Here is a 49,002-nt window from a genome sequence, read left to right on the forward strand (position 1 = left end):
GATCATGTTCTTCGAGACCTGACCGGTGGCCAGCTTGGTGAAGTAACGCGACTCGATCTCGAGGGCCGTATCGATGTCGACGTACGTGCCCTCGAACGCGGCGGCCATGATGGCCTCCGGCGCCGGCATGGGCGCGCCCTTGAGCTGCTTGCGCAGGTTGGCCGGGAACGCGGGGGCGTTCGCCGACAGCTGCTTGTCGATCGGGGTACCACCGGGGATCTCGAAGCCCTTGACGTCCCAGGGCTGTACCGCCTCGGGGTTGGCCTTGATCCACTCCTTGGCCTTGGGAAGCAGCTCATCGACCGAGCCCACGAGCTCGTCGACCACGCCGATGCCCTTCGCCTTGGCCGGCTTCATCCGCTGGCCCTGCAGCAGCACGCCCATGAGGGCGCCCTGCAGGCCGAGCATCCGGACGGTGCGAGTCACGCCGCCGCCACCGGGCAGCAGGCCGAGCGACACCTCCGGGAGGCCGATGACCGAGCCCTTGACGTCGGCCGCGATGCGGTGATGCGTCGCGAGCGCGATCTCCAGGCCGCCGCCCAGCGCCGCGCCGTTGATCGCGGCGACCACGGGCTTGCCCAGCTTCTCGAGGCGACGCAGGTCGCCCTTGATCCCGGTGAGGTTGTCGAAGACCTCCTGCGCGTTCTCGGGACGCGCCTGGCGGATCTGCTCCAGATTGCCGCCCGCGAAGAACGTCTTCTTGGCGGAGGTGATGACGACGCCGGTGATCGAGTCCTTCTCGGCCTCCAGGCGGTCGACGGTCTCGTGCATCGACGCCGCGTAGACGTCGTTCATGGTGTTCGCCGAGGCGGACGGGTCGTCCATCGTCAGCACGACGACGCCGTCGGCATCCTTCTCCCAGCGGATCATGTTGTCAGACATATGAATTCTCTCCCTCAGAGCCGCTCGATGATGGTCGCGGAGCCCATGCCGCCGGCGATGCACAGCGTGATGAGGCCGTAACGGCCACCCGTGCGCTCCAGCTCGTCCAGCACGGTGCCGACCAGCATCGCGCCGGTCGCGCCCAGCGGGTGACCCAGTGCGATCGCGCCGCCGTTGACGTTCACCTGCTCGCGGTCGAGCTTGAAGTCCTTCATCCACTTGAGCACGACGGACGCGAACGCCTCGTTGAGCTCCCACACGTCGATGTCGTCCTTGCTCAGGCCCGCCTTGGCAAGCACCTTCTCGGTGGCCGGCGTGGGGCCGGTGAGCATGATGGTCGGATCAGCACCCGTGGACGCGGTGGCGACGATGCGCCCACGCGGCGTCAAGCCGGCCTTCTTGCCACCGGCCTCGTTGCCGACCAGCACCAGCGCGGCGCCGTCGACGATGCCCGAGCTGTTGCCGCCCGTGTGCACGTGCTCGATCTTCTCCACGTGGTTGTACTTCTGCAACGCGACGGCGTCGAAGCCGCCCATCTCGCCCACGACCGTGAACGCGGGGCGGAGCTTGCCGAGCTGCTCCGCAGTGGTGCCGGGGCGACGGTGCTCGTCGTTGTCCAGCACGACCAGGCCGTTCTGGTCCTTGACGGGGACGACGGACTTGGCGAAGCGGCCCTCGTCCCACGCCTTGGCAGCGAGGTCCTGGGACTCGGCGGCGTAGCGGTCGACGTCGTCACGCGAGAAGCCCTCGATCGTGGCGATCAGGTCGGCGCCGATGCCCTGCGGGGCGATGTAGTTGTCGTAGCTGTACTGCGGGTCGTAGAACAGGGCGCCGAAGTCGGAACCCATCGGCACGCGGGACATCGACTCGACGCCGCCGGCCAGCACCAGATCGTCGCCCAGTGCGGACCCGACCTTCTGCGCCGCCATGTTGGTGGCCTCGAGGCCGGATGCGCAGAAGCGGTTGATCTGCACACCCGCGACCGTCTCCGGCAGGCCGGCGACGATCGACGCAGTACGTGCGATGTCCGAACCCTGCTCGCCGACGGGCGAGACACAGCCGAGGACGATGTCGTCGACGGTGGCGGGGTCCATCTCGGGGTTGCGCGAGCGGATCTCGTCGATCAGGCCGACCACGAGGTCGGTGGGCTTGACGGCGGTCAGCGAACCGCCCTTGAGCTTGCCACGGGGCGTGCGAAGCGCCTCGTAGATGAATGCGTCAGACACGGGTGTTACTTCCGTCCTCTCGATGACGTCTGGGCAGCGGGCCGAAGGCCCGCATGGCAACAGGCTAACCCGCCGTAACTTATTTGAAAAGATCCCCTGGTTGAAAGTATGAAATCGCACCCTCCGATGGGCTAATGTCTCGTTACACCATGACCACAACTCGAACCCGCCTGCGGCCCGCCGACCGGCGCCGACAGCTCATCGAGATCGCCTCCGCGCTCTTCACCGAGCGCGGGTACGCGCACGTCTCGATAGCGGACATCGCCCGCGCTGCGGGTGTCACCGGTCCCTCGCTGTACCGGCACTTCCCCGACAAGCAGGCGATCCTTGCGGCCGCCATGGGGTCGGCTGTCGACGAGATGGAGGCCATCACCGACGACGTCCTGTCCCGTCCTCACGCACGCTTCGCCGACCTCCTAGCCGGAGTCGTCGCCATGGCGGTCTCCGATCCGGCGCCGACGGTGCTCTGGCGATGGAACCGCCGCCACCTCGCCCCCGAGCAGGCGCGGACCATGATCGGACGCAGCGAGGCCGTGCTCGGCCGCTGGGTGGAGTTACTCCGGTCCGAACGCCCGGGTCTGTCCGACGACGACGCCCGCGTCCTCGCCTGGGCGGCTCTCGCCGTCGCCGGCTCCGTTCCCATCAGCCGCGGGCGTATCGGCGTCCGCCGCTACCGCGGCGAACTCGAGCACGTGGGTGCGCGCGTTCTCGGCGCGCCGCCGTCTTCGGCTCCCCGGCTGCCTCCTCCGCCCGTGCGCCACGCGCGCACCATCCGGCACGACGAACTGATCGACGCCGCTTCGCGCCTGTTCTTCGACGAGGGCTACGGCAACGTCGGAATCGACGACATCGGTGCGGCTGTCGGAATCTCGGGGCCATCCGTGTACCGGCACTTCCCCAGCAAATCGTCGATTCTGCTGGCGGTGTGCAACCGCGCCGCCGCGGCCCTGGAAGTCGGTGTGGCGGAGGCCTATTCGGCGTCGAATGATCCCATCGAGCAGCTGCGCGCGCTGGTACGGTCGTATGCCGCGAACCTCGTCGTGTCGACCGACCTGGCGGTGGCGTTCACCGTGGGGCGCGAAGTGCTGATCGAGGCCGGCGGCGAGGCGTTGCTCGCGTCCCAGCGCGCATACGTGGCCCGCTGGTGCTCGCTGTTGGAGACCCGCACCGACCCAGCTGGTGCCCGCATCACAGTAGGCGCCGCCATGACCATCGCGAACGACTTCGCCCGCACTCGGCGCCTGCGGCGGCGGCCGCACTTCTACAACGAGCTGGTCTACCTCGTCGAGACGGCCCTGGGGGTCTGACATCCGCAGAGCCGTAGCCGTTCTGGGCGTGACGCTCCTCACGGGCGCGCCGACCGGAGGCGGCGCAGCATGCGGGCGTCGGCGAAGCCCACCGCGTGGGCCGCGCCCTCGACGGTCACCCCGCCGGCGATGAGCGCCTCGGCGTGTTCCACCCGTAGCGCCTGCTGATACCGCAACGGCGTGGTGTCGGCCACAGCGCCGAAGGCGCGCGTCAGGGTGCGCTCGGAGACGCCGGCGTGGCGGGCGATCGCTTGGAGCGGAAGAGGTTCCGTGAAGCGGGAGTCGATGAGGTCGAGCGCACGATGCACGGCGTCGTTCGTGTGGTCGCGGTACGCCAGCATCAGGGAGCTCTGCGGGCTGTCGCCGTTGCGCCGGGTGTACACCACCATGGTGCGCGCGACCTTCGCCGCGACTGCCGGGCCATGCCGGTCTGCGAGCAGGCCGAGCGCCGCGTCGATTCCGCTCGCGATTCCCGCCGACGTCCGCACCCGCCCGTCCACGACGTACAGGACATCGCGGACCACATCGGCTCCGGGACACCCGGCCGCGAGATCCGCGCACAGCTCGTGGTGCGTCGTGCAGCGCCGCCCGTCCAGTAGCCCCGCGGCGGCGAGCGCGAACGCGCCGGAGCACACCGACATGATCGTGCCGCCTCGGCCGTGATGAGTCGCGATGCTGCGCAGGGTATCCCGCGTGAGAGGTACCCGTGCGCCGGACGCACGCCATCCCGGCACCACCACCACGTCGTCCGCATGCAGGTCGGGCCACCGAGTCTCGGCGGCGAAGTCGAGGCCCTGGTGGCTCCGCACCGTCGCCGTCTCGCCGAAGTACCGCAGCCGGTACTCGGCCCCGCAGTCGGCCGCCGCGCCCAGCACCTGCGCGGGCCCGGCCACGTCGAGCATGTGCACGTGGTCCGGCAGCACGAACAGCGCGGTCGTCACCCGGTCAGGATGCCACCTGCTCGCCGAGCGCGTCGGCGAGACCCGCGATCCGCGCGAACCGGCCGGCCAGCGCGAACTCCGTGCGCTCGACGACCGCGGCCGCGGGCAGGACGGCGCCCGTGTCGGGACGAGTGATAGGGAACGTCGCCGTCGCCTCGGTCACGAACACGACGTCGTAGCCGAGGTCCGCCGCCACGCGCGCCGTGGTCTCGCAGCACTGCTCCGTCTGGATGCCGGAGATCACGACGCGGCCGACACCCCTCTGCTGCAGGATCTGGCCGAGCCGCGTCGTGGTGAAGGCGTTACGTGAGGTCTTCACCAGGACGGGTTCGCCGACCGTCGGCGTCAGCTCCGGCACGAGTGCCACGAATCCCGAGTCGGGGTCGAAGACGCCGTCACTGCCCGGTTCCGAGTGCAGGATCCAGATCACATCGTCGCCGCGGCCCCGAGCCTGCGCGACCAGGGCGTTCACGTCGTCGGCGATGTCCGGATTCGACACCTGTGCCCACGTCGGACGTTCCCGGAACGACTGCTGCACATCGATTACCAGTAGCGCTGTTCTCATGCCCTCGACGATGCCCGTCGCGACCAGCTCCCGACAGGCACGAACCAGACGGTTGGCGGGTCGATCCGGTCACGGCGCCGCTGCACGGGCCGGTTACCGAGCCGGGCTCGTAGCGGGCCGAGTCAGGGCGCGGAGCGTTTCGCGCGGTCCAGCGCTGCGAGCGACTTCTTCGCGGCGGCGAGTTCCGCCTGGAGCTCGGCGACGCGGCCGGCCGCGGCATCGCGGGCCGCGGCGAGAACGTCGGCGACCGCGGCCTTCGCCTCCCTGTCACCGAGCCCCGCGATCGCCTTGTGCACCGCGGCGAGCGGAAGTTCCTGCGCACCGGACGGTTTCGAAGCGTTGCGGGTCACCTTGAGCGAAGCCGTGTTATCCGAGCCGACGAACACCGTCACCGCGACCGACCGCGGCGGCCTGGCGGCGGCCGTCTTCTTCGCGGCAGGCACTCGTGCAGCGGCGCTCCTCGGCGGCGCGGGCGGATTCGTCACGGCGGCGGGCTCCTTCGCGGGTTTGGGTTGCTTGGTGGAACGCAGCTCGGCGGCCTCGAAGGGCAGCTGGTCGTCCACTCCAGCGGGCTTCACGGTGACCGTCGCGCCGTCGACGGCGACGACCTTCCCGGACGCGCCGGCGGCGAGCCCGAGCCCGGACACGGCCTCCCGCAGATAGACGGTGGGCCTGCGCCCCGCGGCGAGTTCGGTGGCGAACCGCTCGAGATCGGCGTGGGTCAGGGTCTGTTCGGTTGCGCGTGAACTCATTTCAGCTTCGGAAGTACTTTCTCGACGACGGTGTCCAGGGCCAGCGGTCCACCCGTGAGAAGCGCGTCGACGCCGCTGCTCGAGTCGACGATCGATACGGGAACACCGGAGGTCAGGGAGTCCGGCAGCCCGGCGTACCCACCTGCGCTGGCACCGCTGTCGGTACGCGCGACGAAGGTCTTGTCCACCTTGTCGTTCGACACGACGTTGTATATGTCGGAGGACCCCACCGTGATCCAGGCTCCGGAGCCGTCGACGGGCGTCTGCATCGAGAAGCCGAGTGAGTTCAGCAGCTGATACGGCGACGACGAGTTCGTAGCGAGCAGCGTATCGGAACCGGTGTACTGCACCAGATCCGCCTTCACGGACGAGAACGACGAGTACTGGCCGCGTAGCTGGCCGACTTTCGCGTCGTAGTCGCTCTCCACCTGCTGCGCCCGCGCAGTGGCCCCAAGGGCTTTCGCGATGAACTCGATCTGCTGCTTCCACGACCACCCCGACGAGAACTCCTGCGGCCGGGAGATGGTGGGCGCCACCGACTTCAGATCGGAAGCCTGCGACTTCGCCGAGATATCGGTCAGCAGGATCAGGTCCGGCTTGAGGGCGGCTATGGCACTGCGGTCAGGCGACGACGCGGTCCCGACCTTGCCGATCGAGCCGGCGTCCGGCAGCCACGACGGTGCGCCGGCGTTCGAGCCGTTGGCGGCGCCTAACACTTTCAGCCCCAGCGCCTCGACCATCTCGGCGTCACCGGAACCCAGCGCCACTATGCGCTGCGGGCGGGCGGTGAGGTCCGTGGTGCCGTTGACGTCGGTGATCGACACGTCCTTCCATGAGTCCAGCGCAGGGCCCGCATACGAGGATCCCTTGTGGAGCAGCATCACTGCGCCCACGATCGCAAGCACGAGCACGAGTCCCGCTGCGGCCCCGGCCGCGATGAACTTGGGGGTCCGGCGCTGCACCGGCACCGGCTGGGCGAGCCCGGTCCGGAAGTCGGGCTGCGACGGGTTGCTCTGTCCGAACCCGATCGCCGTGTATCCGGGAACGGAGGGATTCGACGGTCGACTCGGCCCACCGATGCCAGGGCTGCTCGGCCCGCCCGGCCCTCCCGGACGGAAGCCGGTGTGCTGCGCAGGATTCGATGGTGATCCCTGCCAGTTCGGCGGTGCGGGCGGCGGGGGTGCCATACCGGAGGCGCCCGACATCCGGCGCGCCGCGGCACTCAGAGCGGAAGCGAACTCGCCGGCGGTCTGGAATCGATCGGCGGGATTCTTCGCGAGCGCGCGCTGCAGGACGTAGTCGACCTCGGGCGAGAGGTCGGGGCGCTTGAGCCGAATGCTGGGCGGCATCTGGTTGATATGCGCAAGCATCAGCGCGCCCGTGACTGTGGTATCGAAAGGCGGTGCGCCCGTGAGCATCACGACAGCCGAGCACGCGAGCGAGTAGACGTCGGCGCGGCTGTCGACGGGTTGCCCGAGCAGTGCCTCCGGGGCGGTGTAGGCAAGCGTGCCCACCACCATGCCGGTCTCGGTGTGCTGCCCTACCTCCTGCTGGGCGGCACCGATACCGAAGTCCGCCAGCAGAACGTGATCGCCGCGCCGCCCGCGCTCGACGAGGAAGTTGGCGGGCTTGACATCTCGGTGCAGGACGCCGTGGGAGTGCGCGTAGTCGAGCGCGTCCGCGACCTGATCGACTATGTCGACGGTGCGGTCCAGGCTGAATCGACCCTCGCGCTGTAGCACGGTCGACAGATTCTCCCCGTCGACCAGCGCCATCGCGATCCACAGATGACCGTCCGATTCCCCGCGGTCGTAGACATCGACGATGCCCGGATGCTTCAGCCCCGCGACCAGATCCGCCTCACGGTCGAACCGCGCCCGCACCGAGTCGCTCGACGAGAACTGCTCGTGCAGGACCTTGAGAGCGATGGAGCGCGGCAGGGTTCGGTGGCGGACCCGGTACACGGAACCCATGCCGCCGGTCCCCAACACCGACTCCACGGTGTAACCCGCGACCACCTCACCCGGCTGAGCTGCCACTGCACGAACCTCCCTGTAATTGCGGCATCAATGTACCGCGCCACGGGTTGCCCCGCGCTTAACAGGAGGTTGCTCCTCCGCGCCGCCTCAGCCTCGCGAAACCGGACCGGCGACTCAGGCGATCGCCCGGGCCACCGCCGCGATCGGGTCGGTGTATACGCCGTCGAGGGCGACCGCACCCGCGGCCTGCTGTTGCACTCGTGCGGCCGCACCGGTCACTCGCACCTCCCGCGACGGCTCGGCAGACGTCTCCTTGAGGGCCGTCGACACATACGGCAGGATCGCCGGGTAGTCGGTGAACGCCTGGCCGCCCAGGATCACACGGTCCGGGTTGAAGATGTCCGCCACCAACGCGACCGCCTCGCCGAGTAGTCGGCCGCGCTCTGCGATGAGGGCGTTCGCGTTCGCGTCGCCCTGCTGCGCGAGCTTGTACACGTCGGCCGGCGTGTGCGCCACGATTCCCGCGGCCACGGCGGCATCCACGAACGCGGTGTCGGTGACCGCATCCTCGAGCCGGCCCGTGCGTCCCCGGTCCAGCAGCTCGGCATTACGGATCGGAAGGTGGCCGATCGTGTGCGGGCCCGACTTCGGCGCGTGCACGGCACCGTGCAATGCGAGCGCGACGCCGACGGTCTCGCGCCCGTAGAAGTACAGCGTCGACCCCTGCGATTCCAGCTCCGGCGAGAGGTGCAGCTCGGCGGCCGCCATCGCCTCCACATGGGGGGCCACGGTGACCGGCAGCCCGATCGCGCCGGAGAGCCGCTCACCGAGGGCGACGCCGCTCCACTTCAGGCGCGGATGGTCCACGACGACGCCGTTCTCGTCGACGCGGCCACCGATCGCCACACCCGCACCGAGAAGCGTGCGGCCGGGAAAGCGGGTGAGGAATCGGCGGGCACTCGCCGCAACGACCGCGAGCACCTCGCCCGGGTCACTGCTGGCCGGGGTCGGGATCTGGATCGCGCCGACCACCTTGCCCGCGACGTCATGCATCGTGATCGCGGTGACGCGGTAACCGATGTGGATACCGAGGCCGAGTGGCCCCTCCGGGTCGATCTCGAGAGGGAGGCGAGGACGGCCGACGACGCCGCTGGCCGCGCGGTCTGCGCGCTCGCGCACCACGCCGGCCTCGATCAGGGCTGTGACCTGGCGGTTCACTGTCGCGGCGGAGAACTGAGTCTCGCGGACGATCTCGTCGCGCAGCACCAGACCACCGCGGCGGATGACACGAAGGACCGCGGCGGCGGGCTTATCGGCGACGCGCAACTGGGGCGCGAAAACGCGTGGCGCTGCTGCTGGCCGGGGTTCGGAGGTGCGCTGCTCGGCGGAACGCAGCTGATCGAGCGTGCGCGCCGGGCGCGTACTGCGCACGGAGGGGCGGACGGGGCGGGTGTCGATGACGGTCATGATTCCTCGGGTGTCTGTATGACCCGAGCGCGCGGATAGACGTGTGCCGCGGCTGCGGGCGGAAGGGGATGTCTGGGCTTACTCGAAGACGCCGATGATCGGCGGCGTCAGGCCTGACACATTCGACAGAACAGACGAACCATGGGGAGACGGCAACCCAGCGCGACGGTCTCATAGCCGACGCGCAGATGTGCCTGATGACTCCCGGTCATACCGATGAAGATAACACCGCTCGTACCGCACCGCTCAAGCCCACGCACCGGATTGCGACTCGCGTCACATCCGAGTGTGCCCTGGAACCCACCTGCGAGGCGCCCGAAACGCCTCGCCGGCGAGGCCGCCGGCTCGGAACCATCGGGCCCGTCTGCATCAACAGAAAAAGCGTGGACGCCGCTACACCCCGGCATGTACGGTCGTCGCCGTGCTCTCCTGACGCGCTTCGTCCCCCGTATCTGCACCGTTGATCTGTGCGCGATAAGCCCGCGCGACGATCAGCGCCCCGGGATCGTCGCGCGCCACACGGCGTGTCGGCCCGGGTGTCCTCGCCCCAGGAGAGCCATGAGTACCTCCCCCACCGTGTCAGCCCTGAGCTTCTCCTGGCCGGACGGCACGCCCGTTCTGCGCGACGTCTCGTTCACCGTCCCCGCGGGTCGCGCATCGCTCGTAGGCGCGAACGGCGCAGGCAAGTCCACGCTGCTGCGCCTGCTCGCGGGCCAGCTCACCCCGACCAGTGGGTCGATCAGCGATGTCGGGATCGCCGGGTACGTCCCGCAACGCCCGCAGGCCCGACCCGCGGCTCCTCTCGCCGAGGCTCTCGGCGTATCCGAGCCCCTCAACGCGCTGCGCCGCATCGAGGCCGGCTCGACCGACTCCGCCGACTTCGACGCCGTCGGCGAGGACTGGGATGTCGCCGAGCGCGCCGCGGCCACCCTCGACGGTCTCGGCCTCGCACGCCTCGGGGGCGCGACCGCCCTCGACCGTCCCCTCGGGACCCTCTCGGGCGGCGAGGCCACCCTGGTCGCGATCGCGGGCCGACTGCTGCAGCGTCCGGACACCCTCCTGCTCGACGAACCCACGAACAACCTCGACGCCCGCGCCCGCGGGCTGCTCGTCGATGCGCTGCAGGCGTTCGCCGGTAGCGTCCTCGTCGTCTCGCACGACCTCGAACTGTTGGAACGCATGAGCGCAACGGTCGAGCTCTACCGCGGTCGGGTCCGCGTGTTCGGCGGCCCGTACTCGCATTACCGCGAGGTACTGGCCGCCGAGCAGGCCGCAGCGGAGCAGGCCGTCGTCACCGCTCGCGACGATCTACGTATCCAGCGGCGGCAGCTCGCCGAGAATCAGACCAAGCTGGCGCGCCGGGCACGCACTGCGCGAAAGGCGGAGGCGGAGAAGCGGGTACCGAAGATCGTCGCGGGGCTCCGCAAGAACGCCGCCGAGGTGTCGGCCGGGAAACTGAAGAACCTGCAGGAGGATCGCGTGGACGCCGCGCGAGACGCCCTAGACGCCGCAGGCGAGAATGTGCGCGACGACCGCGCGGTGCGCATCTCACTGCCGGAGCCCGGGCCGACGGGACGCGGGCCGATCATCGACCTGGACGACCCGTGCATCGGCCGCCTGCGCATCGACGCCGGTGACCGCGTCGCCCTCGCCGGGCCCAACGGAACGGGCAAGACGACCCTGCTGCGGGCCGGGCTCGACGACGCCACCACCCGCGGCCGCGCGGTGGGTTACGTTCCGCAAGACCTGCACTTCCCGGACGAGTCGGCGTCCCTGATCGACTGCGTCATGCGTCCCGCTCGCTTCGCTCCCGACTCCGGACGAGGGGAACGCCCCGACCTGGGCGCGGAGCCTGCGCATGCTGCTCTCGCCCGGATGCTGTTCCGCGGCAGGCAGTCCGAACGCACCGTCGGCTCCCTGTCGGGCGGCGAACGACTGCGACTCGCGCTGGCGCTGGCGCTCCTGCCCGACCCCGCACCGACGCTGCTTGCCCTGGACGAGCCGACCAACAACCTGGATGTGCCCTCCGTCGAACTCCTCGTGGAGGCGCTCGACGACTGGAAGGGCGCCCTCGTGATCGTCTCGCACGACGCGGAGTTCATACGGCGCCTTCGGATCACGCGCCGGATCGAGCTCAGCGAGTGACAGTCGCCAGGCCGAGCCAGCCTGCGAAAGTCGCGAGTTCGGCGTCCAGCGCGTCGTCCGAGCCCTGAGTGTGTGCCCCCGGCTCCCACGTGACCTGGTGCACCAACAGCGTCCCGGCGATACGGTCGGCCTTGAGGTCGCAGCGTGCGACGAGGCGGTCTCCCAGGAGGAACGGCAGCACGTAATAGCCGTGCACGCGTTTCTCTTTCGGTGTGTAGATCTCGATGCGGTACCGGAAGTCGAACAGCGCTCGAGCACGCTCGCGCTGCCACACCACGGGGTCGAACGGGGACAGCAGCGCGCGGGCATCGATGCGGCGGGGCCGGCGCGCTTCGGCATGCACGTAGACCGGACCCTGCCAGTGCCCGCCGGGCACGTCGACCTCGAGCAACTCGCCCGATCTCAGCATCTCCTCGACGCCGGGCGCCGCCTCAGCGGTCGAGAGCCGGAAGTAGTCCCGGATGCACCGCACCGACCCTATCCCGACCGCCCGCGCGGACTGTCGGACGAGCTCGGCGATGGCGTCGTCGGGATCGATGTCCGGCAGCTCCGGCAAGACCGCCTTCGTAAGGGCATACCGTCGCTCGAACTGCTGCGTGCGGCCTGCGCTGGTCACCTCGCCGATACGGAACAGGGTCTCGAGTCCCTCCTTGACCGCCGACCAGTTCCAGCCCCAGTGCGTCTTCTCCACTATCTGGTCGTGTTCCAGCTGCGCCTCCAGCTCGCGGGCCGTGAGCGGCGGCTGCGTCGCGAGCTCGCCCCGGATCCGGTCGAGCATGCCCGGGTGCCGCGCCTCGAACGACGCGACGCGCGCCAGGTTCCGGGCCGAGGTGTGCCGATACCGCAGCAGCGGCCACACATCGGGCGGGACCAGCGACGCCTCGTGCGCCCAGGTCTCGACGAGGCGCCGCGGGCTGCGGTCCCGCGCACGGTCCAGCAGCGCCGGGTCATACGCCCCGAGCCGCGAATACACCGGAAGATACTGGCTACGGGTCACTACGTTGACGCTGTCGATCTGCAGCAGTCGCAGGCGGTCTATCACCTTCTGCACATGCCGCATCGTCGGCTCGCCGCTGCCCGCGAACCCGGACTCGAAGCCCTGCGCCGCCAACGCGATGCGCCGCGCAGCCTCCCTGCTTATCCGCACGAGCCCGAGGCTAGACCCACCCACCGACAGGTTTCGTGGGTCGGTCGCCGCCGCGTCACGTCAAGACCTTTCCCGCCCACGGTGCCCGCCGATCCTCCAGGCGACCAGGCCGACGATCGCGACGGACGCCCCGACGCCGCACACCGTCGGCCATCCGCCGGCCTGATAGGCGACCCCACCCAGCAACGAACCGGACACGCCGCCAAGGAAATACGCGACCATGTAGGCGGTGGTGATACGCGAACGGGCATCCGGATCGAGCGCGTAGACGGCCGCCTGGTTGCACAGGTGGACGCCCTGCACACCGAGGTCGAAGGCGAGCAGTCCGACCACCAGGAGCACGACGGAGCGCCCACCCGCGAGAAGCAGCGCCCACCCCGCGAGCTGGACTATCCATGCAAGGTAGGTCGCACGGTCGCCGTGACCGCGGTCTGCGAGGCGCCCGAACACCGGCGCCCCGAGCGCTCCGGCGATGCCCGCGACACCGAACAGTCCGATCGCCGCGTCGGAGAGATGGTAGCCGGAACCCTGTTCGCCGGACAGCAGGAAGGCGATCGACGTCCACAGCAGGCTGAAGCCGCCCATGGTGAGCGCACCCAGCAGCATCCGGATACGCAGCACGGGCTCTCGCCGGATCAAGACGGCGACCGAGAGCAGAAGCCGCCCATACGAATCGGGCGGTGCCGACGATGCGGTACGCGGGGCGACGGCGAGGACTGCCACAGCCATCGTGGCCTGCAGCAGTGCGGCGACGACGAGTACCGTCCGCCACCCGCCGAACTCGGCGACGACGCCCGACAGAATCCGTGAACCGAGAATGCCGATGAGGAGTCCGCTCATCACTCGGCCGACCACCGCGCCGCGTTCCTCGGGCGCCGCCAGCACCGACGCCCAGGGGACGACCACTTGCGCCGCCGCGGCGCTCACGCCGGTCGCGGCGACCAGGACGAGGAGCACCGCCAGGCCAGGCGCGGCCGCCGACCCGGCAAGGGCGACTCCCGATGCAAGCAGCAGACCGACGACGAGGCGGCGCCGGTCGACGAAGTCCCCCAGCGGCACGACGAGCGCCAATCCCAGCAGGTATCCCACCTGGGTCACGCTGATGACGGTTCCGGCCACCGAGGCCGGTACACCGTAGTCCCGGCCGATGTCGTGCAGCAGGGGCTGCAGGTAGTAGAGGCAACCGGCAGATGAGCCGGCCGTGATCGCGAAGAGCAGAACGAGGCGCGCGCCGAGGCGCCGAGTACCCGTGGCGCCGGTGGTCGTTGTCATGTGCTCGATCGTGCCGTCGGCATGTCACTAAGAAAAGCGATAGATTTCGATACCGACATCGATATCAGAGATAGGTTTCCCGTGGAACTCCGTCAGCTCGAGTGCTTCATCGCGTGCCACGAGCACGGGACCTTCACAGCGGCAGCTCGCTCGCTGCACATGGTGCAGTCGGCTGTGTCGGCGTCGGTCGCCAAACTGGAACGCGAGGTGGGCACCCGTCTCTTCGACCGGACGCCGACGGTCCTGCGCCTGACCCCGGCGGGCGAGGCCGCGCTCGAGCCGGCCCGCCTCGCACTGACGGCGCGCCAGCGCGTACAGGACGCGATCACGACGGCGAAGGGCGAGGTGACGGGCACCGTCGTCGTCGGGGCCCTGGTGAACGTGCACGGCTTCGACCTGGCACACGCGTTCGCCGAGGTCCACCGGATACACCCGCGCGTAGCGATCGCGATGCGGCAGAACCCGCGCGGCAGCGTCGGTAACACCCAGGGGCTCGTCAACGGCGAGCTCGACCTGGCGCTGGTGGCGGCGCACAACGTGGACAGCCGCATCACGTACGAGGAGCTGCTCGCCGAGCCCTTCGTACTCGTAACCGCATCGGACCATCCATTGGCCGGGGGCGCCTTCACCACCCGGGACCTCGCGGCGGAGCGGTTCATCGACTTCCCCCCGGGATGGGGTACTCGCACGCAGATCGATACCGCGATACCGCACCGAGACAGCGTGATCGAGGTCGCCGACCAGGGTTTCGCGATCCAGCTGGCGGCCAAGGGGTTCGGCGTGACCCTGGTGCCGCGCTCGGTCGCGGAATCGATACCGGGCACCGCGATCGCCCACTGGCACGCCGACCCACTGATCTGGCGGATGGGCGTCGCCTGGCGCGCTGCGCTCACCCCTTCGGCGGCGACGCGTGCGGTGATCGATTCGCTACTCGCATTGCACGACAGATGATCTCACGGATCGATGCCGAGATCACGGGCGAGCGCATCGATCTTCTCCGCGCGATGCAGGCGCGGCCGATCACTGCCATCCCGCACCACGCGCCCGCGAGCGTTGAACTCCTGCAGGAATTCCCGTGCCCAGACGATGTCCGACACGGTGGGACTGATGCACTCGTTGATGACGGGCAACTGCCGGCGGTCGAGGCAGAGCTTGCCCGTCATACCCATCGCGACCGCGCTCTCCGACTGGTCCCGCACCACCGGATGGCTGGTGCTCACCGTCGGACCGTCGATCGGACCCGGCAGCCTCCCGACGGCGCTCGCCGAGACCAGGCGTGAACGAGGGTAGGCCATGGCGAGATCGGTTGCGCCCGCGCCGGTATCGCGCCGATAGTCGCCGCTGCCGAACGCAAGCCGGAACACGCCTCGCGCCTGCGCTATGGCTACCGCGTTCTCGATCCCGGCCGCCGACTCGACCAGCGCGACGACGGGTGTCACGCCGCCGAGGCGGTCGAACGTCTCGGTCACCTGCTCCGGGGTCTCCGCCTTGGCGAGCACGACTCCGGCCAGCCCTGTGCGGCCACGGAGCGCGTCCAGGTCGTCCGCCCAGAAATCACCGGACCGCTGGTTGACCCGCGCCCACGCCCGCCCGCCGCCTGCAAGCCACTCGACCACGTACCCCCGAGCCTCCGACTTGAAGCTCTGGTCGACGCCGTCCTCGAGGTCGAGGATCACCTGATCCGCGCGCGACGCGACCGCGGGATCGAACGCGTCGCGGTCACGCGCCGAGACGAGCAGCCACGATCGCGAGATCTCCGCGGGTACGGCGTGGGCGTCGGGCGCGGGGGCGTGCATCACGAGGGCTCTCCTTGCGGTCGGGCGGCGGTCCCTCCATCGTCACAGTCTCGCGCCATACGCACCAGTAGCGGCCGGCACCGACGGACCCGTACCCCACCGGCATCAGCGCACGGCGTCCAGCCGGCGCAGTTCTGGGAACAGGTAGAGCGCGAGCATCGGCGCCACGTTCTGGCCCGCATGGGCGGCGGGATCGATCCAGCGGAGCTCGGCGATCTCCGCCGCCGCAACGGGATTCACTCGCCTATCGGTCGAGTACACAGTCGAGTCGATATCGGTGTCCGGCTCGTTCGCCGCGGGCCCCCGCCACGCGACCACCAGTTGTAGCTCCTCGGGATCGAGCGCGACGCCGAGTTCCTCGTCGATCTCCCGGACTGCGCAGGCGCGCGGCGACTCCCCGGGCTCGAGCTTGCCGCCGGGCAGCATGAACGCGTCGGTGCCACGCTTGCGCACCGTGAGCACGCGGCCGTCGCCGTCCCGGAAACACACCGCAGCCACCGTGAGTACATCCATGACCATCAGGATGCCAGGTCGAAAGCACCGGGCGGATCCGCGTAGTCCTACTCGAGCCACGACGCTCCGGCCCAGGCACACTCGACTGCATGAGTACAACGACTCCGGTCGCGAAGACCACCGCCGCCTTCTACATCCAGTCCGTAATCGCGTTCGCCGTGTCCTCCGGCGCGCTCGTCATCGGAGCGTTCTACCTACCCATGGACCCGTGGCAGCGCGGCTTCCTCGTGGTGGCGACACTGTTCCTCATCACCAGCTGCTTCAATCTCGCCAAGGTGATCCGCGACCGGGAGGAGGCGAACAGTGTCCGTGTCCGGATCGACGAGGCGCGCATGGACAGACTGATCGCCGAGCACGACCCGCTCCGCGCCGCCTAGCACGCTTCCCGCACTCAGCACTCCGGGACGTTGACCGCGAGTCCGCCGAGCGACGTCTCCTTGTACTTGGACAGCATGTCTGCACCCGTCTGCCGCATCGTCTCGATCGCCTGATCCAGCGACACCCGATGCGTCCCATCGCCGTGCCGCGCCATCCGCGCCGCATTCACCGCCTTCACCGCCGCGATCGCGTTCCGCTCGATACACGGGATCTGCACGAGCCCACCGATCGGATCGCACGTCAAACCCAGGTTGTGCTCGATCCCGATCTCCGCGGCGTTCTCCACCTGCGCCGCCGACGCGCCCAGTACCTGCGCCAGCGCGCCGGCCGCCATCGAACACGCCGACCCCACCTCGCCCTGACAGCCGACCTCGGCGCCCGATATGGACGCCCGGCTCTTGTACAGCACCGCGATCGCAGCCGCCGTCAACAGGAACTCGACCACGACCTCGTCTCGTCGCGCCGCCAATTCGGGATGAAACTGCAACGCATAGAACAACACCGCCGGTACGACTCCCGCCGCACCGTTCGTCGGCGCCGTCACCACTCGGCCCCCACACGCGTTCTCTTCGTTCACCGCCATCGCCGCTACGTTCAACCAGTCCATCGCGTCCGCCTCCGGCGATCCGACCAGACGGCGATACAGGCCCGGCGCCCGGCGCGCCACTCCTAGACCGCCCGGAAGCGTTCCCTCCGAACCGAACCCGCGCTCGATACAGGCCTCCATCACTGCCCAGATGTGCAGTAGCCCCGCCCGCACCTCGTCCCGAGAACGCCCCAGCGCCACCTCGTTGGTCCACATCAACTCGGGCACCGACAACCCGGACCGTCCGACAGACTCCAGAAGCCCCGCGCCACTGTCGAATCCGAACGGCACGGGCGGCATGCCCGCCCCGGCAGCAGCGGCGTCGTCGCCGTCACGCTCCACGAACCCACCGCCGACCGAGAACCACACCTGCTCCACCGCACCCGACCCGCACACCAGCCGGAACCGCATCGCATTCGAATGCCTCGCCAGCACCGTCAATGGATGCAACCGAATATCGCTCTCGCAGAACGACACCGGGCTCACACCGCCGATCAACACCGTTCGCGTGCGTTCGATCTCCGCTCCCCGCGCCGCCACGTGATCCGGATCCACGACGTCCGGCAGGCACCCCTCCAACCCCAACACCACGGCCCGCATGGTCCCATGCCCACGCCCGGTCGCAGCCAGGGATCCATACAGATCCACCTCGACCGACTCGACCGCACCCGCGCCCCGGTGCAACGCGGAAGCCACGAAGAGCGCGGCCGCCCGCATCGGACCCACCGTGTGCGAACTCGACGGCCCCACACCTACAGAGAACAGATCGAACACGCTGATGGCCACACATCGAATCTAGTCCGCTTACAGTGTCTGCATGACCGACGCCGAGAACGCGGACGACTGCACACGGGGCTATCCGTCGAGCGTCGACCTGCAGCGGGTCCTGCTGCCGGGATCCCGCGAGTTCACCTTCCGCCAGATGGCGAGCCTGGCGGGTATCGAGGTCGAGCAGCTCCGCGTCTGGTGGGCGGCCGCGGGGTTCCCCGATCTCACCGACGACGACACACCGATGTTCACCGAAGGCGACGTCGCACTCGCCCGGGACGTCGCTCAGCTGTTCTTCTCCCCGCTCATCGAGGACGAGGCGGTGGTCCCCGGCGCGCAGGCCCTGGGCCAAGCGCTCTCCCGCCTGGCGGAGTGGCAGGCCACCGTGGTGCGCAGCTACCTCGAGCAGGCGCAGGCGATGGGCGACGAGGAGGTGGCGTCCGGGCTGCTGCAGATGGTGGACCGCCTCGCACACATGCAGTCTCAGATGTGGCGCCGCCATCTCGCCGCCGCCGCCGAGCGTCTGGTCACGCCCAGCCAGGACGGGCTGACCGCGACGATGGCCGTGGGCTTCGCGGACATGGTCGGGTACACACGGCTGTCTCGCGGCCTCGCGATCACCGAGCTCAACACTCTGGTCACGACCTTCGAAGCGACCATGCACTCGGTGATCCGCACAGGCGGCGGGCGCATCGTCAAGGGTGTCGGCGACGAGGTCATGTTCGTCGCCGACTCTCCCGTCGAGGCGGCGCACATCGCACTCCGCTTACAGGATCCGGACATCACGCCGGATCTAGGCGACCTCGATGTCAGCCTGCCGCAGCTCCGCGTCGGCGTCGCCTACGGCGAGGTGCTCACACGCTTCGGCGACGTGTTCGGCAACGTCGTCAACCTGGCCGCGCGGCTCACCTCGGGGGCCCGCCCGGGATCGGTCCTCGTCGACGGCGTGCTCGCTGAGGCTCTGGACGGCGAGCTCGATCTCCGCACCAAGTCGCTTCGGCCGTACCGGGCGCGCGGCTTCACTGCGATCCACCCGCACCTGCTCCGCTGGGCGACCGAGAAAGAGCTGGAGGAAGAAGCCGAGCGCGAAGTACGTGAGCGGGAGAAGGAACTCGAGCGGATCGCGCGTGAGCGCGAGAAGGAGGCCGAGCAGGAGGAGAAGGAGCGCACCAAGGAACTCAAGGAGCGCGCGAAAGCTCTGAAGGCACAGCAGAAGGCAGAGGCGAAGGCCCGCGAGGACGAGCCGGACGAAGCCTAGTCGGCGCTAGGCGGCGGCGAGGGCGACCGGCTTGGCGCGCGTGCCGAGCAACTCGCGGTGCACTCCGCCGACGAACTCGAGCAGGCTGCCTCCGAGTGCGTCGCACACGCTCCCCAGGACCTCGGATGACGGCTCTTTGCGGCCGCGCTCGATCTCCGACAGGTACTGCGTGGAGACACCTGCCTCGCGAGCGACCTCGGTGAGTGTTCGCCCCTGGCGCGTGCGCTCCTGGCGCAACACCCGGCCGTAGACCTCACGCAGCAGCGGCCGAGCCGGGGCCTGCCCGCCCGCAGGCTGGTCCTGGTCCCGGATCTTGGTCACCGCAGCTGCCATGACGACGACTCTATCCGACGGTCCCCGCCGTCGGCGGAGCGTTCACGCTCGGCGAAAGCGTGTCGTCCGCCGCCAGCAGCGGATGTGCGAGCTCGTCGGCCCGCATCCGCGCCCACGCCCACGCCAGCACGGCGAGCGGCAGAGGCACGACCGCGGCGACCACGAACACCGTCGTCGCGCCGAAGGCCTCACCCGCCGGACCGGCGACGGCCATCGAGACCGGCATGAAGACCAGCGAGACGAAGAAGTCCAGGCTCGATACCCGGCCCAGCAGCCTGCGGGGAACACGCCGCTGCAGCAGCGTGCCCCAGACCACCACCGGCGCCTCGAACAGCACGCCCAGCACGAATCCGGCCGCGGCCATCGTCCACGTGTTGCGCGCCAGCCCGATCACGGCGAGCGGCAGAGCCCCGAGGCCCCACAACGCCACCATCGCGGTGAGGTAGCGCCGGGGCAGTCGGCGTACGGACATGACGAAACCGCCGACCACTCCGCCCGCCCCGTACGCGGCGAGGACGAGCGAGTGATCACCGGCATCGCCGTGCAGTCGCGATTCGATGGTGAACGGAATGAGCACGTCGATGGGGCCGGTCACGAGGAACACCAGCAGACTTGCGAACAGCAGCGTCGAGAGCAGCCAGGGCGTCACCGCGACGTAGCGCATGCCCTCGATGAGATCCCGAAAGGGATGCACGCCTTGGCGTTCCGCTTCGGTCGATAACCCGCCGTCCAGCTCTGCCGGGCGAATGGCGGCGACGGCGCCCGCGGCGGCCAGGCACGCGGCCGCCGCGACGAGCAGCGCTATGCCCGGGTCACCCAGCGCGATCAGCCAGCCCGCGAGCGCTGGTCCCGCAGCCATCGAGAGCGCGGGACGCACCATCGACTCGTAGCCGTTCACGGCGAGCAACTCGTCCTCGGCCACGAGACGGGGCAGCAGCGCGGAGTACGCCGGGTAGTACAGCCCGGACACCACACCGATCACGAGCGCGCCCGCCATAAGCAGGGGTATCGTCACCACGCCCAGCAGGATCACCCCGGCCAACGCGCCGAGCACCACCACCTTGAGGACTTCGAGAACGAACAGGATCCGTTGCTGCGAAACACGATCGGCCAGGACGCCACCCGCGAGAGCGGATCCGACGAGGCCCAGCGCGGCTGCGGCGGACACCGTCGACAGGCTGGTGGCGGAGCCGCCCATGGCGATCACCTGCCACACCACCGCGATCATCCACATGCCCTCGACCAGCAGCGCGGCGAGCAATGTCAGGAAGAGCAGCCGGTAACCGCGGCGCCGCAGGGGGCGGAGCAGTCTCGGCATCGTCATGCCGTCCACGATGACCGAATCGCGAACCTGGATTCAAGCGGTTTTCGCGTGCCCGGCCTGCGGCCGGAGGACGCAACCGCGCAGCAGCTCCAACGCGCGGGCCACGACCGGGTCTAGCGCGCGGGAGTCTTTGACATACACCGAGATCGTGCGCTCGGGAGTCGGGTTCTGCAGCGGGACGGCTACGGCCCCCTGCGGCACATGGGTGGCGCCGAGCCGCGGGAGGACGGTGACGCCGATACCCCGCGCGACGAACTCCATCGCGGCGCCGTGCTCGCTGGTCTCCACGACGAACCGAGGGCTGAATCCCGCCGCGGCGCAGGCATCCATCATCGCCTGACGGCACGGGCCGTGATAGGTGTCGTTGTCGACGAAGCGGTACGGCGCCAGCTCGGCCGTATCCACCACGGACCGACCGGCGAGCTCGTGATCCGCCGGGAGCACGACGACATACGGTTCGGTGACCAGCTCGTGCTCGCAATAGCCGGGTACGTCCGCGGCGCGCCCGATCCGGACGACGAGGGCGATATCCGGGCGCCGCGCATCCAGCACGGCCTCCGTCTCCTCTTCTGTGCGCAGCAACACGCGCGTGTGTGGGAACTCGTGCGTGAGCGTCGCGACCACATCAGGCATCCAGTTCCCCACGGCAGAGCTGAAGCTGTTGACGACGATCCGATCGACGGTGCCCGCGCGCAGGTCTGCGATCGTGGCATCGAGATCGTCGATCTGAGACATCACGCGCGACGCCTCCGCCGCGAGCACACGCCCTGCCGGCGTGGGCTCGATCCCGCGACCCACCCGCTCGAACAGCCTCAGCTTGGTTTCACGCTGCAGCGCGGCGAGATGCTGACTGACCGCGGACGGCGTGTAGCCGAGGACCGCCGCCGCGCCGTTCACGGAACCGGTGGCGACGACGGAGCGGAAGATCATCAGACGGTGGGTGTCGATCACGACTTCCTCCATTCAGTTCTACTGAATAGTAGATGACTTATTCTCGCTTGTGCTTACTTATTGCGCGGGCGACTCTAGAACCATGTCCCGCGTTCCCCTCCCCGCACTCGCACTCGCCGCCGTCATGCTCATGTGGTCGTCCTCGTTCGTGGTGATCCGCCACATCGTGGCCTTCGTCGAACCAGCGCCGATGGCCGAGGGCAGACTCCTCGTCGGGTCGGTCGTCCTGGTGACGCTGTGGTCATGGCGGTTCCGTTCCAGGGTCGCCACTGCGCTGCCGCGCGGACGCACGCTGTGGCTCACGGTCGGTTACGGGGCCCTGTGGTTCGCGCTGTACACGGTGCTGGTCAATGCCGCCGAGCAGCACCTCGACGCGGGCACGACCGCCCTGCTGGTCAACATCGCCCCGATAGTCGTCGCGGTACTCGCGGGCACATTCCTGCGCGAGGGCTTCCCGCCGCTGCTCGTGGTGGGCATAGCGGTGAGCTTCGCCGGCGCCGCCGTCATCGCCCTGGCCGGACCCGGCCGCCACGACATGCTCGGCGTCGCGCTCGCCGTCGTCGCAGCGCTTCTGTACGGGATCAGCGTGGTAGCGCAGAAGCTCGTGTTACGCGATGCCGACGCGCTCACCGCGACTGCGCTGGGCTGCCTCGTCGGCGCACTGGTGTTGCTCCCCTACGCACCGCGGCTGTGGAACGAGCTGGCCGCTGGGCCGGTCTCCGCAACTGTCGGTGTCGTATATCTCGGGCTGGCGCCGACCGCGCTGGCGTTCCTGCTCTGGGCATACGCCCTGGCGCACACGCCTGCCGGGGTCACGGCCTCGTCGAGCTACGCCGTTCCGGCGCTGTCGATCCTCGGATCATGGGCGTTCCTCTCCGAGACACCGAGCGCCGTCGGGCTCGCGGGCGGGGCGCTGTGCCTCGCAGGAGTCGCTATCGCACGGCTACCGAGACGGCGCCGCCGTGCTGTGATGACAGGGACTGACATAAAGGCTACAGTTGATGTCAGTGACTGACATCAACTAGGAGGCAACCATGCGGTTCTTCGTCACGGGAGCATCGGGGTTCATCGGGTCGGCAGTCGTCGCCGAGCTGCGGGGAGCGGGGCACGAGGTGGTCGGGCTGACGCGATCCGAAGCGGGCGAGGCCGCCGTCGCCGCCCTAGGTGCCGAGCCCGTGCGCGGCACCATCGAGGACACGGACCTGCTCCACGACGTCGCCGAGCGCGCCGACGGTGTAATCCATCTCGCGTTCAACCATGACTTCTCGCGCTTCGCCGAGTCGGCTCGCGAGGAGGCCGCTGTCATAGCGGCGCTGGGCGACGCCCTGGCCGGGACGGGGCATCCGCTCACAGTCGCGTCCGGCACCATGGGCCTCGCGCCCGGGCGTATCGCCGTCGAATCCGATATCCCTACACCGAATTCCAACCCGCGCAGCACTGCGTGGAACGCTGCCCTCGCCCTCGCCGGCCGGGGAGTGCGCGCCACGGCGGTACGACTCGCACCGTCGGTACACGACACGTCACGGGCAGGCTTCGGGAGCGTGCTCATCGAGTCCGCGCAGCGCGCAGGTGTCTCCGGCTACGTCGACGGCGGTGAACAGCGCTGGCCTGCCGTGCACGTCACCGACGCCGCGAAGCTCTTCCGCCTGGCGGCTGAGAAGGGAGAAGCCGGCAAGGCCTATCACGCCGTCGGAGAGCAGGGGGTGAAGGTTCGCGAAATCGCCGACGCCATCGGCCGGCGACTCGGCCTCCCCGTCCAGTCCGTTCCCGCAGGCGAGGCGTCCGAGCGGTTCGGTTTCGTTGCCGGCCCGATCAGCATCGACTCCCCCGCGTCCAGCGAGTGGACCCGGCAAGCACTCGGCTGGACGCCGACCGGGCCCGGCCTCCTCGCCGATCTCGCGCGATGGGAGCTCTCGTAAGCTGATCGGATGGGACGGTGGCAGTCCGGCACACCGGAGAGACTTGCGGACGCGGCACTCACGCTGATCTCGGAGCGAGGCTTCGAGCAGACCACGGCCGCGGAGATCGCCGCTGCCGCCGGGCTCACGGAGCGAACCTTCTTCCGGTACTTCGCCGACAAGAAGGAGGTGCTGTTCTTCGGGCAGGACCTGTTCGTCGAGTCGGTCTTGACCGAAGTGCGGACCGCTCTGTCGACGTCTTCGCCCGCAACCGCGCTCGAGGAGGCCTTCGTCGAGGTCGCCACACGGCTCGCCGGGCGCGGGGCCTTCATGGCTGAGCGGCAGCGGGTGCTCGATGCCGACCCCGCACTGCGTGAACGCGAGCTACTCAAGTTGGACAGACTCGCGCAGGCGGTCTCGGCAGAACTCGTCTCGGCGCTTCCCGAGGATCAGGCGCAAGTGCTCGCCGAGGCTGCGGTCGCGGCGTTCAAGGTGGGATTCGCGCGCGGTCACGCGACTCCCGAGCATTTACCGCAGTCGATCCGAGCCGCGTTCGCCGCGCTACGCGCGACCGTGCAATAGCCTGCGGTTCCAGCGGATCCAGCGTCAGCCGGTCTTGCGCTGCCCGGAGTCCTTCGCGGCTGTGCCCTTCTCGCCGGATTCCTTGTCGGTGCTCTTGGAGGCGCTACGGCTCTTCGAAGCGGTGCCGCTCTTCGAGACAGTGCGGCCCTTCGAGGCCGTCGCACGCTTCGACGGGGCACTGCTCTTCGATGCCCCATTACCGGCAGCCTTTCGGTTCTTGACCGAGGCCCGAAGTGCCGCAAGCAGATCGGCGACCTCGTCATCGCCATCCCCTGAATCCTCTTCCGTATCCTCGAATGCCGACCGGCCATCCGACTTCGCCTCGACCAGTTGCTTGAGCTGGATCTGGTAGTCGTCCTCGTACGCGTCGGGGTCGAAGTCGGTGGACATCGACTCGATGAGGGACGCCGCCATGGACAGCTCCTGCGGCCGGATCTTGACGTCCTCGGTGAGGGAGGGGAAGTCCGGGACGCGAATCTCGTCCGGCCAGAGCAACGTCTGTAGCACCATCACGTTGCCGACCACCCGCAGCGCACACAGTCGGGTGCGGTTGCGCAGGGTGAACGTGCAGATCGCGAGGCGGTCGGTCTCCTGGAGCGCCTGCCGCAGCAGCATGTAGGCCTTCGGGGACTTCGACGACGGCTCGAGGTAGTAGGGCCGGTCGAACTGGATGGGGTCGATGTCCTCGCTCGGCACGAACTCGGTCACCGCGATCTCGCGATGCCGCTCCACCGGCATCGACTTCAGATCCTCCTTCGTGAGTACGACCTGCTCACCTGACTCCGACTCGTACGCGTTGGCTATCTGCGCGAACTCCACCTCGTCGTCCGTGCCCTCGCGGACCCGCTTGTAGCGGATCCGCGTTCCGTCCTTCGCGTCCACCTGGTGCGACTTGGCGTCGTGGCTCTCGATCGCCGAGTACACCTTGACCGGCACGTTCACCAGCCCGAAGGACAGTTCTCCCGTCCATATCGCGCGCATGTGGCCATTGTGACGGCTGGGCGCAGATAATGCGAGGAGCGAGAGGAGATCCAGACCGTGCCTGGCCCAACAAGGGAGAACCGCGACGTCGACGGCGTCGTAGTGCCGCTGACCAACCTGGACAAGGTTCTCTACCCCGAGACCGGTACGACCAAGGGCGAGGTGATCGACTACTTCGAGGCCATCGCACCTCAGGCGCTCCCACACCTGCGCGGGCGGCCACTCACCCGCAAGCGCTGGCCGAACGGTGTCGATCGCGGCGACTTCTTCGAGAAGCGGCTCCCCACACACGCACCCGGCTGGATCCGACGAGGCTCGCAGTTCCACTCCGACGGTGAGTCCGTCTACCCGGTTGTCGACAATGTCGCGTCGATGGTGTGGCTCGGCCAGCAGGCGGCGCTGGAACTCCATGTGCCGCAATGGCGATTCACTCCCGACGGCGCACCCGGCGACGCCGACCGTCTGGTGCTCGACCTCGACCCAGGGCCCGGCGTCGAACTCGACGACTGCGCCCGGCTGGCTTTGCGGATCCGGGACCTGTTGGAGGGCATGGGACTGCCGTCGGTGCCGGTGACCTCGGGGTCCAAGGGGATCCACGTGTACGCCCCGCTGCGCGAAGGGGTCTCGTCGCGCGGAGCCCGGACGGTCGCACGCGCGATCGCCACGCAGCTCGAGGCCGAGACCCCCGAACTCGTCACGGCGACGATGGCGAAGAGCGAGCGGGCGAGCCGGATCCTCGTCGACTGGTCCCAGAACCACCCCGGCAAGACGACCATCGCGCCGTACTCGTTGCGCGGGCGCCCCCGACCGTACGTCGCGGCGCCGCGTTCGTGGGACGAGCTCGAGACCGGCGGCCTCACACAGCTGGACTTCCGCGCAGTCCTCGCACGCGCCTCCGAATCGGACCCGCTGGACGTGTTGCTCCCATCCGAGGGTGAGGTGGTCCGCCTCGACGAGTACCGCGCGAAGCGGTCCGCAGTCCGGACGCCGGAGCCGTTCGGCGGCGAGTCCACCGGCGGCGCTCCCATATTCGTCATCCAGGAACACCACGCGCGGCGCCTACACTACGACTTCCGTCTGGAGCACGACGGTGTGCTGGTCTCGTGGGCGGTGCCCAAGAACCTGCCCGAGGATCCGGGCCGGAACCACCTCGCCGTGCATACCGAGGACCACCCGATGGACTACGCAGGATTCGAGGGCACCATCCCGCGCGGCGAATACGGCGGCGGCGAAGTCACGATCTGGGACACCGGAACGTACGACCTCGAGAAATGGCGGCCCGACGAGGTCATCGTGACCCTGCACGGTGAGAAGCTCGCAGGTCGCCGGTACGCGCTGATCCGCACCGGCGAGAAGAACTGGCTGGCCCACCTGATGGCCGCACCGTCCTCGATGAGGCAACCTGAGTCCGGTCCCGCACCGTCACTCTCCGACCGCGAGGTACCCGCACCACTACTCTCCGACCGCGAGGTACCCGCACCTATGCTCCCCACGGAATCCGCCATCGGCGGCCTATCGGGGACCGACTGGGCGTTCGAGGGGAAATGGGACGGGTACAGGGTGATCGCGACGGTCACCGGCGGCGAGGTCTCCCTCCGGAGCAGATCGCGCCGGGTGTCCACGTCGGACTTCCCCGGCTTCGCCGCGCTCGCAGCGGCCCTCGGAACCGATGTGGTGCTGGACGGAGAGGCAGTGGTGCTCGACGAGGCCGGCGTCCCGGCGTTCCACCTCATGCGCACGGGATACCAGGCACGGTTCTACGTCTTCGACGTGCTGTCGGCGAGCGGCGTCGACCTCACCCGGCGGCCATGGGAGGTGCGCCGCGAGGTACTGGAATCGCTTGCGCCCCTGCTCGAATCCAGTGGCATCGCCGAGGTTCCGCCGCTCCTCGATGCTCCGGACGGCACCGCTGCCGTCGCCCGCAGCGACGAGTTCGGCTGGGAGGGCGTCGTCGCGAAACGCCGAAGCTCCGAATACCTGCCGGGTATCCGGTCACGGTCCTGGCTCAAGCACAAGCACTGGCGGGACCTGCAGGTGGTGATCGGCGGCTGGAAGCCCGGCCGCGGCAGCCGCGAGTCCCGCATCGGGTCCGTTCTCGTCGGTGCTCCCGCGCCGACCGGGCTGGTGTTCCTCGGAGCAGTCGGGTCGGGCTTCTCCGATCGGGACCTGGATGCGCTGGCCGGTGAGCTCGAACCGCTGCGGATGCGTATGTGCCCCTTCGTGGAACCGCCGTCCGGACCCGAGTTCCGCGACGTCGTCTGGGTGCTGCCGAGGGTGGTCGGCGACGTGCGCTACTCGTCCCTACGGGCCGGAGGCCACCTCCGCCAGCCCACGTGGCGCGGCTTCCGACGCGACCTGCTCCCCGGTGACGTACCCGATGCCGACGAACTGCCCTGGGAGGGTGAGGAATAGACACGCGGCAACGCCCGGCCGCGGTCGCGCATCATCCCGCGGACCCCTCTGCGCACCCACGCGACGCCGTGGACGCTCACGACGACACCGGGTTTCTGGTCACCAGGATCCGCGCGTAGCGCGGGATCACGCAGAGAACACACAGCGACTCGATGGCGACCATGACCAGTACCGGCCATATCGTCCACCATCGGACGACCCCACTGACGACAGCACCGATCGTCAGGCCCATACAAGCCTGGTCGAATCGACGGACGGCCCACGTGCAGTACAGGAGACGGGCCGAGGAGTGGGACTCCCGCCACTCGTCGATCGCACCAGCCTGCCACGGCATCGGCACGCCGTCAGGCGTTCGCATCCCTATCGCCAGGCCGATCGCGAAGGCCACCAGGCCGGCGAGTGCGACCGACCACGTCGCCCGCTCCGCCGCATCGGGTCGCACGAGCGTACGAAACGCCAGTGCCCCGAGGGCCGACAGGAAGGCGACGCGTCCGAACCCCACCGCGACAAGCGTGGCCACGTCGACGATGCGGTGCCGGAGTGCAACGCTCGGCGCGGACGAAGGGATCTCGTAGGCGCGGATCATGTCGTCCAGCTCACGGTACAAGGCAGGTGCGGTATCGAGCCCGGCGAGACGGCGGCTCAGCCTCCCCGCAAGGCCGACCGGCCGCACCCACACCGCGACTACGCGCATCCGCTCCGCGCGGTATCCGCGGTCGTGTGCGATGACCCGCCCCTCCAGTGCGACGATCGCGACCGCCTCCAGTCTCGCTTCGGGGATCGCATGTTCCAGGGCCTGCAGGCTGTTGAATGCGTAGAGGCCACACGTGCAGTCGAAGTCCGGCACGGCGTGATCGCGTTGGTACAGACACGCGGCCTCGCCCTGGAGATCGGGCCACCCACCGAGTTCGTCGACGACCGGTGACACCAGGAACGACGACGGTACCCGCCCCTCGACGGCGACCCACGCCTCGAACTGCGTCGCATCGATTTTGAACGCGCGCACCCCGTAGACCTCGGCACGTACCTTGCGGAACCCATCGCCGCTCAAGGGACCGGCACCTTCTCCGGAGTCGACGGTGGCACAGGGCCGGGCGCGGACGGCGCCGGCGGCGAGGGAGTCGGCCGGACCCTCCTGCCCGGCGGATCCGCCGGGGCGGGGGCCGCGGTGAAGCGCCGGCGGGGACGGCCGATGTCACTCATCTCGACCTCCCGATACGACACGTGATACCACCATGCTCGGGCATCTGGTTCCTCCAGACCTCGAAGGGATCGTAGGCGGAAGAGTAAGGCTCGAAAGCTCCTGGGGGAACAGTGGATTCACGCCGATACCGAGCTGGATCCAGACTCTCAGGGCCGTCACGGTCGAATTCTCAGCTCGGCGGCGACTCGCGGTCGGTGACAACGCCCGCGGTCGAAGCGCGGCGAAGTCGCGAAATCCCTGGTCCACGCCTCGGCAGACAGGAGTTCACTCAGATAGATAGCGCACGATCTATTCGTGTGCTATCTTATTGCCCATGGCATCCAGTGACGACCCACTCGCGCTCGAACGGCAGGTGTGCTTCGCGCTCGCGGTCGCGAACCGTGCGGTGTTGTCGGTCTACCGCCCCGTCCTGGCGCCGATGGGGCTCACGCACCCCCAGTACCTGGTCATGCTCGCGCTCTGGGGTTCCGCTCCGATGTCCGTCAAGGCGATAGGCGAGGCCCTCCAGTTGGACTCGGCCACGCTCAGTCCGCTATTGAAGCGGCTCGAGGCATCCGGGCTGATCGTTCGCGAGCGGGCTCAGGACGACGAGCGGCGGATGGACGTCGGCCTGACGCCGGCCGGCCTGGATCTCCGCGAGCGCGCACTGGACGTACCGCCCACCGTCGTGGCGCGGCTCGGCGCCTCACTCGAGGAACTCGAGGATCTGCACCGAGTCCTCACCGGCATAAACGCCAAGGCCATCGCGGCCGGCGCCCTCGACCCGAAAGGATGACCACCATGCCCGCTATGCGCGCACCCGGCCCGGCACACTACATAGCGTTCGTCTACGGCGCTTCGCTTCCCGAGCGGAATCGAGAATGGGTGCGGCACACGCTGACGTGCGATACCTGGGTAGCTCGGTTCGTCGTGCGCGGCCAGCTCGCCGTCGCGCCCGTATACGCGGCGCTCCTGGCGCTGCCGGGTCCGCTAGGCCTGCGCCTTGCGACGGTGCTCCTCGGAGCCCTCCTGGTCGGCTTCTACAACGTCGCATACATGCGACAGAACCGCGCTCAGCGGCTGCAGCAGAACGGACTCGATCGGGGCCTCGAGAATCCACGGGTGCTCGCCGATCGCGCGGCGATACGGCTCGCGTACGAGGCGGCGCACCCCCGCACCGAGTAGCCTCCGGGATATGGGCATCTCGATCCCCGGAGTCCGCGTGGGCCACTACACCGACGGCGAGGCGCGCACCGGATGCACCGTGGTCCTGTTCCCGGATGGGACTGTCGGTTCCGGCGAGATCCGCGGCGGCGCACCGGCCTCCCGCGAGTTCGACCTCCTCTCCCCGGAGCGCACTGTCGACCGGATCGATGCGGCCGTGCTGACCGGTGGGTCCGCCTTCGGTCTCGCCTGCGCCGACGGCGTGATGCAGCACCTGGAAGAGGCCGGGGTCGGGGTGCCGACGGTTGCGGGACCGGTTCCCATCGTCCCGACGCTGGCACTGTTCGACCTGATGGCCGGCGACCCCTCCGTTCGGCCGACGGCGGGGAACGGCTACGCAGCAGCGGCTGCTGCTTCCGAGAGCGCCGAGCTCGATGGCCTGATCGGCGCAGGAACCGGTGCCACCGTAGACAAATACCTGGGGACGGAGCGCATCCGACCCGGCGGTCTCGCCTACCGGGAGGCCCGCGCGGGCGACGTCGTAGTAGGCGCGCTGTGTGCGGTGAACGCGTTCGGTGGAATCGAGACCGGCGCCGGCACGGGTGCCCTCGCGGAAGACATCACGGCAGCGTTCCAGGAGGCGCCGTTCCCGGCGTCGCCACGGGAGAACACCACCATCGGGATCGTCATCACCAACGCGCGCCTGTCGAAGATCGACACTCTCGTCCTCGCGCAAGGCGCGCACGACGGCCTGGCCCGCGCGGTCACTCCGCCGCACACCCGCTATGACGGCGATGGATTCGTCTCCGCCGCAACTGGTCTCGTCGACGCCAAGGTGGATCTCGTACGCGCGTTGGCCGTCAGCGCTGTGGCCGATGCGATCCGCTCCCGAGCCTGATCACGAGGCAGACCAGCCGCTCCACCGCGTGACGGCGATCTCGACGACCGGTCCCTCTGGCGGGTTCTCTTGATATTGCGGGTATCTCGCGCGCAGCCGGTCCACCCACGCGGCCCGCGACTCACCCTCGACGGTGTGCGCCTCCCCGTCCGCCCGGGCCCACCACAGGTGGTTCCAGTCGTCCGTGTAGACGTCCACCAGGAGGCACACGTGCGGCTCCGCGGCGATATTCCTCAAACGCTGCAGACGGGCGGTACGTTTGGGCTTGTGATCTACGGCGAAGGCGACGCCGTCCCCATCGGCCGCGAACGTGATGGGAACGAGATGCGGTGCGCCACCGAGACTCACCGTCGCGAGTCGAGCGACGCGGGCACCGACGAACCGCGTACGCGCTTCCGCAGCCGTCAGTCTCACGGCACGACCCTACTCGAGATGCACGGCGGCCGCCGCGTGGATCGCATCCGCGAGGCGGGCGGTCGCGCGGGTGTGCAGTCTCCAGGACTGCCAGTAGAGCCGCACCGTGACATCGCGCTCCACCCGGATCAGGCGGCCGGCGTCCAGGTCCGCTCGGACGTCCACCGTAGGGAGATTGCCCCATCCGAGACCCGATCGCACAGCGTGGCGGAAGGCGTGGAATGTGGGGATGCGATGCTCCGGTGCGCCTGCTGCCCTGTGCCGCTGCAGGACCCGGTTCTGCAGCGAGTCCTTCTCATCGAGCTGCACCACCGGCATCTCGCGCCACGGCCAGCGGCCGCCGCGATGCCAGCGCTCGGCGAACCCCACTGAGCACACCGGCGTGTAGCGGATGGACCCCAGATATTCGGAGGAGCACCCCTGCACCGGTTCGGGGCTCGCCGTGACGGCGCCGAGTACCGCACCCGACCGAAGAAGGTCCGCGGTGCGGCTCTCGTCGTCGACATACAGCCGAAGACGTGGTCCGGCGCCCGCGACGGCGTCGATCACGTCCGGGAACCAGGTCGCGAGCGAGTCCGCGTTGACGCCTACGTCGAGCACCGAGGACGCCTCGTCACCTGCGAGCCGCCCCAGCGCGTCGGCCTCGAGGGCGGCCACGCCGCGTGCGAGCCCGAGCAGGACCGCGCCCTGCTCGGTCGGGCGGCAGGGGCTGCCGCGCGTCACGACGACGTGACCGACCTCCTGCTCCAGCGCACGGATCCGCTGGCTCACGGCCGACGGGGTCACCGCGAGCCTCCGCGCGGCCGCGTCGAACGTGCCGTGGTCGACCACCGCGGCGAGGGTCTGCAACCAGGGCCCGCTCAGCATGAAGTTCAGCTTACGGACATGTAGATACTTTCGTTTTTCTTCACCGCCTCGCACGCATAGCTTCGATGTCGTGCTGACCTCACTCGCCGCCGGCATCGCGCTCGGCCTCTCGCTCATCGTCGCAATCGGCGCGCAGAACACATACGTGCTGCAGCAAGGGATGTTGCGTCGGTACGTGCTGCCCGTCGTCGCCGTCTGCGTCGCATCCGATGTGGTGCTGATCGGCTGTGGCGTTGCGGGTCTCGGCGTCGTGGTCGCCGACAGGCCCACGCTGATCGCAGTGGCGAAGTGGGGCGGCGTCGCGGTCCTCGCCAGCTACGGGCTGCGGGCGGCCTGGTCGGCGGCGCGCAGCGGCGTTCTCGACACCGGATCGGCCCACGGGGCGGCGACCACGACAACGGCCGTCACCACCGCGCTAGCCCTGACGTGGCTCAACCCGCACGTGTATCTCGACACAGTGCTTCTGCTCGGCACGGCCGCGGCACGCTACGGCGACTACCGCTGGTGGTTCGGCGCGGGCGCCGCGGTCGGCAGCCTCGTCTGGTTCACCGCGCTCGGGTTCGGCGCCGGACGGATGTCGGGCCTGCTTCGTCGGCCCGGCACGTGGCGTGTGCTTAACACGGCCATCGCGGCGACGGTCCTCGCCCTGGCCGTCCGGCTGGCGACGATGCCACTCGTCACCTTCTAGAGTCGCCCCCGAATCGGACGTACCGGGTGATGCCGTCGGATTCCGTCGCCGGCGAATCACGTTCGGCCTCGCACCCGTTCGCGCGAATGAGAGGATCGATATGTCGACGATCGCGACGGCGATCATGCTGAACCGGAATGGAGACCCGTGCACGCACTGATCGGCGGGCGGTGCATCCGCTCAGGAGACGATGACCGACAAGCGTAAGCCACGTCTCGTCGTAGTCGGTGGGTTGCCTGGGGTCGGGAAGACCACACTCTGCCGAATGCTCGCAGCGCATCTGGGTGCCGCGTATCTGCGGATCGACACGGTCGAGCAGGCGATCCGCGAGAATGCGCCCGCCGCGGATCGCGCCATCGCCGAAGGGCTGGGATACACGGTCGCGCAACGTATTGCGGCCGATACGCTGGTCGCAGGCACGCCGGTCGTGGCCGACTGCGTGAATCCGATAGAGCAGAGCCGCAGGGCGTGGCGCGCGGTGGCCGAGGCAGTGTCGGCCACGATCGTCGACGTCGAGATCGTATGCTCCGACACGGGAGAGCACCGGGCCCGGGTCGAGTCGCGCATCGGTGATATACCGGGGCTCGAGCAGCCGACATGGGCGGATGTCCGCGAGCGCGAGTACCAGCCCTCGACCGGTGCCGTGCGCGTCGACACCGCGGGCCGCACACCGTCGGAGTCGTTGCGGGAGCTCCTCGCCGCGCTCGCGGCGTGACAGGCGGCGCGCGTACGGTGGGGCGCATGGCGAAGGTGACGATCATCGGTGGACACGGCAAGATCGCGCTGCTGCTCGCGGAGCTGCTGTCGGCGCGAGGCGATCGGGTGGCGAGCCTGATCCGCAATCCCGAACACGCGGCCGACGTCACCGCCGCGGGCGCGGCGCCCACGGTTCTCGACGTGGAGAACGCGAGCGAGCAGCAGATCGCGGACGCCATCGCAGGCAGCGACGCCGTCGTCTTCTCGGCCGGTGCGGGCGGCGGGTCCCCGGCCCGCACGTACGCCGTGGACCGGGACGCGGCGATCCGTTCGATACACGCAGCGCAGGCGGCGGGTGTGCAGCGGTACGTGATGGTGTCATATCTAGGCGCTGGACCGGATCACGGCGTGCCCGAGGACGACTCGTTCTTCCCGTATGCGGAGTCGAAGGCTGCCGCAGACACGGCGCTACGCGCGTCGACCCTGGATTGGACGATCCTCATGCCGGGCAGGCTGACGTCGGATCCGGCCTCGGGCAGGATCGACCCGGCGGCGATCCGCTCGGCGGACAACCCCGGCACGTCCCGCGCGAACGTCGCGCAGGTCGCCGCCGCAGTACTGCAGGACACGGGAACGGTCGGCAAGGACATCCCGTTCACCGACGGCGATGTGCCTATAGCCGACGCTCTGGCGTGAGCGGCGGACCGCCGAGCGGCCGGATCGAGATCGCGTTCACGCCGTCCGCACGCAGTTGGTTCCTGATCGTAGTGAATCTGGCGATCGGCGCGGCATTCGCGGCGTGGGGATCGGCGATCCTCGCAGCATCCCGTTCCGCGTTCGAGACGGCCTGCGGCATCGGCATCCTGCTACTCGGAGTGCTCATCGTCGCCGGTGCGGCGGGCGTCTTCGTACGCACCCTGAGGCACCGGCCGCTCGCCGCCGTCGATGCCGACGGTGTCACGTTCCTCCGCATCAAGGATCCGGAACTGCGCTTCTGGCGGTGGGACGAGATCGAGAAGATCAGTCCGGAGCCGATCTACGTCAGGGGCCGCATCGGTACGACGGCGCGATTCACCGTCCGGCGCGGACCACGCTGGGACGCGTTGGCCTCGGAGTGCCCCCGGTCGATCCGCGGGCTGACGGGATCGTGGGCGCACAACCAGACCAGCATCTCGTTCCTCGACGACACGGTCCGACCGACGTGGGACGACGTCAAGCCTCTGCTGGAACGCTTCTCGGGCACGCCCATCGGTCGCAGTTGACACCCCGCACACGACGAAGCCCGGTGCCGCACAGGCGGACACCGGGCTTCGCTGTCGGAGCGGGCGACTACAGAGCCTTCAGCTCCTCGATCACCGCGTCGACGGACTTCTTCGCGTCACCGAAGAGCATGGACGTGGTCGGCTGGAAGAACAGCGGGTTCTCGATGCCGGCGTAGCCCGAGCTCATGCCACGCTTGAGCACGATCGTCGACTTGGACTGGTCCACGTTGAGGATCGGCATACCGTGGATCGGCGACGAGGGATCGTTCCGCGCCGCCGGGTTGGTGACGTCGTTGGCGCCGATGACGAGAGTGACATCCGTGCGAGCGAACTCGTCGTTGATGTCGTCCATCTCCTTCATCGCGTCGTACTCGACGTCGGCCTCGGCGAGGAGGACGTTCATGTGGCCCGGCATGCGGCCCGCGACCGGGTGGATGGCGTACTTGACCGGGACGCCCTTCTCCTCGAGGATCGCCGCCATGTCCTTGACCGCGTGCTGCGCCTGGGCAACCGCGAGGCCGTAGCCCGGTACCACGATCACCTGGTTGGCGTAGGCCATCTGGATCGCGGCGTCGGAGGCGGAGGTCGCCTTGACCGTGCCCTGGTCGCCACCGGGACCCGCAGCAGCGCCACCACCGTCACCGCCGAACGCACCGAAGATGATGGCCGGGATGGACCGGTTCATGGCCTTGGCCATGAGGTTGGTCAGGATGGTGCCGGACGCGCCGACGATCATGCCCGCGACGATCATCGCCGTGTTGTTCAGCGCCAGGCCTGCGGCCGCCGCCGAGAGGCCGGTGAGGGCGTTGAGCAGCGAGATGACGACGGGCATGTCCGCGCCGCCGATCGGGAACACGACGAACAGGCCCATGATGCCCGCCGCGACGAGCAGCAGCACGATCCACAGCGCCGACGTCGGCTCGGAGTTCGAGGACGAGACGCCGATGTACACGGCCACCGCGATGCACACGATCGCCAGCACGATGTTGGCGAGCTGGAAGAGCTTGGCATTCTTGACGAACGCCTTCTCGACCTTCTTGTTCAGGATCTCCTGCAACTTCGCGAAGGCGACCAACGAGCCCCAGAACGACACCGAGCCGATCACGGCCGCGAACAGCGAGCCGATGATGATGTGCACATTGGGGGTGTCGTGGACCTGGGTGAAGCCGTCGGACTCGAGGAACTCGACCCACGCGATCAGCGCGACCGTGCCGCCGCCGACGCCGTTGAACATGGCGACCAGCTGCGGCATGGCCGTCATCTTGGTGCGGAGCGCGGGGGGAACGCCGAGCACGACGCCGAGCGCCAGGCCGACCACGATGAGGACCCAGTTGATGATCGGCACAGAGCCGCCGACGGAGTGCCACTGGTTCCAGACGGAGACCAGCGTCGCGATGACCGCGATGCCCATGCCGGTGGCGGCGATCCAGTTGCCGCGGACGGCGGTCTTCGGCCCGGTCAGGCCTGAAAGGCCGTAGATGAAAAGGGCGAAGGCCGCGATGTAGAGGACGTCGACCAGATTGTTCACTTGGCGCCATCCTTCTTGGACTTGAACATGCCGAGCATGCGGTCGGTGACGAGGAAGCCACCGATCACGTTCAGGGTTCCGAAGATCAGGGCGACGAACGCAATGGTCCGCACGCCCCAGCCGGCGTCGGCGGGGAGCTTGCCGAGGACGACGAGCGCGCCGAGCACGACGATGCCGTGAATGGCGTTGGTGCCCGACATCAGCGGCGTATGCAGTGTGTTGGGGACCTTGGAGATGACGGCGAAGCCGACGAACCCGGCGAGGACCAGGATCGCGATGGCGGCCAGCAGACCGGAGTACACGCTAGGCCTCCTCTCGGGTGACGCACGAGGCTGCGAGGATCTCGTCGGAGAAGTCCGGCGCGAAGGTCGTGTCGCCCGACTCCTCCTTGACGAGCATCAGCTCGAGCAGGTTCTGGATGTTCTTGGAGTACAGCTCCGAGGAGTGCTCGGGCATGTCTGCCGGCAGGTTCAGCGGCGACGTGATGGTCACGTCGTGCTTCACGACCGTCTGGCCGGGCTCGGTGAGCTCGCAGTTGCCGCCCGTCTCACCCGCGAGGTCGACGATGACCGAACCCGGCTTCATGCCCTCCACGGCGGCCGCCGTGACCAGCCGCGGCGCGGGACGGCCCGGGACGAGCGCCGTCGTGATGACGACGTCGAAGCCCTTGATCGCGTCCTCGAGCGCCTGCTGCTGCTGGGCCCGCTCGTCCTCGGTCAGCTCGCGGGCATACCCGCCCTCGCCGGCCGCGTCGATACCCAGGTCGAGCCACTGGCCGCCGACGGAGCGCACCTGCTCGGCGACCTCGGGCCGCACGTCGTAGCCGGTGGTCCGAGCACCCAGGCGCTTGGCGGTGGCGAGAGCCTGCAGGCCCGCGACACCGACGCCGAGGATCAGCGCCGTCGCAGGCTTCACAGTGCCCGCTGCGGTAGTCAGCATCGGGAAGAAGCGCGTCGACTTCTCCGCCGCCAGTAGCACGGCCTTGTAACCGGAGACGTTGGCCTGCGAGCTCAGCGCATCCATGGCCTGCGCGCGCGAGATGCGCGGGATCGCCTCCACCGCGAAGGACTGGACCCCGGCCGCCTTGAGCGCCCCGATCTGGTTGTCCTGGTTGCGCGGGTTGAGGAACCCGATCAGCGTCTGGCCCGACCGCAGGTGAGCGATCTCGGCGTCGGTCGGCGGCGCGACCTTCACCACTACGTCCGCCGCCCATGCGTCGCCGAGCGTCGCGCCCGCATCCGTGTACAGCGAATCGGGGATCAGCGCGCCGAGCCCGGCACCGGACTCGACAATCACCTCGACGCCCTTGGCCTTCAGCGCGGAGACGACCTTGGGGACCAACGCGACACGGCGTTCCCCCTCGGCGGTCTCGCGCACCACACCGACGTTCATGTGTCTTTCCTTCATCTGCGCCCACGACAGGCGGGCGACTACGACAGGTGCCGGCACAGCACGTCCCCACCGAGCAGCCCGACCGAGTTCGTCGGGTTCTCGGCCCCCACCGCCGGGATCACCGGGGCGCGTGACGACGACGTGCGCCGGCCGATCAGCGAAACAGTGGGAGCAACATAACACACAGAACTTACTAAGCAGTAAGTTAGCTTTGTCTCACTTGCCCACTCTCACGAGGGGCCGTCGGCGGCCATATAACGGTCGATCAACTGGGCGAATGAGTGCAGGTCAGCGGCGGTCCAGTCGCGCGTCCTACTCGCCACTCTGCTGCGCCAGCGCTCGTCGGCTGTGACGAGTATCGCACGGGCTTGATCGGTGAGAAGCAGCCGCCTGGACCGCGGGCGGTCCGGGTCCGGCTCGCGCCGTAGCAGCCCGCGGCGCTCGAGCCCGGCGAGTTGTCTGCTGGCCGTCGATTTGTCGATAGCCACGATCTCCGCAAGATCCACCGCCCGCAGGTCCGGGTTCTCGCCCAGTACGTAGAGGAGCGTGTAATCGACGTAGCCGATGTCTGGATGCAGGTCGCGCAGCTCGCTGCGCGTGCGCTTCGCTACGGCCACGATCGCGCGCAGGATCACGGCGATATCGTCGTCGCGCGAGCCGGACCCCGCACCGTCGGGCGCGGCGCCGCCCGCCGCGGCCTCAGTACCCACGCCCGGCGTCGATGGGAGCGAGCGGCTCACGGCCATTGGCCACACGCCGCACGTTGACCTCGATCCGCTCGAGCAGCGCGGGCCACATGAGCTGCGGCGGGTTGGCGACGTGCGGCGTGATGATCGCGTTGGGCAGGGCCCAGAGAGGGTGGCCGCCGGGCAGCGGCTCCGGGTCGACGACGTCGAGGCCTGCTCCCCCGATAGCCCCGCCGCGCAGGGCGTCGACAAGGGCGTCGGTGTCGACGAGCGTGCCCCGCGCGACGTTGACCACCCAGGAATGCCGCTTCAGCCGCGCCAGCTCGGGCGCTCCGACCAGGGCTTTCGTACCGGGAGTCGCGGGCGCTGCGAGGACGACGTGGTCGGCCTCGTCCCACACGCGGTCCACCTCGTCAGCGGTGCGGACCAGCGCGCCGGGGACGTCGCGCCCGGAGCGGTTCACCGCGATCACCTTCGCGTGCAGATCGAGCAGCGGACCGACGAGAGCCCGGCCGATACCGCCCGCACCGATGATCGCCACGGTCGACCCGGCGAGAGTTCCGGTGCGCGCGGCGACCTCGCGATCCCACGACGACGATCGCCGCCACAGTCCGCGCACGCCCATCAGCAGCAGCGTCAGCGCGTGCTCGGCGACGGCGTCCGCGTAGACCCCGGCGGCCGACGTGAACTGCACGCGCGGATTGCGGGCGAATATGCCCGCGGCGACCCACTTCTCGACACCGGCCGCAGGTAACTGCACCCACCGCACAGACTCCGGAAGCTCAGGGAAGTCGGCCGGACCACCCGTCCAGACGAGGGCACCGGCACGGCTCAGGGGGCCGGGGACCCCGCCCCCGGTGCGGACGGCGTGCTCCACGTCGGGAGTGGGATCGGGGCCGACGGCGACGACGAGATCGGTCTGCGGACCAGGCATGGGGCCACCCTAGCGAGCATCTCGGGCACCGACCGTCCGCGACGCCGCGAAAGAGTGCCTGTTCTGTGACCTGTGTGACTTGTGTTAATCACTGATGTTCAAGTTAAGATTGAGGCCGCTCCGGAAAGGGAGGGTCCGATGTCCACCCAGCACCTCGTCGACGATGCCGGTCGCGCTCTCGGCGGCGCGTACCGCCGCACCAAGGCCGTGATCCCGCAGCGCACGGCCGTCACCTCCGCGATCTACGCGGGAACGCTCGCGGCGGGCGTATGCGGTGTGGTCTACCTGTTCGGGCAGCACACCTCCGGCGAGGAGGTCTCCACCGTCAGCTCGATCGCGGTCGGGGACTGCGTCACGATGTCGGGCGGTCACCCGGTCAAGAGTGCGTGCGAGGGCAGCGCGATCACCTTCTCCGTCGCGGAGAAGTTCCCCGGGCGGACCGCCTGCACGCAGCCCGCGTACGCGCGCACCGAGGCCGACGGATCGTCGCTCTGCCTCGTCCCCGACCTCACCGTCGGGACCTGTTACGCAGTGGGCGGCACATCCGTCGCGACGACGGATATCAAACCCGTCACCTGCCCCACGCCCCTGTCGAACCGTTCCGGCACCGTCGTGCAGGTGACTCAGCGCGCGAGCGGCGGACCGCTCGACTGCGGCACCGCGACCGCGCTCAACTACACCCAGCCCAAGCGCGTCGGCTACTGCGTCCAGCCGCTGACCTGATATCCGAACTCGATCCTTCGGAGGCGCCGGGTCTGCGCCGTGCCCGTCAGGCGTCGAGGTCCTGTGCGACGAGGGCCGCGATCGCGTCCACAGTGGCCTGATCATCGGACTCGACTGTGACCTCGGCCCCCTGCTCCGCGCCGAGGGTCATGATCATGAGCGCCGAACCGGCGTCCACAGGCTCCTCGCCGGCGATGGACAGGGTGACCTCGTGACCGGATTCGTTGACCGCGCCCGCGATGATGCCGGCGGGGCGCGCATGCAGGCCGACCGCTGAGCCGACGACGACAGTGGTGCTGGGCATGATGTTCTCCTGGATTCGTATGAGAGGGGACTTTGCTTGCGAGCCTACGGGTCTCGCACGCGGGGACGAGTCGATCGTCAGGTGGGCGGGAGCGCGGTCCGGTACGTCAGACCGCGACCGGAGCGCGCTCGGGCTCCTGTGCGACGGCCTTGGGCTTAGCACCGAAGAAGGTCTTGGCGACCAGTACCGCCGCCGCACCGACGACCGTGCCGACCACCAGGGCTACGACGAAGCCGAGCGCGTTGTTCATCGCGAAGAAGACGAAGATGCCTCCGTGCGGGGCGCGGAGCCCCACGTCCAAGGCCATGATCATGGCGCCGGCAGAGGCGCCACCGAGCATCATGGAGGGGATCACCCGCAATGGATCGGCTGCGGCGAACGGGATCGCGCCCTCCGAGATGAAGCACAGGCCCAGCGGGATCGCCGCCACGCCGTTCTCGCGCTCCGCCTCGGTGAACAGGCGCTTACGCACGAAGGTCGCGACGCCCATCGCCAGCGGGGGCACCATGCCCGCGCACATGACGGCCGCCATGATGTGCAGCTCGGCCGTGCCACCTGTTCCCAGGCCCTGCACGGCGAACGCGTAGGCCGCCTTGTTGACCGGGCCGCCGAGGTCGAAGCACATCATCAGACCGAGGATCACGCCCAACACGATCTTCGAGCTGCCGTTCATGCCCGCCAGCTCGGACTGCAGCCACGAGGTGAGCGACGCAAGCGGGCGGCCGAGCAGCATGAACATCACAAGACCTACTGCGAGACTGGAGAGCAACGGGATGATGATCACCGGCATCAGGCCACGCATCCACGCGGGCAACGGGATTCGCGATACCGCGATGGCGGCGAATCCGGCGAGCACGCCGCCGACCAGGCCTCCGATGAAGCCCGCGCCCACAGCGACGGCGACGGCGCCGGCGGTGAATCCCGGTGCGAGACCTGGGCGATCGGCCATCGCGAACGCGATGTAGCCCGCGAGGACCGGCACCAGGAAGGAGAAGGCCAGCCCGCCGAGTGCGACCAGTACCGCACCGAGATAGGTGCCGAAGCCACCGTGCACCGCGACCGCCGCGTCCTGCACCGTATAGCTCGCGGTCGCCGGTAGGTGCGCCAGGCTGTCGTCCAGCGCGATCATGGTTCCGATGTTGTGGCTTCCCTTGTCGGGGGTGAGCCCCAACTGCCAGCCGCCGATGAGGAAGCCGAGTGCGATGAGCAGGCCGCCCGCCGCGACGAACGGAATCATATAGCTGACACCGGTGAGCAGGATCTGTCGAATCCGGGTGCCGATGCCGACCTCACCGCTCTTCGCGGCGCCGTCATAAGCGGCCGCCGAGCCCTGCACGCGCGGGGCGTCCGGGTCCGACGATGCCGCAACGGCTTCCGCGATCATCGTGTCGGGCTCGTTGATGGCGCGTTTGACGCCGGAGGCGACGACGGGCTTGCCCCCGAAGCGCTCGCGGCCCTTGACGCCCACATCGGTGGCGAAGATGACGGCATCCGCCTTCTCGATCACGCCCGAGTCCGCCGGAGTGGTGGCCGACGAGCCCTGGGTCTCGACGAACAGGTCTACGCCCGCCCGCTCGGCAGCGTACTTCAGCGCGTCCGCAGCCATGTATGTATGCGCGATCCCGGTCGGGCACGCCGTGACGGCGACGATCGAGTGCTTCTTCTCCTGTGCCGCTCCGGCATCCGCGGGCACATTCGCCGCGGCGGTCGCCGTCACTGCTGACGCCGCGGCCGTCTCGGTGGCGGGCTTGGGCTTCGGACCCAGCACTCCCTCTACGAGCGCCACGACCTCGTCCTCCGACGTCGCCTGGCGCAGCGACGCGACGAAGTCGGGGCGCACGAGCGCACGGGCCAGGCTGGACAGCAGCTTCATGTGCTGGCTGCCGCCCGACGCCGGCGCGGCGATGAGGAAGACGACGTCGGCGGGCCCGTCGGGGGCGCCGAAGTCCACCTTCTCGGACAGCCGCGCGAACCCGAGGCCGGCCGTGGTCACGGCCTCCGTGCGGCAGTGTGGGATCGCGATGCCGCCGGGAAGCCCGGTGGCGGACTGCTCCTCTCGCGCCAGCGCGGCCTCGATGAGGCCGTCGGCGGAGTCGGCGCGGCCGTCCGCGGCGATCCGGTGCGCGAGGTACGAGATGACCTCTTGCTTAGTGGTACCGGCCGCGACGTCGAGGGCGACCAGCGACGGAGCGATGATCGGAGTGTCGGACATGGGAGAGACCTTCGTTCTGGCGGGATTACGGGGCGGATTGGAGCGCGGTCAGGACGACGCCGTCGAGTTCGACCTGGTCAGGGCGGGGCACGGCGGTGCCGGGGAGGGACGTGGCGGCCGCGCCGTAGGCGACGGCGGAGCGGAGACATTCGCCGGGCCCGGCGCCGCGCCGGTGGGCGAGCAGGTAGCCGGCGAGCGAGCAGTCACCGGCGCCGACGGTGCTGCGCGGCACGATCTTCGGCGGCTTGGCGGCCCAGCCGCCGGCGCTCGTGACGAGCAGCGCACCGGCCGCTCCGAGCGTGGCGAGCACGTCTGCGCCCGACGATGCCTGTAGAGCAGTAGCGGCCACCAGTACGGGTCCGAGGTCGCCGGCTCCGGCAGACTTCTCAGCCTCGACCCCGTCGAAACCGGTGAGCTCACCGAGCTCCTCGGCGTTCGGTTTCAGCAGTGCCGCGCCGACGCCCGGTGTCGCGACCGCGGCTAGTGCGGGGCCGGACGTGTCGACCGCGACTCGAGTGCCGGACAGGCGCCGGACGAGGCGGGCGTACCAGTCTTCGTCGAGCCCCGGCGGCAGGGAGCCGCACAGCGCGACCCAGTCAGCACCCGAAGCGGCGGCGACGACGGCCTCGAAGAGGGCGTCTCGCTCATCCGAATCCAGGTACGCGCCGGGAACATTCAACTTGGTCGTGGTGCCGTCCGGCTCGGTGACGGTGACATTGGAGCGCACTGCGACCCCGATCGGGACCGGACGCGCCACGACGCCGAGCCGATCGAGACCGGTGACCACGGGGTCTGCGAGCGACGCGGGTAACACCGCCAGAGTGGGCACTCCCGCGGCGTGCACCGCCCTGGATACGTTGACGCCCTTGCCTCCCGGCTCTGCCGTCGCCTCGGTGGCGCGCAGCACCGCCCCGCGCTCCAGTGGCGTACCCAGCACGACCGTCCGGTCCAGGCTCGGGTTCGCGGTAACGGTGACGATCATCGGGCGATCACCACCTCGACACCGAAACCTTCGAGAGCGGAGGCTAGTTCGGTGTCGGGTGCGGCGTCGGTCACGATGGCGTCGATGCCGCCGAGCGCGCCGAAGGAGTAGAGACTCTCGCGCCCGAACTTGCTGGCGTCGGCCAGCACCACCACGAACTGGGCGGCGCGCATGAGGGCACTCTTGACAGATGCCTCGTCGGCGTCGGGGGTGGAGAGTCCGTGCCGGGCGGTGAGCCCGTTGGCCCCGATGAACGCGACGTCGGCGCGTAGGGCTGCGATTGCGGCCACCGTCGACGCTCCGACCGAGGCGTGCGTGAGTCCGCGGAGGCGACCACCTATGAGATGCAGGTCGACGCCGTCGCGCGACGCGAGCGTCGTGGCGATCGGGAGCGAGTTCGTGATGGCCGTAAGACGATCCGCGGGGCCGAGTGCGCGCGCCGCAGCCGCGGTCGTGGTGCCGGCGTCGAAGAGGACCGAGCCTCCCGTGCCGGGCAGGAAGCGCCGCGCCGCGGCGCCGATGGCCCGCTTCGCCCCGGCGTTGGTCTCCTCGCGCTCGCCCACGCCCGGCTCCACACCGGCGAGCAGCGCCGCCGCGACGACTCCGCCGTGCACACGCCGCACCGAGCCGGTGCGTTCGAGCGCAGCGAGATCACGCCGTACCGTCTCGGGCGTGACGTCGAAGCGCTCGGCGAGATCGGTGACCGACGCTCGCCCGTGGTCCCCGACGAGGGCGGCGATGGCCCGCTGCCGTTCTTCCGCGTACATCTGTGCTCCGTCTGTATGGGCTGTGCGGCCCGCGCTCCCGGCTGCCGCTCCGACGATCTCTTGTTGCTTTGGTTCTGTTTCAGCTTCTGTTTTTATTGTTTTACCCCCGGACATGTTGACAAGTCAAGGATTTCTCGTAATCTAGATCACATGAGCGGCATGTCAGCGTCTTCCGTCACCACAGTTCTCACCGGCTCACCGGTAGTCCCCGGGGTCGGCTACGCACCGGCCCTGCGCCCGGGCCGACGGCCTGCGCTCCCGCCGGAGGGCGCCGCGGACGTACCGCCCGCCCGCCGCGAGGAGGAGGCCGCCCGTCTAGGAGCGGCGACGACCGCAGTCGCCCAGCGCCTCCGCGATCGCGCGTCGCAGGCGACCGGCGCCGCGTCCGAGGTTCTGGCGGCGACCGCGGGCCTCGCATCCGACAAGGCGTGGCTTGCGGACGCGGACAAGCGCATCAGCGCGGGGCTGCCCGCCACCAATGCGATCACCGCGGCCACCGAGAAGTTCATCGCGATGTTCACGAAGCTCGGAGGACTCTACGCCGAACGCGTGACCGACCTGCAGGACGTGCGCGACCGCGTCCTTGCGGAGCTCGCCGGAACTCCGGAACCCGGTGTGCCACAACCAGACTCCCCCGCCGTCTTGCTCGCCGACGACCTCGCCCCCGCCGATACCGCCGGACTCGACCCGAAGCTGATCGTCGGGATCGCGACGCGACTGGGCGGTCCCACCAGCCACACGGCCATCATCGCGCGACAACTCGGCATTCCGTGCATCGTCGCGGTCCCCGGTCTCGGCGGTGTCGCCGCAGGCACTCCGGTCCTCATCGACGGAGCGGCCGGCACGATCACTGTGGAACCGGAACGCGAGGCGGCCGCCCGCCGCACCGAGGAGGCCGCACGCGACGCCGCCACGGTCGCCGGCTGGCACGGCCCGGGCAGAACCGCCGACGGGCACCCCGTCGCCGTCCTCGCGAACGTACAGGACGGGACGTCCGCCCAGGCCGCGGCTGAACGCCCGGTCGAGGGCGTCGGCCTGTTCCGCACTGAGCTGGCGTTCCTGGACCGCGCCGACGAACCGTCGTCTGCGGAACAGACGGAGATGTACCGCGCCGTCCTGGACGCGTTCGGAGGCCGGAAGGTGGTCATCCGCACGCTCGACGCGGGGTCGGACAAGCCGCTCGCATTCGTCGACCATCCCGACGAGGCGAACCCCGCGCTCGGCGTCCGCGGCGTGCGGATAGCCCGCGACGACGCCGGCATCCTCACGCGGCAGCTCGATGCGATCGCCGCTGCCGGGGACGCAGCAGGCGAGGCGGCGGGCTCCCCCTGGGTGATGGCACCGATGATCGCGACCGCGGGCGAGGCCCGCGAGTTCGCCGCACTGTGCCGCGAGCGCGAGCTGACGCCGGGCGTGATGATCGAGGTACCGGCGGCCGCACTACTCGCCGACGCGGTGTTCGCCGAGGTGGAATTCGTGTCGATCGGCACCAACGACCTGACCCAGTACGCGATGGCGGCGGACCGGATGAGTTCGCAGCTGGCCACGCTCACAGACCCCTGGCAGCCGGCGGTGTTGCGGCTCGTCGAGCTGGTAGGCGCCGCGGGAGCCCGGGCGGGCAAGCCCGTGGGAGTGTGCGGCGAGGCCGCGGCCGACCCGCTGCTTGCGTGCGTACTCGTGGGCCTGGGCGCCACGTCGCTGTCGTGTGCGCCGAATGCGGCAGCTGCGGTGGGCGCGCGCCTCGCCGGGGTCACGCTGGAGCAGTGCCGAGCCGCAGCAGCGGCGGCGCTCGAGACCGCCGATCCGCGTTCGGCCCGCGCCGCCGCCGAGGCCGCCGTAGCCTCCAGATAGCGCCGACGACGGGCGTCGGCGGGGAGGGCGTCATGATCGATCACTTCGGAATCAACTGCCGCGACTACCAGGCGGCGCAACGGTTCTACGACGCGGTACTGGCGCCGCTCGGTGGGAGCCGGCTGATGGACTTCGGCGTCGCGATCGGCTACGGCAGCGCAGACAAGCCCGAATTCTGGATCTCCGGCTCGCTGCCCGACGTCGATCAGCGCGAGATGCACGTGGCGTTCGCCGCCGCGGATCGCGCCGCGGTCGACGCGTTCTACTCCGCTGCGCTTGCGGCCGGCGCCGAATCGCTGCACGCACCGCGGATGTGGCCCGAATACCACCCCGGCTACTACGGCGCGTTCGTCCGCGATCCGGACGGGAACAACGTCGAGGCGGTGTACCACACGGCCCTCGATTCGTGAGGTGTTGGCAGAGAGTTCACCGAACCGGGAATGTATCGGACTGCGGTCCGGTTATGCTGAACCGAGTCTTTGAACCGTCAACATTTAAGGAGCACTCATGAGCACCGTCCTCGAGCCGTCCACCTGGACCATCGATCCCGTCCACTCGTCTGTCGACTTCTCCGTGCGCCACCTCATGGTGAGCAAGGTGCGCGGACAGTTCGGCACCTTCTCCGGCACCATCACGGTGGCGGCGGACGGTACTGCATCCGCCACCGCTGAGGTCGACGTGACCTCGGTCGACACTCGCAACGAGCAGCGCGACGCACATATCCGCACGGCCGACTTCTTCGACGCCGAGAACCACCCGAAGGCCACCTTCGTCTCGACCGCGGTCACCCCCAAGGGCTCCGACTACGTCCTCGCCGGCGAGTTGACGATCCGCGGCACCACCCGTCCCGTCGAGTTCGAGCTCGAGTACCTCGGCCGCAACCCCGGCATGGGTCAGGGCGAGGTCGTCGCATTCGAGGCCACCACGGTCATCACCCGCCAGGACTTCGGCATCACCATCGATATGCCGCTCGAGACCGGCGGCAAGGTCATCGGCGACAAGATCACGCTCACCCTCGAGATCGAGGCGCTCCGCCAGGCCTGATCCCGCGTTCCCAGAAGGGGCGGGCTCCCTCTACGGGAGCCCGCCCTTTCTCGTCCGGCCCTGTCGTCCCAGCCCACCTGCTGAAACCTGGCGAGCGTACGCAGCGCCTGGGCTCGCAGCGCCTCTGGGCCGGTGAGAGAGTGGCAGGGTGGATTCACTCGACGTGGTGACCGACGACGGCGTTGCGTTGCATGCGGCTGTGGCCGGCTCGGGCCCGGACGCGGTGGTGCTGTCGGGTGGCCCCGGATGCGTTCACTATCTGGCGAACGAAAGGCTTGCCCCGACTGGATTCCGCTGCTGGTTCCCCCATCCGCGGGGCGTGCGTCCGTCCCACGGAGGGTCGCACGATATGACCCGAGCGATCGCAGACCTGGAGGCCGTCCGGCAGGCGGCCGGTATCGATGAATGGATCGTGCTCGGGCACTCGTGGGGGTCGGATCTCGCAGTCCGCTATGCCCTCGACCATCCGCGGCGCGTGCGCGGAGTCGTCGGTATCGCGGGGCACGGTCTGCACAACGATCGAGGGTGGTCTGCGGCCTACGATGCCGGCCGGGCGAAGGAGCAGCCGGTTCGGATCGACTGGGTCCCTCCGGTGCATGCATCGCTGTCGAAGGACTTCAAGGAGTGGATCCACACACCGCAGCTCTGGCGTCGCGTCGCCGACTGCCGCGTACACATGACCTTCCTCGCCGCGGCCGACGACATCCGGCCCGACTGGCCGCTTCGTCAGCTCGCGGAGCTACTACCGAACGGCGCATTCGAGGTCGTCGACGGAGCCGATCACAACTTCTGGGCGACCGATCCGCGGCTGTGGCACGAGGTCTGCACCCGGGCCTGCCGGCGACTGGCGGAGCTACCCCGGCCGGGTCAGTAGTGGAAGGTGTCGGAGGGGGCCGGGGCATGTCCGGAGCCCTCGTCGTATTCGACAGCGGGAGAGATGTCGTACGCGCGGGCGAGGTCCAGGATCTTCGTCGCGCGCGCGATACGGGGCAGGTCCGAACCGTTGCGGATCTCGCCGCCGTCGCGCTCGAACTCGCCGAAGAACTCCTGTGCCCACGCGATCTCGTCGGGCGACGGGCTCAGTCCCTCGTTCACGGGTTGGCACTGGTCCGGCGTGAGGCACAGCTTGCCGGTCATGCCGAACTCGGCCGATACCGCCGTCGCCTCCGAGAGACGCAGCGCAGTGGAGCCGACGGTCGGACCGTCGATGGCACTGGGCAGGTGCGCGGCCTTCGCGGCGATGGTGAAGCGGGAGCGCGCGTAGGCGAGTGTCGCGGGGTTGTCGCCGAAGCCCGTGTCCCTCCGGAAGTCACCGATGCCGAAAGCGAGTCGGAACGTGCCCTTGGCCGCCGCGATCTCACTGATCCGCTCCAGGCCGCGCGCCGTCTCGACCAGCGCGACGATAGGGGTGCCCGGCAGCCGTTTGGCCGTCTCGACGACGTGGTCGACGGACTCGACCATCGCCAGCATGATTCCGCCGAGATGCTCCACGCCGTGTAGCGCGTCGAGGTCGTCTGCCCACCACTGCGTGCCGAAGCCGTTGACGCGGACCCAGCCGTCGTTGGACACGCTGTCGTCCCGTTCGGCGCTCAACCAACGCACCACGTTCTCGCGCGCGGTCGACTTGTCCTTAGGCGCGACGGCGTCCTCGATGTCGAGGACCACGATGTCGGCGCGAGATCGCGCGGCGGCGTCGAAGCGTTCCGGCTGGGCGCCGTTCACCAGCAGCCAGCTACGGGCGAGAACGGGATCGATGCGGAAACCGATGGGCTCCTCGGTCTCGATTGCGTTGGGGGGAGTCATCGTCGCTCCTGGGAAGAGGGTTCGCAGAACGGATCCAATCTACCGACAGGCATTCGGGGCCCGGCCGACGGTACGCCGGAGGGCCCCCGCGCCGGGGGGGGGGGGGGGGGCGGGGGGGGGGGGGGGGGGGGGGGGCGGGCC

50 protein-coding genes are annotated in these 49,002 nt (G+C 69.3%); 21 read left to right on the top strand and 29 right to left on the bottom strand.

Annotation, left to right across the window (positions count from 1 at the left end; translation table 11 throughout):
• Both P0W64_RS18215 and P0W64_RS18220 read right to left on the bottom strand, forming a co-directional pair.
• Positions 1-882, bottom strand: an 882-nt coding sequence (locus P0W64_RS18215; RefSeq protein WP_275481586.1) for an enoyl-CoA hydratase/isomerase family protein, incomplete at its 3' end; no start/stop codon positions are given.
• Positions 883-896: 14 nt separating this feature from the next.
• Complete coding sequence (locus tag P0W64_RS18220; protein ID WP_275481587.1) at positions 897-2,108, bottom strand: acetyl-CoA C-acetyltransferase; 1,212 nt, start codon at positions 2,106-2,108, stop codon at positions 897-899.
• 149 nt (positions 2,109-2,257) lie between these two features.
• Between P0W64_RS18220 and P0W64_RS18225 the strand changes: the two genes are divergently transcribed.
• Positions 2,258-3,415 carry a TetR/AcrR family transcriptional regulator gene (locus tag P0W64_RS18225; protein WP_275481588.1) on the top strand — a complete coding sequence of 386 codons (1,158 nt, stop codon included), beginning with the start codon at positions 2,258-2,260 and terminating at the stop codon, positions 3,413-3,415.
• 38 nt (positions 3,416-3,453) lie between these two features.
• Here the strand turns inward: P0W64_RS18225 and P0W64_RS18230 are convergent, their stop codons facing one another.
• The 5 genes from P0W64_RS18230 to P0W64_RS18250 all read right to left on the bottom strand — a co-directional run bounded on the left by P0W64_RS18230 (position 3,454) and on the right by P0W64_RS18250 (position 9,119).
• Entirely contained in the window at positions 3,454-4,356 is a 903-nt protein-coding gene (locus tag P0W64_RS18230) for a DJ-1/PfpI family protein (RefSeq protein WP_275481589.1), read from the bottom strand.
• 4 nt (positions 4,357-4,360) lie between these two features.
• Positions 4,361-4,921, bottom strand: a complete 561-nt coding sequence (locus P0W64_RS18235) for an isochorismatase family protein (protein WP_275481590.1) — start codon at positions 4,919-4,921, stop codon at positions 4,361-4,363.
• Positions 4,922-5,043: 122 nt separating this feature from the next.
• Positions 5,044-5,673 carry a hypothetical protein gene (locus P0W64_RS18240; protein ID WP_275481591.1) on the bottom strand — a complete coding sequence of 210 codons (630 nt, stop codon included), beginning with the start codon at positions 5,671-5,673 and terminating at the stop codon, positions 5,044-5,046.
• Entirely contained in the window at positions 5,670-7,712 is a 2,043-nt protein-coding gene (locus tag P0W64_RS18245; RefSeq protein ID WP_275481592.1) for a serine/threonine-protein kinase, read from the bottom strand. Before P0W64_RS18245 ends, P0W64_RS18240 begins: the two co-directional genes overlap by 4 nt.
• Positions 7,713-7,826: 114 nt before the next feature.
• Entirely contained in the window at positions 7,827-9,119 is a 1,293-nt protein-coding gene (locus P0W64_RS18250) for an ROK family transcriptional regulator (RefSeq protein ID WP_275481593.1), read from the bottom strand.
• Positions 9,120-9,677: 558 nt separating this feature from the next.
• Here P0W64_RS18250 and P0W64_RS18255 point away from each other — a divergent pair.
• The gene (locus P0W64_RS18255) at positions 9,678-11,264 is read left to right on the top strand and encodes an ATP-binding cassette domain-containing protein (RefSeq protein ID WP_275481594.1); all 1,587 of its coding nucleotides are present in this window, start codon (positions 9,678-9,680) and stop codon (positions 11,262-11,264) included.
• Here P0W64_RS18255 and P0W64_RS18260 read toward each other — a convergent pair.
• Both P0W64_RS18260 and P0W64_RS18265 read right to left on the bottom strand, forming a co-directional pair.
• Positions 11,254-12,411, bottom strand: coding sequence for a crosslink repair DNA glycosylase YcaQ family protein (locus P0W64_RS18260; RefSeq protein ID WP_275481595.1), 1,158 nt, complete (start codon positions 12,409-12,411; stop codon positions 11,254-11,256). The two genes, P0W64_RS18255 and P0W64_RS18260, sit on opposite strands and share 11 nt — an antisense overlap.
• Before the next feature lie 60 nt (positions 12,412-12,471).
• Positions 12,472-13,683, bottom strand: coding sequence for an MFS transporter (locus P0W64_RS18265; protein ID WP_275481596.1), 1,212 nt, complete (start codon positions 13,681-13,683; stop codon positions 12,472-12,474).
• 81 nt (positions 13,684-13,764) lie between these two features.
• Between P0W64_RS18265 and P0W64_RS18270 the strand changes: the two genes are divergently transcribed.
• Positions 13,765-14,634 carry a LysR family transcriptional regulator gene (locus P0W64_RS18270; RefSeq protein WP_275481597.1) on the top strand — a complete coding sequence of 290 codons (870 nt, stop codon included), beginning with the start codon at positions 13,765-13,767 and terminating at the stop codon, positions 14,632-14,634.
• Between the two features lie 2 nt (positions 14,635-14,636).
• Here P0W64_RS18270 and P0W64_RS18275 read toward each other — a convergent pair whose 3' ends face one another.
• Together P0W64_RS18275 and P0W64_RS18280 are read right to left on the bottom strand one after the other, a co-directional pair.
• Positions 14,637-15,479, bottom strand: coding sequence for an aldolase/citrate lyase family protein (locus P0W64_RS18275; RefSeq protein WP_275481634.1), 843 nt, complete (start codon positions 15,477-15,479; stop codon positions 14,637-14,639).
• Between the two features lie 105 nt (positions 15,480-15,584).
• Positions 15,585-15,992: an NUDIX domain-containing protein gene (locus P0W64_RS18280; RefSeq protein WP_275481598.1), complete on the bottom strand. Its 408-nt coding sequence runs from the start codon at positions 15,990-15,992 to the stop codon at positions 15,585-15,587.
• Positions 15,993-16,081: 89 nt separating this feature from the next.
• On the opposite strand from P0W64_RS18280, the gene P0W64_RS18285 reads away from it, so the two are divergent.
• Entirely contained in the window at positions 16,082-16,369 is a 288-nt protein-coding gene (locus tag P0W64_RS18285; RefSeq protein ID WP_275481599.1) for a YiaA/YiaB family inner membrane protein, read from the top strand.
• 14 nt (positions 16,370-16,383) lie between these two features.
• Here P0W64_RS18285 and P0W64_RS18290 read toward each other — a convergent pair whose 3' ends face one another.
• Positions 16,384-17,742, bottom strand: a complete 1,359-nt coding sequence (locus tag P0W64_RS18290) for an L-serine ammonia-lyase (RefSeq protein WP_275481600.1) — start codon at positions 17,740-17,742, stop codon at positions 16,384-16,386.
• Positions 17,743-17,773: 31 nt separating this feature from the next.
• On the opposite strand from P0W64_RS18290, the gene P0W64_RS18295 reads away from it, so the two are divergent.
• On the top strand, positions 17,774-18,982 hold the full coding sequence (locus P0W64_RS18295) for an adenylate/guanylate cyclase domain-containing protein (RefSeq protein WP_275481601.1): 1,209 nt from the start codon (positions 17,774-17,776) through the stop codon (positions 18,980-18,982).
• Positions 18,983-18,988: 6 nt separating this feature from the next.
• Here P0W64_RS18295 and P0W64_RS18300 read toward each other — a convergent pair whose 3' ends face one another.
• From P0W64_RS18300 to P0W64_RS18310, 3 genes are read right to left on the bottom strand one after another with little or no spacing between them, the layout of a single operon-like run.
• A complete protein-coding gene (locus P0W64_RS18300; protein WP_275481602.1) occupies positions 18,989-19,315 on the bottom strand; it encodes a helix-turn-helix transcriptional regulator in 327 nt (108 codons plus the stop codon).
• Between the two features lie 10 nt (positions 19,316-19,325).
• Positions 19,326-20,639: an MFS transporter gene (locus P0W64_RS18305; protein ID WP_275481603.1), complete on the bottom strand. Its 1,314-nt coding sequence runs from the start codon at positions 20,637-20,639 to the stop codon at positions 19,326-19,328.
• A 33-nt stretch (positions 20,640-20,672) separates the two neighbouring features.
• On the bottom strand, positions 20,673-21,602 hold the full coding sequence (locus tag P0W64_RS18310; RefSeq protein WP_275481604.1) for a LysR family transcriptional regulator: 930 nt from the start codon (positions 21,600-21,602) through the stop codon (positions 20,673-20,675).
• A 70-nt stretch (positions 21,603-21,672) separates the two neighbouring features.
• On the opposite strand from P0W64_RS18310, the gene P0W64_RS18315 reads away from it, so the two are divergent.
• Genes P0W64_RS18315 through P0W64_RS18325 form a run of 3 tightly spaced genes read left to right on the top strand, consistent with a single transcriptional unit; the run spans position 21,673 to position 24,070 of the window.
• Positions 21,673-22,605: an EamA family transporter gene (locus P0W64_RS18315; RefSeq protein ID WP_275481605.1), complete on the top strand. Its 933-nt coding sequence runs from the start codon at positions 21,673-21,675 to the stop codon at positions 22,603-22,605.
• A 19-nt stretch (positions 22,606-22,624) separates the two neighbouring features.
• The gene (locus P0W64_RS18320) at positions 22,625-23,509 is read left to right on the top strand and encodes an SDR family oxidoreductase (protein ID WP_275481606.1); all 885 of its coding nucleotides are present in this window, start codon (positions 22,625-22,627) and stop codon (positions 23,507-23,509) included.
• Between the two features lie 9 nt (positions 23,510-23,518).
• Complete coding sequence (locus P0W64_RS18325) at positions 23,519-24,070, top strand: TetR family transcriptional regulator (protein ID WP_275481607.1); 552 nt, start codon at positions 23,519-23,521, stop codon at positions 24,068-24,070.
• Between the two features lie 24 nt (positions 24,071-24,094).
• Here the strand turns inward: P0W64_RS18325 and P0W64_RS18330 are convergent, their stop codons facing one another.
• Complete coding sequence (locus P0W64_RS18330; protein ID WP_275481608.1) at positions 24,095-25,051, bottom strand: Ku protein; 957 nt, start codon at positions 25,049-25,051, stop codon at positions 24,095-24,097.
• A 57-nt stretch (positions 25,052-25,108) separates the two neighbouring features.
• On the opposite strand from P0W64_RS18330, the gene P0W64_RS18335 reads away from it, so the two are divergent.
• The gene (locus tag P0W64_RS18335) at positions 25,109-27,463 is read left to right on the top strand and encodes an ATP-dependent DNA ligase (protein WP_275481609.1); all 2,355 of its coding nucleotides are present in this window, start codon (positions 25,109-25,111) and stop codon (positions 27,461-27,463) included.
• A gap of 76 nt (positions 27,464-27,539) precedes the next feature.
• On the opposite strand, the gene P0W64_RS18340 is transcribed toward P0W64_RS18335, so the two are convergent.
• A complete protein-coding gene (locus tag P0W64_RS18340; RefSeq protein WP_275481610.1) occupies positions 27,540-28,514 on the bottom strand; it encodes a hypothetical protein in 975 nt (324 codons plus the stop codon).
• A 466-nt stretch (positions 28,515-28,980) separates the two neighbouring features.
• On the opposite strand from P0W64_RS18340, the gene P0W64_RS18345 reads away from it, so the two are divergent.
• The 3 genes from P0W64_RS18345 to P0W64_RS18355 are packed head-to-tail and all read left to right on the top strand — an operon-like array spanning position 28,981 to position 30,708.
• Positions 28,981-29,442 carry a MarR family transcriptional regulator gene (locus P0W64_RS18345; protein ID WP_275481611.1) on the top strand — a complete coding sequence of 154 codons (462 nt, stop codon included), beginning with the start codon at positions 28,981-28,983 and terminating at the stop codon, positions 29,440-29,442.
• Positions 29,443-29,447: 5 nt separating this feature from the next.
• Positions 29,448-29,831, top strand: a complete 384-nt coding sequence (locus P0W64_RS18350) for a DUF5313 family protein (protein WP_275481612.1) — start codon at positions 29,448-29,450, stop codon at positions 29,829-29,831.
• Between the two features lie 10 nt (positions 29,832-29,841).
• Positions 29,842-30,708: a P1 family peptidase gene (locus tag P0W64_RS18355; RefSeq protein ID WP_275481613.1), complete on the top strand. Its 867-nt coding sequence runs from the start codon at positions 29,842-29,844 to the stop codon at positions 30,706-30,708.
• On the opposite strand, the gene P0W64_RS18360 is transcribed toward P0W64_RS18355, so the two are convergent.
• Positions 30,709-31,122 carry a TIGR03668 family PPOX class F420-dependent oxidoreductase gene (locus P0W64_RS18360; RefSeq protein WP_275481614.1) on the bottom strand — a complete coding sequence of 138 codons (414 nt, stop codon included), beginning with the start codon at positions 31,120-31,122 and terminating at the stop codon, positions 30,709-30,711.
• A 9-nt stretch (positions 31,123-31,131) separates the two neighbouring features.
• Positions 31,132-31,989, bottom strand: coding sequence for an ArgP/LysG family DNA-binding transcriptional regulator (locus P0W64_RS18365; RefSeq protein WP_275481615.1), 858 nt, complete (start codon positions 31,987-31,989; stop codon positions 31,132-31,134).
• Between the two features lie 70 nt (positions 31,990-32,059).
• Here P0W64_RS18365 and P0W64_RS18370 point away from each other — a divergent pair, with 70 nt between their 5' ends.
• From P0W64_RS18370 to P0W64_RS18385, 4 genes are all read left to right on the top strand, one after another.
• Entirely contained in the window at positions 32,060-32,677 is a 618-nt protein-coding gene (locus P0W64_RS18370) for a LysE family transporter (protein ID WP_275481616.1), read from the top strand.
• 190 nt (positions 32,678-32,867) lie between these two features.
• On the top strand, positions 32,868-33,392 hold the full coding sequence (locus P0W64_RS18375; RefSeq protein WP_275481617.1) for an AAA family ATPase: 525 nt from the start codon (positions 32,868-32,870) through the stop codon (positions 33,390-33,392).
• Positions 33,393-33,418: 26 nt separating this feature from the next.
• Complete coding sequence (locus tag P0W64_RS18380; protein ID WP_275481618.1) at positions 33,419-34,069, top strand: NAD(P)H-binding protein; 651 nt, start codon at positions 33,419-33,421, stop codon at positions 34,067-34,069.
• Positions 34,066-34,635: a hypothetical protein gene (locus P0W64_RS18385; protein WP_275481619.1), complete on the top strand. Its 570-nt coding sequence runs from the start codon at positions 34,066-34,068 to the stop codon at positions 34,633-34,635. Before P0W64_RS18380 ends, P0W64_RS18385 begins: the two co-directional genes overlap by 4 nt.
• A 67-nt stretch (positions 34,636-34,702) precedes the next feature.
• Here the strand turns inward: P0W64_RS18385 and P0W64_RS18390 are convergent, their stop codons facing one another.
• From P0W64_RS18390 to P0W64_RS18410, 5 genes are all read right to left on the bottom strand, one after another.
• Positions 34,703-36,163: an NAD(P)(+) transhydrogenase (Re/Si-specific) subunit beta gene (locus tag P0W64_RS18390; RefSeq protein WP_275481620.1), complete on the bottom strand. Its 1,461-nt coding sequence runs from the start codon at positions 36,161-36,163 to the stop codon at positions 34,703-34,705.
• Positions 36,160-36,465, bottom strand: a complete 306-nt coding sequence (locus P0W64_RS18395) for an NAD(P) transhydrogenase subunit alpha (protein WP_275481621.1) — start codon at positions 36,463-36,465, stop codon at positions 36,160-36,162. The genes P0W64_RS18390 and P0W64_RS18395 overlap by 4 nt, the downstream gene beginning before the upstream one ends.
• 1 nt (position 36,466) lies before the next feature.
• Entirely contained in the window at positions 36,467-37,555 is a 1,089-nt protein-coding gene (locus P0W64_RS18400; RefSeq protein ID WP_275481622.1) for a Re/Si-specific NAD(P)(+) transhydrogenase subunit alpha, read from the bottom strand.
• 230 nt (positions 37,556-37,785) lie between these two features.
• Entirely contained in the window at positions 37,786-38,265 is a 480-nt protein-coding gene (locus P0W64_RS18405; RefSeq protein WP_275481623.1) for a MarR family transcriptional regulator, read from the bottom strand.
• Positions 38,255-39,175 (bottom strand): D-isomer specific 2-hydroxyacid dehydrogenase family protein, encoded by a 921-nt coding sequence (locus P0W64_RS18410; RefSeq protein WP_275481624.1) that lies wholly within the window; start codon positions 39,173-39,175, stop codon positions 38,255-38,257. The genes P0W64_RS18405 and P0W64_RS18410 overlap by 11 nt, the downstream gene beginning before the upstream one ends.
• Positions 39,176-39,313: 138 nt before the next feature.
• Here P0W64_RS18410 and P0W64_RS18415 point away from each other — a divergent pair, with 138 nt between their 5' ends.
• Entirely contained in the window at positions 39,314-39,898 is a 585-nt protein-coding gene (locus P0W64_RS18415; RefSeq protein ID WP_275481625.1) for a hypothetical protein, read from the top strand.
• A 46-nt stretch (positions 39,899-39,944) separates the two neighbouring features.
• Here P0W64_RS18415 and P0W64_RS18420 read toward each other — a convergent pair whose 3' ends face one another.
• From P0W64_RS18420 to P0W64_RS18435, 4 genes are all read right to left on the bottom strand, one after another.
• Entirely contained in the window at positions 39,945-40,202 is a 258-nt protein-coding gene (locus P0W64_RS18420; protein ID WP_275481626.1) for an HPr family phosphocarrier protein, read from the bottom strand.
• A gap of 106 nt (positions 40,203-40,308) precedes the next feature.
• Positions 40,309-42,414: a fructose-specific PTS transporter subunit EIIC gene (locus P0W64_RS18425; protein ID WP_275481627.1), complete on the bottom strand. Its 2,106-nt coding sequence runs from the start codon at positions 42,412-42,414 to the stop codon at positions 40,309-40,311.
• A 25-nt stretch (positions 42,415-42,439) separates the two neighbouring features.
• Positions 42,440-43,396 carry a 1-phosphofructokinase family hexose kinase gene (locus P0W64_RS18430; protein ID WP_275481628.1) on the bottom strand — a complete coding sequence of 319 codons (957 nt, stop codon included), beginning with the start codon at positions 43,394-43,396 and terminating at the stop codon, positions 42,440-42,442.
• On the bottom strand, positions 43,393-44,163 hold the full coding sequence (locus P0W64_RS18435; RefSeq protein ID WP_275481629.1) for a DeoR/GlpR family DNA-binding transcription regulator: 771 nt from the start codon (positions 44,161-44,163) through the stop codon (positions 43,393-43,395). The genes P0W64_RS18430 and P0W64_RS18435 overlap by 4 nt, the downstream gene beginning before the upstream one ends.
• 150 nt (positions 44,164-44,313) lie before the next feature.
• Here P0W64_RS18435 and P0W64_RS18440 point away from each other — a divergent pair, with 150 nt between their 5' ends.
• The 4 genes from P0W64_RS18440 to P0W64_RS18455 all read left to right on the top strand — a co-directional run bounded on the left by P0W64_RS18440 (position 44,314) and on the right by P0W64_RS18455 (position 47,932).
• Positions 44,314-46,014: a putative PEP-binding protein gene (locus tag P0W64_RS18440; RefSeq protein ID WP_275481630.1), complete on the top strand. Its 1,701-nt coding sequence runs from the start codon at positions 44,314-44,316 to the stop codon at positions 46,012-46,014.
• 32 nt (positions 46,015-46,046) lie between these two features.
• Positions 46,047-46,424 (top strand): VOC family protein, encoded by a 378-nt coding sequence (locus P0W64_RS18445; RefSeq protein ID WP_275481631.1) that lies wholly within the window; start codon positions 46,047-46,049, stop codon positions 46,422-46,424.
• Between the two features lie 97 nt (positions 46,425-46,521).
• Positions 46,522-47,058 (top strand): YceI family protein, encoded by a 537-nt coding sequence (locus tag P0W64_RS18450; RefSeq protein ID WP_275481632.1) that lies wholly within the window; start codon positions 46,522-46,524, stop codon positions 47,056-47,058.
• 226 nt (positions 47,059-47,284) lie between these two features.
• Positions 47,285-47,932 carry an alpha/beta hydrolase gene (locus tag P0W64_RS18455; protein WP_275481635.1) on the top strand — a complete coding sequence of 216 codons (648 nt, stop codon included), beginning with the start codon at positions 47,285-47,287 and terminating at the stop codon, positions 47,930-47,932.
• On the opposite strand, the gene P0W64_RS18460 is transcribed toward P0W64_RS18455, so the two are convergent.
• The gene (locus P0W64_RS18460) at positions 47,926-48,861 is read right to left on the bottom strand and encodes a CoA ester lyase (RefSeq protein WP_275481633.1); all 936 of its coding nucleotides are present in this window, start codon (positions 48,859-48,861) and stop codon (positions 47,926-47,928) included. The genes P0W64_RS18455 and P0W64_RS18460 overlap by 7 nt on opposite strands.
• Between the last annotated feature and the right edge of the window lie 141 nt (positions 48,862-49,002).

Origin of the sequence: Tsukamurella sp. 8F, assembly GCF_029167375.1 — a bacterium.
Classification (GTDB): domain Bacteria; phylum Actinomycetota; class Actinomycetes; order Mycobacteriales; family Mycobacteriaceae; genus Tsukamurella.

What these genes read in the sequence shown, in the direction of transcription:
- P0W64_RS18225 (WP_275481588.1), top strand. Translation starts at nt 2,258, where the DNA reads ATGACCACAACTCGAACCCGCCTGCGGCCCGCCGACCGGCGCCGACAG.
- P0W64_RS18235 (WP_275481590.1), bottom strand. Translation starts at nt 4,921, where the DNA reads ATGAGAACAGCGCTACTGGTAATCGATGTGCAGCAGTCGTTCCGGGAA.
- P0W64_RS18240 (WP_275481591.1), bottom strand. Translation starts at nt 5,673, where the DNA reads ATGAGTTCACGCGCAACCGAACAGACCCTGACCCACGCCGATCTCGAG.
- P0W64_RS18250 (WP_275481593.1), bottom strand. Translation starts at nt 9,119, where the DNA reads ATGACCGTCATCGACACCCGCCCCGTCCGCCCCTCCGTGCGCAGTACG.
- P0W64_RS18255 (WP_275481594.1), top strand. Translation starts at nt 9,678, where the DNA reads ATGAGTACCTCCCCCACCGTGTCAGCCCTGAGCTTCTCCTGGCCGGAC.
- P0W64_RS18265 (WP_275481596.1), bottom strand. Translation starts at nt 13,683, where the DNA reads ATGACAACGACCACCGGCGCCACGGGTACTCGGCGCCTCGGCGCGCGC.
- P0W64_RS18275 (WP_275481634.1), bottom strand. Translation starts at nt 15,479, where the DNA reads ATGCACGCCCCCGCGCCCGACGCCCACGCCGTACCCGCGGAGATCTCG.
- P0W64_RS18280 (WP_275481598.1), bottom strand. Translation starts at nt 15,992, where the DNA reads ATGGATGTACTCACGGTGGCTGCGGTGTGTTTCCGGGACGGCGACGGC.
- P0W64_RS18285 (WP_275481599.1), top strand. Translation starts at nt 16,082, where the DNA reads ATGAGTACAACGACTCCGGTCGCGAAGACCACCGCCGCCTTCTACATC.
- P0W64_RS18295 (WP_275481601.1), top strand. Translation starts at nt 17,774, where the DNA reads ATGACCGACGCCGAGAACGCGGACGACTGCACACGGGGCTATCCGTCG.
- P0W64_RS18300 (WP_275481602.1), bottom strand. Translation starts at nt 19,315, where the DNA reads ATGGCAGCTGCGGTGACCAAGATCCGGGACCAGGACCAGCCTGCGGGC.
- P0W64_RS18305 (WP_275481603.1), bottom strand. Translation starts at nt 20,639, where the DNA reads ATGACGATGCCGAGACTGCTCCGCCCCCTGCGGCGCCGCGGTTACCGG.
- P0W64_RS18310 (WP_275481604.1), bottom strand. Translation starts at nt 21,602, where the DNA reads ATGGAGGAAGTCGTGATCGACACCCACCGTCTGATGATCTTCCGCTCC.
- P0W64_RS18315 (WP_275481605.1), top strand. Translation starts at nt 21,673, where the DNA reads ATGTCCCGCGTTCCCCTCCCCGCACTCGCACTCGCCGCCGTCATGCTC.
- P0W64_RS18320 (WP_275481606.1), top strand. Translation starts at nt 22,625, where the DNA reads ATGCGGTTCTTCGTCACGGGAGCATCGGGGTTCATCGGGTCGGCAGTC.
- P0W64_RS18325 (WP_275481607.1), top strand. Translation starts at nt 23,519, where the DNA reads ATGGGACGGTGGCAGTCCGGCACACCGGAGAGACTTGCGGACGCGGCA.
- P0W64_RS18330 (WP_275481608.1), bottom strand. Translation starts at nt 25,051, where the DNA reads ATGCGCGCGATATGGACGGGAGAACTGTCCTTCGGGCTGGTGAACGTG.
- P0W64_RS18345 (WP_275481611.1), top strand. Translation starts at nt 28,981, where the DNA reads ATGGCATCCAGTGACGACCCACTCGCGCTCGAACGGCAGGTGTGCTTC.
- P0W64_RS18350 (WP_275481612.1), top strand. Translation starts at nt 29,448, where the DNA reads ATGCCCGCTATGCGCGCACCCGGCCCGGCACACTACATAGCGTTCGTC.
- P0W64_RS18355 (WP_275481613.1), top strand. Translation starts at nt 29,842, where the DNA reads ATGGGCATCTCGATCCCCGGAGTCCGCGTGGGCCACTACACCGACGGC.
- P0W64_RS18365 (WP_275481615.1), bottom strand. Translation starts at nt 31,989, where the DNA reads ATGCTGAGCGGGCCCTGGTTGCAGACCCTCGCCGCGGTGGTCGACCAC.
- P0W64_RS18375 (WP_275481617.1), top strand. Translation starts at nt 32,868, where the DNA reads ATGACCGACAAGCGTAAGCCACGTCTCGTCGTAGTCGGTGGGTTGCCT.
- P0W64_RS18380 (WP_275481618.1), top strand. Translation starts at nt 33,419, where the DNA reads ATGGCGAAGGTGACGATCATCGGTGGACACGGCAAGATCGCGCTGCTG.
- P0W64_RS18400 (WP_275481622.1), bottom strand. Translation starts at nt 37,555, where the DNA reads ATGAACGTCGGTGTGGTGCGCGAGACCGCCGAGGGGGAACGCCGTGTC.
- P0W64_RS18410 (WP_275481624.1), bottom strand. Translation starts at nt 39,175, where the DNA reads ATGCCTGGTCCGCAGACCGATCTCGTCGTCGCCGTCGGCCCCGATCCC.
- P0W64_RS18415 (WP_275481625.1), top strand. Translation starts at nt 39,314, where the DNA reads ATGTCCACCCAGCACCTCGTCGACGATGCCGGTCGCGCTCTCGGCGGC.
- P0W64_RS18420 (WP_275481626.1), bottom strand. Translation starts at nt 40,202, where the DNA reads ATGCCCAGCACCACTGTCGTCGTCGGCTCAGCGGTCGGCCTGCATGCG.
- P0W64_RS18425 (WP_275481627.1), bottom strand. Translation starts at nt 42,414, where the DNA reads ATGTCCGACACTCCGATCATCGCTCCGTCGCTGGTCGCCCTCGACGTC.
- P0W64_RS18430 (WP_275481628.1), bottom strand. Translation starts at nt 43,396, where the DNA reads ATGATCGTCACCGTTACCGCGAACCCGAGCCTGGACCGGACGGTCGTG.
- P0W64_RS18435 (WP_275481629.1), bottom strand. Translation starts at nt 44,163, where the DNA reads ATGTACGCGGAAGAACGGCAGCGGGCCATCGCCGCCCTCGTCGGGGAC.
- P0W64_RS18440 (WP_275481630.1), top strand. Translation starts at nt 44,314, where the DNA reads ATGAGCGGCATGTCAGCGTCTTCCGTCACCACAGTTCTCACCGGCTCA.
- P0W64_RS18445 (WP_275481631.1), top strand. Translation starts at nt 46,047, where the DNA reads ATGATCGATCACTTCGGAATCAACTGCCGCGACTACCAGGCGGCGCAA.
- P0W64_RS18450 (WP_275481632.1), top strand. Translation starts at nt 46,522, where the DNA reads ATGAGCACCGTCCTCGAGCCGTCCACCTGGACCATCGATCCCGTCCAC.
- P0W64_RS18460 (WP_275481633.1), bottom strand. Translation starts at nt 48,861, where the DNA reads ATGACTCCCCCCAACGCAATCGAGACCGAGGAGCCCATCGGTTTCCGC.